41 protein-coding genes, 1 tRNA gene and 2 pseudogenes (1 of these 44 cut by a window edge) are annotated in these 43,132 nt (G+C 69.7%); 10 read left to right on the top strand and 34 right to left on the bottom strand.

What is annotated here, in order from left to right; translation table 11 throughout:
- The 3 genes from SNR22_RS11760 to SNR22_RS11770 all read right to left on the bottom strand — a co-directional run.
- Positions 1 to 2,286: the 5' portion of a bifunctional diguanylate cyclase/phosphodiesterase gene (locus SNR22_RS11760; RefSeq protein WP_320066546.1), read on the bottom strand. The gene continues 267 nt to the left of window position 1, outside the view; 2,286 of the gene's 2,553 nt are visible here — the first part of the coding sequence; it begins with the start codon at positions 2,284 to 2,286; the stop codon falls past the left edge of the window.
- Positions 2,287 to 2,392: 106 nt separating this feature from the next.
- Positions 2,393 to 2,533 (bottom strand): hypothetical protein, encoded by a 141-nt coding sequence (locus SNR22_RS11765; RefSeq protein WP_320066547.1) that lies wholly within the window; start codon positions 2,531 to 2,533, stop codon positions 2,393 to 2,395.
- Positions 2,534 to 2,969: 436 nt separating this feature from the next.
- Positions 2,970 to 3,461, bottom strand: a complete 492-nt coding sequence (locus tag SNR22_RS11770; protein ID WP_320066548.1) for a GNAT family N-acetyltransferase — start codon at positions 3,459 to 3,461, stop codon at positions 2,970 to 2,972.
- 103 nt (positions 3,462 to 3,564) lie between these two features.
- Between SNR22_RS11770 and SNR22_RS11775 the strand changes: the two genes are divergently transcribed.
- Positions 3,565 to 4,395, top strand: coding sequence for a M55 family metallopeptidase (locus tag SNR22_RS11775; RefSeq protein ID WP_320066549.1), 831 nt, complete (start codon positions 3,565 to 3,567; stop codon positions 4,393 to 4,395).
- A 443-nt stretch (positions 4,396 to 4,838) separates the two neighbouring features.
- Here the strand turns inward: SNR22_RS11775 and SNR22_RS11780 are convergent, their stop codons facing one another.
- The 4 genes and pseudogenes from SNR22_RS11780 to SNR22_RS11795 form a co-directional block, all read right to left on the bottom strand.
- The gene (locus SNR22_RS11780) at positions 4,839 to 5,198 is read right to left on the bottom strand and encodes a hypothetical protein (protein WP_320066550.1); all 360 of its coding nucleotides are present in this window, start codon (positions 5,196 to 5,198) and stop codon (positions 4,839 to 4,841) included.
- Positions 5,199 to 5,688: 490 nt separating this feature from the next.
- Positions 5,689 to 6,408 (bottom strand): DUF6518 family protein, encoded by a 720-nt coding sequence (locus SNR22_RS11790; protein ID WP_320066551.1) that lies wholly within the window; start codon positions 6,406 to 6,408, stop codon positions 5,689 to 5,691.
- Positions 6,409 to 6,465: 57 nt separating this feature from the next.
- A pseudogene (locus SNR22_RS29370) lies at positions 6,466 to 6,687 on the bottom strand (GNAT family N-acetyltransferase); the annotation flags it as partial.
- Between the two features lie 222 nt (positions 6,688 to 6,909).
- Positions 6,910 to 7,161, bottom strand: a complete 252-nt coding sequence (locus tag SNR22_RS11795; protein ID WP_320066552.1) for a hypothetical protein — start codon at positions 7,159 to 7,161, stop codon at positions 6,910 to 6,912.
- A gap of 1,111 nt (positions 7,162 to 8,272) precedes the next feature.
- Here SNR22_RS11795 and SNR22_RS11800 point away from each other — a divergent pair.
- A complete protein-coding gene (locus SNR22_RS11800) occupies positions 8,273 to 9,589 on the top strand; it encodes an integrase (protein WP_320066553.1) in 1,317 nt (438 codons plus the stop codon).
- Between the two features lie 24 nt (positions 9,590 to 9,613).
- On the opposite strand, the gene SNR22_RS11805 is transcribed toward SNR22_RS11800, so the two are convergent.
- The 10 genes and pseudogenes from SNR22_RS11805 to SNR22_RS11850 form a co-directional block, all read right to left on the bottom strand.
- A complete protein-coding gene (locus SNR22_RS11805; protein WP_320066554.1) occupies positions 9,614 to 9,886 on the bottom strand; it encodes a hypothetical protein in 273 nt (90 codons plus the stop codon).
- Between the two features lie 558 nt (positions 9,887 to 10,444).
- Complete coding sequence (locus tag SNR22_RS11810; protein WP_320066555.1) at positions 10,445 to 13,060, bottom strand: MinD/ParA family protein; 2,616 nt, start codon at positions 13,058 to 13,060, stop codon at positions 10,445 to 10,447.
- Positions 13,061 to 13,585: 525 nt separating this feature from the next.
- Positions 13,586 to 15,022, bottom strand: a complete 1,437-nt coding sequence (locus SNR22_RS11815; protein ID WP_320066556.1) for a site-specific integrase — start codon at positions 15,020 to 15,022, stop codon at positions 13,586 to 13,588.
- Positions 15,019 to 15,204, bottom strand: coding sequence for a helix-turn-helix transcriptional regulator (locus SNR22_RS11820; RefSeq protein ID WP_030329852.1), 186 nt, complete (start codon positions 15,202 to 15,204; stop codon positions 15,019 to 15,021). The genes SNR22_RS11815 and SNR22_RS11820 overlap by 4 nt, the downstream gene beginning before the upstream one ends.
- On the bottom strand, positions 15,201 to 16,124 hold the full coding sequence (locus tag SNR22_RS11825; RefSeq protein ID WP_413775619.1) for a replication initiator: 924 nt from the start codon (positions 16,122 to 16,124) through the stop codon (positions 15,201 to 15,203). The genes SNR22_RS11820 and SNR22_RS11825 overlap by 4 nt, the downstream gene beginning before the upstream one ends.
- A gap of 74 nt (positions 16,125 to 16,198) precedes the next feature.
- Positions 16,199 to 16,351, bottom strand: a pseudogene (locus SNR22_RS11830) (hypothetical protein); the annotation flags it as partial.
- Positions 16,348 to 16,539: a hypothetical protein gene (locus SNR22_RS11835; RefSeq protein WP_320066557.1), complete on the bottom strand. Its 192-nt coding sequence runs from the start codon at positions 16,537 to 16,539 to the stop codon at positions 16,348 to 16,350. The pseudogene SNR22_RS11830 and the gene SNR22_RS11835, both read right to left, overlap by 4 nt.
- Positions 16,540 to 16,543: 4 nt before the next feature.
- Positions 16,544 to 16,804, bottom strand: a complete 261-nt coding sequence (locus SNR22_RS11840; RefSeq protein ID WP_320066558.1) for a hypothetical protein — start codon at positions 16,802 to 16,804, stop codon at positions 16,544 to 16,546.
- Positions 16,801 to 18,417, bottom strand: coding sequence for an FtsK/SpoIIIE domain-containing protein (locus tag SNR22_RS11845; RefSeq protein WP_320066559.1), 1,617 nt, complete (start codon positions 18,415 to 18,417; stop codon positions 16,801 to 16,803). The genes SNR22_RS11840 and SNR22_RS11845 overlap by 4 nt, the downstream gene beginning before the upstream one ends.
- A gap of 274 nt (positions 18,418 to 18,691) precedes the next feature.
- On the bottom strand, positions 18,692 to 19,087 hold the full coding sequence (locus SNR22_RS11850) for a transcriptional regulator (RefSeq protein WP_320066560.1): 396 nt from the start codon (positions 19,085 to 19,087) through the stop codon (positions 18,692 to 18,694).
- A gap of 234 nt (positions 19,088 to 19,321) precedes the next feature.
- On the opposite strand from SNR22_RS11850, the gene SNR22_RS11855 reads away from it, so the two are divergent.
- Both SNR22_RS11855 and SNR22_RS11860 read left to right on the top strand, forming a co-directional pair.
- Positions 19,322 to 19,909, top strand: a complete 588-nt coding sequence (locus SNR22_RS11855) for a hypothetical protein (protein ID WP_320066561.1) — start codon at positions 19,322 to 19,324, stop codon at positions 19,907 to 19,909.
- A 99-nt stretch (positions 19,910 to 20,008) separates the two neighbouring features.
- The gene (locus SNR22_RS11860; RefSeq protein ID WP_413775620.1) at positions 20,009 to 20,416 is read left to right on the top strand and encodes a hypothetical protein; all 408 of its coding nucleotides are present in this window, start codon (positions 20,009 to 20,011) and stop codon (positions 20,414 to 20,416) included.
- Here the strand turns inward: SNR22_RS11860 and SNR22_RS11865 are convergent.
- The 4 genes from SNR22_RS11865 to SNR22_RS11880 all read right to left on the bottom strand — a co-directional run bounded on the left by SNR22_RS11865 (position 20,406) and on the right by SNR22_RS11880 (position 22,342).
- Positions 20,406 to 20,699 carry a hypothetical protein gene (locus SNR22_RS11865; protein WP_320066563.1) on the bottom strand — a complete coding sequence of 98 codons (294 nt, stop codon included), beginning with the start codon at positions 20,697 to 20,699 and terminating at the stop codon, positions 20,406 to 20,408. The two genes, SNR22_RS11860 and SNR22_RS11865, sit on opposite strands and share 11 nt — an antisense overlap.
- A gap of 182 nt (positions 20,700 to 20,881) precedes the next feature.
- Positions 20,882 to 21,703 (bottom strand): GntR family transcriptional regulator, encoded by an 822-nt coding sequence (locus tag SNR22_RS11870; RefSeq protein WP_320066564.1) that lies wholly within the window; start codon positions 21,701 to 21,703, stop codon positions 20,882 to 20,884.
- Between the two features lie 263 nt (positions 21,704 to 21,966).
- Positions 21,967 to 22,098: a hypothetical protein gene (locus SNR22_RS11875; RefSeq protein WP_320066565.1), complete on the bottom strand. Its 132-nt coding sequence runs from the start codon at positions 22,096 to 22,098 to the stop codon at positions 21,967 to 21,969.
- A gap of 160 nt (positions 22,099 to 22,258) precedes the next feature.
- Positions 22,259 to 22,342, bottom strand: a tRNA-Tyr gene (locus SNR22_RS11880).
- A 145-nt stretch (positions 22,343 to 22,487) separates the two neighbouring features.
- Between SNR22_RS11880 and SNR22_RS11885 the strand changes: the two genes are divergently transcribed.
- On the top strand, positions 22,488 to 22,982 hold the full coding sequence (locus SNR22_RS11885; RefSeq protein WP_320066566.1) for a YajQ family cyclic di-GMP-binding protein: 495 nt from the start codon (positions 22,488 to 22,490) through the stop codon (positions 22,980 to 22,982).
- 368 nt (positions 22,983 to 23,350) lie between these two features.
- Positions 23,351 to 24,775 (top strand): LPXTG cell wall anchor domain-containing protein, encoded by a 1,425-nt coding sequence (locus SNR22_RS11890; RefSeq protein ID WP_320066567.1) that lies wholly within the window; start codon positions 23,351 to 23,353, stop codon positions 24,773 to 24,775.
- Positions 24,776 to 24,861: 86 nt separating this feature from the next.
- On the opposite strand, the gene SNR22_RS11895 is transcribed toward SNR22_RS11890, so the two are convergent.
- The 8 genes from SNR22_RS11895 to SNR22_RS11930 form a co-directional block, all read right to left on the bottom strand.
- A complete protein-coding gene (locus SNR22_RS11895; protein ID WP_320066568.1) occupies positions 24,862 to 26,121 on the bottom strand; it encodes an MFS transporter in 1,260 nt (419 codons plus the stop codon).
- A 194-nt stretch (positions 26,122 to 26,315) separates the two neighbouring features.
- Positions 26,316 to 27,194: a zinc metalloprotease HtpX gene (htpX, locus tag SNR22_RS11900; RefSeq protein ID WP_320066569.1), complete on the bottom strand. Its 879-nt coding sequence runs from the start codon at positions 27,192 to 27,194 to the stop codon at positions 26,316 to 26,318.
- Between the two features lie 202 nt (positions 27,195 to 27,396).
- Positions 27,397 to 28,875 carry an NADH-quinone oxidoreductase subunit N gene (locus SNR22_RS11905; protein WP_320066570.1) on the bottom strand — a complete coding sequence of 493 codons (1,479 nt, stop codon included), beginning with the start codon at positions 28,873 to 28,875 and terminating at the stop codon, positions 27,397 to 27,399.
- A gap of 114 nt (positions 28,876 to 28,989) precedes the next feature.
- Positions 28,990 to 30,495 carry an NADH-quinone oxidoreductase subunit M gene (locus tag SNR22_RS11910; protein ID WP_320066571.1) on the bottom strand — a complete coding sequence of 502 codons (1,506 nt, stop codon included), beginning with the start codon at positions 30,493 to 30,495 and terminating at the stop codon, positions 28,990 to 28,992.
- A gap of 40 nt (positions 30,496 to 30,535) precedes the next feature.
- Positions 30,536 to 32,536 carry an NADH-quinone oxidoreductase subunit L gene (locus tag SNR22_RS11915; RefSeq protein ID WP_320066572.1) on the bottom strand — a complete coding sequence of 667 codons (2,001 nt, stop codon included), beginning with the start codon at positions 32,534 to 32,536 and terminating at the stop codon, positions 30,536 to 30,538.
- Positions 32,533 to 32,892: an NADH-quinone oxidoreductase subunit NuoK gene (gene nuoK, locus SNR22_RS11920; protein ID WP_320066573.1), complete on the bottom strand. Its 360-nt coding sequence runs from the start codon at positions 32,890 to 32,892 to the stop codon at positions 32,533 to 32,535. Before nuoK ends, SNR22_RS11915 begins: the two co-directional genes overlap by 4 nt.
- On the bottom strand, positions 32,889 to 33,428 hold the full coding sequence (locus tag SNR22_RS11925) for an NADH-quinone oxidoreductase subunit J (RefSeq protein ID WP_320066574.1): 540 nt from the start codon (positions 33,426 to 33,428) through the stop codon (positions 32,889 to 32,891). Before SNR22_RS11925 ends, nuoK begins: the two co-directional genes overlap by 4 nt.
- Complete coding sequence (locus tag SNR22_RS11930) at positions 33,425 to 34,024, bottom strand: NADH-quinone oxidoreductase subunit I (RefSeq protein ID WP_320066575.1); 600 nt, start codon at positions 34,022 to 34,024, stop codon at positions 33,425 to 33,427. The genes SNR22_RS11925 and SNR22_RS11930 overlap by 4 nt, the downstream gene beginning before the upstream one ends.
- A gap of 105 nt (positions 34,025 to 34,129) precedes the next feature.
- Here SNR22_RS11930 and SNR22_RS11935 point away from each other — a divergent pair, with 105 nt between their 5' ends.
- A complete protein-coding gene (locus tag SNR22_RS11935) occupies positions 34,130 to 34,705 on the top strand; it encodes a Uma2 family endonuclease (RefSeq protein WP_320066576.1) in 576 nt (191 codons plus the stop codon).
- Here SNR22_RS11935 and SNR22_RS11940 read toward each other — a convergent pair.
- Positions 34,677 to 35,108: an ester cyclase gene (locus SNR22_RS11940; RefSeq protein ID WP_320066577.1), complete on the bottom strand. Its 432-nt coding sequence runs from the start codon at positions 35,106 to 35,108 to the stop codon at positions 34,677 to 34,679. The two genes, SNR22_RS11935 and SNR22_RS11940, sit on opposite strands and share 29 nt — an antisense overlap.
- Before the next feature lie 169 nt (positions 35,109 to 35,277).
- Here SNR22_RS11940 and SNR22_RS11945 point away from each other — a divergent pair, with 169 nt between their 5' ends.
- Positions 35,278 to 36,315 (top strand): glutathione S-transferase family protein, encoded by a 1,038-nt coding sequence (locus SNR22_RS11945; RefSeq protein ID WP_320066578.1) that lies wholly within the window; start codon positions 35,278 to 35,280, stop codon positions 36,313 to 36,315.
- A 165-nt stretch (positions 36,316 to 36,480) separates the two neighbouring features.
- Here SNR22_RS11945 and SNR22_RS11950 read toward each other — a convergent pair whose 3' ends face one another.
- Positions 36,481 to 37,443, bottom strand: a complete 963-nt coding sequence (locus tag SNR22_RS11950) for a complex I subunit 1 family protein (protein WP_320066579.1) — start codon at positions 37,441 to 37,443, stop codon at positions 36,481 to 36,483.
- Positions 37,443 to 38,177, bottom strand: a complete 735-nt coding sequence (locus tag SNR22_RS11955) for an NADH-quinone oxidoreductase subunit C (RefSeq protein ID WP_320066580.1) — start codon at positions 38,175 to 38,177, stop codon at positions 37,443 to 37,445. Before SNR22_RS11955 ends, SNR22_RS11950 begins: the two co-directional genes overlap by 1 nt.
- A gap of 193 nt (positions 38,178 to 38,370) precedes the next feature.
- On the opposite strand from SNR22_RS11955, the gene SNR22_RS11960 reads away from it, so the two are divergent.
- Entirely contained in the window at positions 38,371 to 39,414 is a 1,044-nt protein-coding gene (locus tag SNR22_RS11960) for a glucose 1-dehydrogenase (protein ID WP_320066581.1), read from the top strand.
- Between the two features lie 25 nt (positions 39,415 to 39,439).
- Here the strand turns inward: SNR22_RS11960 and SNR22_RS11965 are convergent, their stop codons facing one another.
- Both SNR22_RS11965 and SNR22_RS11970 read right to left on the bottom strand, forming a co-directional pair.
- On the bottom strand, positions 39,440 to 40,756 hold the full coding sequence (locus SNR22_RS11965; RefSeq protein WP_320066582.1) for a DUF2252 domain-containing protein: 1,317 nt from the start codon (positions 40,754 to 40,756) through the stop codon (positions 39,440 to 39,442).
- A gap of 385 nt (positions 40,757 to 41,141) precedes the next feature.
- Positions 41,142 to 41,729, bottom strand: coding sequence for an NADH-quinone oxidoreductase subunit B family protein (locus SNR22_RS11970; RefSeq protein WP_320066583.1), 588 nt, complete (start codon positions 41,727 to 41,729; stop codon positions 41,142 to 41,144).
- Positions 41,730 to 41,982: 253 nt separating this feature from the next.
- Between SNR22_RS11970 and SNR22_RS11975 the strand changes: the two genes are divergently transcribed.
- The gene (locus tag SNR22_RS11975) at positions 41,983 to 42,915 is read left to right on the top strand and encodes a hypothetical protein (RefSeq protein ID WP_320066584.1); all 933 of its coding nucleotides are present in this window, start codon (positions 41,983 to 41,985) and stop codon (positions 42,913 to 42,915) included.
- Positions 42,916 to 43,132 lie beyond the last annotated feature (217 nt).

Below are 43,132 nucleotides of genomic sequence, written 5' to 3' on the forward strand. Positions count from 1 at the left end.
CGGGTCGGTCGCCATGCCCTGCACGAACGACCGGTCGACCTTGACCTCCTGCACCGGCAGCCGGCGCAGGTACGCCAGTGACGAGGAGCCGGTGCCGAAGTCGTCCACCGACAGCCGCACGCCCAGGTCCCGCAGCCGCCGCAGGGTCGGGATGGGGCGGTCGGTGCCGTCCAGCACCCCGGCCTCGCGGATCTCGAAGGTGAGCCGCTGCGGGGGTACGTCGTACTCGGCAAGCAGCTCGCGCACCTGGTCGGGGAAGTGCCGGTCGGTGAGCGTACGGGCAGAGAGGTTGACCGCGACGGCGAGCGGCTGCGCGGCGTGCCCCCAGTCCCGGCTACGCCGCAGCCCCTCCCGCAGCACGATCTCGGTGAGCCGGCCGAGTTGGCCGGTGTGCTCGGCCACCGCGACGAAGTCCTCCGGGGCGACCTCGCCGTGCGCGGGGTGTTCCCAGCGGGCCAGGCACTCCACCCCGACCAACCGGCGGTCCCGCAGCGTCACCTTGGGTTGGTAGTAGACCTCCAGATCGCCGTCGTCGAGGGCCTTGCGCAGGTCGCTGGCGAGGCCGAGCCGGCGCAGCGACCGGGACTCCAGGGCCGGATTGAACAACTGGATGCTGCCGGGCATGGACTTCGCCGCCGTCGCGGCCAGGTCGACCCGTTGCAGCAGGGTCGCCGCGTCGCTGCCGTGGTCCGGGTGCACGGCCACCCCGACAGCGGTGTCCACGTCGAGGGTGAACGCCTCGAAGACCATCTCGGCGCGGATCTCCTCGCGCAGCCGCGCGGCCAACTGCAGCGCCGCCTCGGCGTTCTCCAGCCGCAGCGTCACCAGGAACTCGTCACCGCCGGCCCGGCCGACCAACGCCGAGGACGGCGCGGAGGCCCGCAGCCGGTCGGCAACCTCGGCGAGGACCTGGTCCCCGGCGGCATGGCCGAGCGACTCGTTTACCTGGCGCAGCCCGTCGACGTCGAAGAGCAGCACGGCGACCACCTCGCCGGGGGCCCGGATCTTCACGGCCTCGTCGAGCGCGCCGCTGATCCGCCGCCGGTTGGGCAGCGTGGTCAGCGTGTCGTGGTACGCGTCGTGCCGCAGCCGGTCGACCAGCCGGGAATTCTCCAGGGCCACCGCCGCGTGCGCGGCCACCGTCTCGATCACCGGCACGTCCGCTGTGGTGAAGTGGCCGACGTCGCTGAGCCGGTTGACCACCTCCAGGGTGCCGATCACCGCCTCACCCGACCGCAGCGGCACGATGATCGCGTCCTTGGCCGGAGCGGCGCGGAGCATCGCCAACTGGTCCCGGTCGCCGCCGAGCCGGGCACCGAGCGCGACGGTCTGTCGCTGCCGCACCACACGCTCCCGGACCGCCGCCGGAATCTTGGAGAAGTCGAGCAGGCCCCGACCGTCGACCCGGGAGGTCAGCAGCACCTCGGGGTGCCGGCCCTGGGCGGGAAGCCACAGGGTGGCGTACTCGGCCTGCATGAGGGCGCGGACCCGGCCGAGCAGCGCGTCCGGCAGGGTGCCGTCCTGGCCGCTGCGGGTCATGGCCTGGGTCAGCTCGTAAATGTCGGCGAGGGTGCGGTGCTGGCGGAGAAAATGGGCGTACGACCGGTAGACCACCGCCGCCGTCAGCGCAAGCGCCCCGAGCACCAGCAGCGACCAGTAGGTGGTGTTCAGCGCGAGCAGGATGATCAGGCCGATGGCGACGTTCACCCCCGCCGCCAACAGCGGGACGGTGGAGGTCCGGAAGACCTCCAGACCGGCCTGCCAACCCTGAAGCAGGGTTATCACGCCGACCACGGCGGCGAGGGTGACCAGGGTGATGGTGCTGACCCCCGCGAAGAGGATGCCCCAGGTTCCCGGCCCCACGCCTCCGACCGGGGGGAGCGCCAGCAGCACCAGGCCGGCCAGCGAGGTCGCCGCGGCGGACCGGGCGACGTTGAAGGTGAACTTGGCCGGGCCGAGCCGCCGCCGCAGCTGGGCGATCAGGGCGGCCAGCGTGGCCACCAGCACCAGAGTCAGGGGCGGCAGGTAGAAAAGCGCCAGGACCAGCGGAATCTCGGTGATCGTGGCGGAGAGCGTCTGCCGCCGGACGACGAAGCTCAGGACCGGCAGGTGGGCGGCGACCAGGGCGGTGAGTAGCAGCAGGCCCAGGCCCCACTCGCCGTACGGCTGCTGCGAGACCAGCGCGATCAGCAGGCAGCAGATGACCGCCAGGAACGCCAGCGGCCCGGTGATCAGCCAGGCCAGGTCAGTTCCGTATCGTCGCGCGACTGCCGAACGGCTCGTCATCCTGCTCCCTTGTTCTCACCGAGAGTGAAATCCGCGCCGCCGCCCGGTCGCTACCGCCGCCGCCCGGGGGCCGGGCGACGGCGGTGTCACACGAACCGAGAAGAACCTAGTTCCACTCGAACTCGAGACTCGCCACCTCGCCGGAGGCCGGGGCACCGGCGAGGGAGGCGACCGAGCCGAGACCGACGGCGAGCGCGAAGAGCATGAGGGTCATGCCGAGCAGCCGACCCAGCTTTTGAGTGGGCATGTGTGGGGCTCCTGTCACGAAATGGGCAGCACGGGGGGGGTGAAGATTCCATGATGGTGCCACACCCGTTGAGGGCAACAAAGCCCTTGGTGGTATGGCTCCGCCTGGACGGTAACAAGTCCAACCGATCGGCAGGATGCCCTGCCTGGCGGGGTGATACCCCCGCGTTCCCCTGCTCCACGCCCGGCTTCATTTGGCGAACACTCGGACCTAGTGCGCCAATCACGGAAACTCATTGAGTGGCTCTAATGCCACATGGCACTCCGCTCCCGGACAGCACACCACAGTAGAGCGAATATCGAAAGGGACGATCGTCTCGAAAGATGTCCGGCCGTACCCGTCGTGGCCCAAGCCATGCCGGCCCCACCCGGCGGCGCCGGCACGGGGCCAGCCCGGACCGGGCGCGACACACCCCCCGACGCGGCAACAAGACGGATCACGGGTGCCCGGCGCGCCCGGCCAGGGGGCGGTCGAGCGCGTACCTGACCTGGCACGCGCCGAACTCGTCGAACCGGTCGACCCGGGTCATGCCCAGCGCTTCGAGCAGACGCACCGACCGACCGTTCGCCTCCTGGGTTACCGCGATCAGCCGGGCGTCGTCCGGGAACGACTCGAAGGCCACGCCGACGATCGCCCCGCACGCCTCCCGGGCGTACCCCCGCCCCCAATGCCCAGGGAGAAAGGCATACGACAGTTCGAGCTCGCCCGTCCGGTACCGGCCGAGGTGACACCAACCGACGACCTCGCCGGAGTGCAGCTCCGCCATGAACCCGCCGACCCCACCGGCGGACCGCCGCGCGGCGACCGCCTCCTCCGACAGCGGACCGCCGAGGTGACGTCGCACCACCGGGTCACGCCACATCCGTTCGAGGATCGTCAGGTCACCGGTCCCGGCCTCCCGCAGCACGAGCCGCTCCGTGGCAACCATCGACTCATCCTTCCTCCCGCGTCCTTGCTCGTCCGCACTTCCCGGTCCACCCACGTCCGCCGCGGGGCCGGTGCGCGACGGCGGATCACGGTACGGTGCGGGGATGCCGAAGGTGTTGATCTCAGTCGACATGGAGGGCGTCTCCGGCATCGTCCACTCCGTGGAGACCAACCCCGACCGGTACGACTACGAGCGCGGACGGGCCCTGATGACCGGCGACGTCAACGCCGTCGTCGCCGGGGTGCTGGAGGCGGAACCGTCGGCCGACATCGTGGTGGTGGACGCCCACGGCCCCTTCCGCAACGTGCTGCTGGAGGAGCTCGACCAGCGGGTACGGCTGATCCGCGGCCGGCCACGGCCAGGCGGGATGCTGGCGGGCCTCGGCAACGACGTGGACGCCGTGTTGTTCGTCGGCTACCACGCCCGGGCCGGCACCGGCCCCGCCGTACTCGCCCACACCATCAGCGGCGACGCCCTCGGCGTACGGCTCAACGGCCGCGAAGTCGGCGAGATCGGCCTCAACGCCGCCCTGGCCGGGCAGCACGGCGCCCCGGTCGTGCTGCTCAGCGGCGACGACGCCGCCTGCGCCGAACTGCGTGAGCTGGTGCCCGAGGCGTCGACCGTCGCGGTCAAGCGGGCGCTGGGCCAACTCGCCGCCGAGGTGACGCACCCGGCGATCGCGCGGGACCGGCTCCACCAAGGGGCGGCCCACGCGATCGCGAGGCGGGCGCAGGTGCCACCCCTGTTGATCGGCGGCCCGGTGGCGCTGGAGGTGGACCTGTACAACCCCGTCGCCGTCGACATGGCGACCCTGATACCGGGCGTCGAGCGCGCCGCCGGCGCCAGGACGGTCACCTTCACCGCCCGGGACGTCGCCGAGGCGTACAACGTGGTCATGCTCCTTCTACACCTCGCCCAGGTCAAGAACGGCTGACCAGGGACGGCCCGGAGACCGCCGGCCGACCGGCTCACCGAAGTCGCTATCGCCAGTGTTAACTGTCTCGCTTGGTTCGATCAGCACGACGTCGGCTCCCTCGACAGACACGGGTTGGTGCGGCACTCCGCGCGGCACTACGTACATCTACCCGGGGCCGAGCGTGACATCGCCGGCGTCCATCCGAATGGTCAGTGATCCGCGCAGGACGAGGAAGAATTCGTCAGTGTCTGCCAACTGCGAGCTGTGGAAATCAAGGGCGGCATGCGAACGGGCCGCGCGGGCCAGCTGGCGACCTTCGGCCCATCCGCTCGCGAGCTGGATAAGCCAGCGACGGCGGGAACTCCCATGTAGCTAATGGCACTTCGGTCAGAGCCTCGCTACCCGGTGGCAGGCCGGTAGCGGCGCGGCAGCGATCGCCCCGCCCTCGGCGACGGCCAGTGCTACTCCTCCGCCGGCAAGTCGTGAAACCACCGCCGGGACGATGCGGGCACCAGCAACAGGCCAACGATGACTGACGCAACAACGATCTCCAGCAGACCTAACGCATCAGCCTTGGCGATCATGACGACGCCGTACACAGCGCTGACGGTCGAGAAAACGGTTGTCCAAAACCGGGCTCGCCCGCTACCACGCCACAGGCCGTAAGCCAACGCCAGGAGAAGAAGTACCTGTATCAACCCGGTGACCATAAATGGACCACTCGTAAACATCGCCGTCGCCGGGAACACGGTCGCCACGAGCAAAGTCACCGAGGCTACGGCGACCGGCATAGGAACGCGTCGCTGACTCTGCTCGATCATCGGCTCATGGTAGGCGTCGTTCGCCCGGTCCACTAGCTAGAACGGACGCCGCCGGAGTCTGGCTCCGAGAATGACGTGCAGTGGAGAGCCGGCAAGCCCGAACCGTGTGCAGGGTCGTGCCGCGGGCCAGACCGTATTCCTGCTGAAGCCGGGCCACACTCGGGATCGGCCGGTTGGGCAGCAGGTCCCCGCGTTCCCGCCATGTTCCCGTGGAGGCTCGTAGACGGCTAGACCACACTGGACTCGGCTAGATCAACGAGAACGGCCTCGCAGTCAGCATCTCTGCTGGTCACGGGGCCGTGCTCGCACCTGGTGGCGGGTGAAGGATTCGAACCTTCGAAGCTTTCGCGACGGAGTTACAGGGCGTCCGCGATCTTGGGTGGGACAACCCGGCTGAGCTGCTGCTTCTCCCGGCCAATCGGCCGTCGGGCGGCGAGCTGCCCACCATCTGCCCACGTACGGAACTCTGCCCCGACCGCCGATCGCGCCGCTACAGCGTCATCCGGACCGACTCGACGAGATGCCAACTCGCGGCGCTCGCCGCCGTCGACACCGTGGCGGTCATCAGGAAGAGCCACAGCGAGAGCGGCAGCCGGCGAAGCCGTAACGCAAAGCACGCAACTACTGCTGCAAGGAGGAGTTGCACTGCCGCCGCCCCAAGCCTGGCCCAGACGAAGGAGTCCACAGGCCCGACCCAGATGATGACGACGTAAAAGATGGCATAGGCAGCCTCCCCGGCGAGCAGCCCGAACGCGACGCCAAGGGCAATGCTGGCGTCACGGACTGCGCCTACCCGGACGACGTGCGCGAGGCAGCCCAGGATCAGTCCGCCGAACAACGCACCGGCCAGCCAGAAGACCGACGCACGCGTAACGGAATAGAGCCCGTCGGGTGGCAGCGCCGGCCCCGAATCGCTGAGCCACTGCCGACTCAGCGAGGCAACGAGGCCGTAGTAGGTCAGGGTCGCCAGGGCGAGTGTGCCGACCCCAGCGACGAAAGCTGATCTCAAGGTCGGGGCGTAGTAGCTCACGGCGAGGGCCACCACACCCCAGGCGAATCCCGAGCTGAAGGCTGGCACGAGGAACCTGCCCACGGCTTCCGGCACGAGGTCGGCAGTGAACGCCGCCATCCCCAGGGCGACTCCCGCAAAAACCGGGGGAAGCACTTCACGCCGCGCCCACCGTCCACCGAGGGCTTTCAACTCCGTCACCTGGCCACCGCCGAACAATCGAGGTTCACTGAACGCGTCAACCCGAACCATGCCGAGGGCTTCCAGGAGGCGAACCGATCGAAGGTTCGCCTCCTGGGTGACGGCGATCAGACGGACGTCGTCCGAGATCCGGTCGAAGGCCAGACCGATGGCGGCCGCGCACGCTTCCCGGGCGTACCCGCGTCCCCACCACTCGGGCAGGAAGACGTACGACAGCTCAAGGTCCCCCGTCCGGTACCGGCCGAGGTGGCACCAGCCAACGGCCTCTCCGGAACTCAGGCGCCACCATCAGCCCGCCCGTGTAGTCACTCACCCGCCGTTCGGCCACCACCTCGTCAGACACCGGGCCGCCGAAGTAACGCTGCATCACCGGGTCCCGCCACATCCGCTCAAGCACCGGCAGGTCGGACAATCGGACCCCCCGCAGTACGAGACATTCCGTTCTAACCAGCGCCTCACCCGACTCGGCGCTCATCGGCTCATCCTCCACCAGTCCCCCGCTCATCCGAGGGCGTCGCCGATCTTGTCGTTCATGATGTCGTCTCCCCCGTGGATGCAGTTGGCGTCGACGCGGAGGAGGACGGCGACGCCGTGGCCCAGGCGCCGGGCGACCTCGGTCGGCGGGACACCGGCATTCAGCCAGAGCGAGGCCGCCGCGTGCCGCAGGTCGTAGGGACAGCGGATGAGCGGCGAGGCGACCTGAGATTCGGTCAGCGCCTTCTCGCGGGCGAGCTTCCACCACCGGTCGTACACCGACTCGGAGAGCGGCTCGCCGCCGGGGGATGGCAGCTGTCATCCCCCAGCACATCCGTTCAGTCGCCTGCCGGCGCTACGAACATCTTGACCGATCCGCACGTCTCGGATGCGTTCTTGAACTGCTCGCCGTCGATGACGTACAGGAGCTTCCCCCACCTCATTTCGGGAGAGGGAGAGGGAGAGGTGCTGCTTATCGAAGATGGGATCGCCTCGATACGTTGTACACAGGCATACAGCTGGGCTGGGGCCTTGACGCTAAAGATCCGACTCCACGACCTCCGGCATGCATCGATCGGAGCCTCGCCAACCAGGCGATGCAGTTTAGTGTCCAACTCGGGGTCCACAGCCGGAATTGAACTTATTCCGCCCTGTTCCTCACATTTTTTCAGGTCTCCTGGAGAAGGTGAGCGGCCAGGCCATTTCTTGCTTGGAGTTACTTCCAAGGCAACCAAGGGACGCGGACCAAGACCGTCTACGGCTACTCGGTCCTCGTCGGTCGGGACGAGGACGTCAAACCAGGACAATGCCGGTCGTTTCGGTGCCGTACCATCCACGAAAGGTGCTGGAGAATGTGTTAGGGAGCGGGCAGCCAGGCAAGCAGCCACGTCTTCCTGCCGCTTGACGTACTCAATTACTTCCAAGGCCTGCCTGGCCCGAGGTGAACCCCATGTCAGGTCGTACAGGTCCTGCAACTGAGCCTGCACTGCATCCTCGGAGCGTTCGACACCGAAATCGGAACCGCCCTGGACATTGCCGCATGCAGTTAGGGCAGCGACCGAAAGAACGCCAATCGCTGCCTTCCCGATACTCAATCGGAGCACGAACGAGGGTCTCCTTCCAAGTTGGAGGTGAGAGCAGCCGCGGCTTCTCGCCTCACCCAGCTGATGCACGAAATACCGGTTCCACTCGACCAATCGATGGCACGGTGCTCGTGTCGGTGCCTGAATAGTCGCTGCACGTTCCCCTCGTGTTAGAGCTTCTGACGCTCGGCACGAAGCAGCCGCGCCACGTGCTGTACGAGTTCCCTGGGCACGTCGAGCCTGGCAGAATAGGCGATCACGTGGAGCCCTCTCGAAGACTGGATTCCGTCGCAAGGACCTGTCTATCGATGACTCCGCGTTGGAAGGTGGCCGGTCGCGCGTTCCGCGACACGTTCGCCACCCGCGCCCTGGCCGAGAGCCTCCGGTCGAAGCTGGTTGTAGCCCAGCGGGAAGGCGTCGCGTTCGATGAGGCCAGCGGCCTGCCCGAGCCGATGGCACGAGCGCTCAATACCAGGTCGTGGTACGAGCACTCCGTGGCGTACGTCGACATGAAGTGGCCGCGCGCGTCGGGCAAGCACCGAAAGGGGATCGCCGAGACGCTGGCCACCGTCACACCCGCTCTGCTGGCGACGGATCGGGGCATACCCAGCGACAAGGCGCTACGCGCTGCGCTCTACGGGTGGGTGTTCAACAAGACTCGCCGCGACGCCGGCGAGCCGCCCGCCGACCTCGCCGCCGCCATACGTTGGCTGAAGGCCAACACCGTCGACCTGGCGGCGCTCGCCGACGCCGCGTTGGTGCGGAAGGCACTCGACATGCTTGCCCTGCGAATGGACGGCGCTCCGGCGTCACCCAGCACGATCGCCCGCAAGCGCGCTGTCTTCTCCGGTGCCCTCAAATACGCCGTCGAGTTGCGGCTACTCGACACGCACCCAATGTCCCTGGTGAGCTGGACCGCGCCGAAGACTGCCGATGAGGTGGACCGCCGGGCGGTGGTCAACGCCGATCAGGCGCGTGCGCTACTCGCCGAAGTGGGACGCGCCGTGCCCGAGTTGGAGGCGTTCTTCGGGTGCATGTACTACGCCGCGTTGCGGCCCGAGGAAGTGCTCCACCTGCGCGAAGACGAGTACGAACGGCCTGCCCGGCACGGCGGGTGGGGCGTGCTGCACCTGACCGGCTCGACGGTGGCGGTAGGCCGGGATTGGGGCGACGGGAACGACACCACCGAAGAACGCGGGCTGAAACACCGGGCGAAGACCGCGACGCGAGACGTGCCGGTGCCACCGCCGCTCGTGCGGCTACTCGATCACCACATCAAGGAGTACCCGCCGGCATCAAACGGGAAGCTGTTCGTCACCCGGCGCGGCCCCGGTGGCCGATACGTGCCCACCGCCGGCCAAACCGATTCCGAACAACACCTACGGGAAGGCATGGCGGGACGCGCGGGCAAAGGTGCTCACGCCCGCTCAACAGCGCTCACCGCTGGCCCGGCGTCCGTACGACCTACGGCACGCGGCCGTGTCGCTCTGGCTCAATGCCGGGGTGCCAGCTACCCAGATCGCCGAGTGGGCCGGGCACAGCGTGCACGTGCTCATACGGGTCTACGCGAAGTGCGTCTACGGGCAGGAAGAGGCTGCTCGGAAGCGCATCGAAGCAGCGCTTAGTGGCGACTACACGTAGTACGCGTATCAGGTACCAACGGCGACCTTGAGTTCGCGCTGCATGGCAACCGTGATACCTCCCAAGCGCTTTATCGCCCCACTGTCATCGATCCCGCTTCTCTCGGAGAGGCCCTCCCACAGATCGGCGACGAGGCGCAGCGTCTCGGCCGCGAGATGCGGGTCTGTCAGAACAGCAATTTCTCCATGCAAGGCACCGAGGCGCTCCAGAGCTTCCTCCGCCGCTTGGAGCTTGCTCTTCCCTTCCTCACTGTTCCGATCAGAGAGGTGACGAACATTCATAACCTTGGCGTACGCACCATGACATTCTCCCAGAAACCTCCCATAGAGTCCCTGCTTGACAGATAGCAACTCTCGCCTGTGCTGAGACTCCAACTCAAGCTTAAGGACACGCAACTGCACCTCTTGTGCTTGGACTTGGCCACGGGCCGCTGCCCTTCCGCTCACGACTCCCGCTAGCGCCCCCACTGCCGCTCCAACTACCGCCCCGACCGGTGCCAGCCATTCCCACGCCACGGGGTCATGGTCGAGCATGGAAGCAAACGACGGACAGTCGGCGACACGTATGCGACACAACCAGCGAGATCGAGCGGGTTGGAGCGGGACCGAGCGAGACTCACGAAAGAGGCCCTTGACCGGCTTTCACGCTGATCAAGGGCCTCTTTGTGCACCTGGTGGCGGGTGAAGGATTCGAACCTTCGAAGCTTTCGCGACGGATTTACAGGGCGTCCATCTTGCGGGCCGCGGCTGCACCAGTACCTGCGCATACGTGGCGTCCTCGTCGGCAGACCACCAACCCTGCCCACAGTTTGCCCACAGCTGCAGGCGGTCTGGCTTGGCTCACGCTTGGCCTCGACGGCTCATCCCCAAGGCATGCCGGTAGAGGTCGGGCACCCGAAACCGGCGGACTTCCTCCTGCGTGCCTTCATGCACCGCTATCAGACCAACCTCTAGCGCCAGTTCGAGCTGCTCAAGCGCCTTTGGATTTACGGCCTGAATGTCACTAGGTACAAGCGGGGTGCGACCGACCGCCTCCAAGGCATCGACCATTTCCTTCAGTTCGGGAAACTCCTCATGGAGCGCCCCTACGGCCTCAGCACTGACTCGCTCCAGGCTGGGAACGAGCGCACGTGGCCGTATCACGCTCTGGTCATAGGAGCCGCGCTCCCCCGTCTCCCACTCCACCGCCGTCGCGAACAGTTGGGAGAGAGTCCGAGGGCTGTGGTCCCCCTGGCCATCGGCAAGCCTATTCCATACCCAGTTGCGGGTAAACGTAGTCTTGGCACCCTTCATGCGCTCGCCAATCAAAACGTTCCATGCCTGGAATACCTGATCGGTCCGCCATGCGTCCACATCAGATCCGATGCCAATGTCAGCCAGGATTGCCTGAAATGCCCCACTCCGGACCGCCTGCTTCAGTACAGTCTTGAAGTAGTCCGCCTGGTCCCTCCACAGCAGCTGCACGTAGCGCCCGAACAGATGACTTTTATTCTCGAACTGCAATTGCTGCCAAATATCCAGACGCAGCAAAACCTTGAACGAGAGGTTTTCCAGACGCGTCTCAGCCTCGGTCAAAAATGTGAATAGACCGGCCACTGCTTCCGTTCTCCGATTGCGACTAGCCGCATCGTTCCCGAAACCAGTATCCAACCCGTCGAATAAGAGGAACCTCGGCGCCGACAGGCTTTTGTCTAGCTCTCGGAGCCATCGGGCCGCAAGCAAACCCGCCTGCGGGTCCTTCATCATCTCAATGACGATATCGACGACAAATAGTTCGTCGGTCTGTTCCGGCGAACTAAGCTCATGCAAATCAAGATTGAATCGCGGCGGTGGCGAAGTTTCAGGCCTCCTAGGCAGCGCCAAAAAGGTGGCTAGAGCGGTATAACAGGCCCAGAACCGCGACCAGCCCGCCCCTCGTGCACCTAATGCCTCGTCAACCGCAGCAAACCCTTCGAAACCGAGCACCCATGGGAACCTATTGCGGAATGTATGGGGACACATCGCTACAACAGGCGGGTCACCGCCGGGACGGTCTAGCAGCCATCGAAACACGGCTGTTTTGCCCGTCCCCTTGCGCCCAATCACGAGCGGATAGTGCGGATCTGACGCCTGTATAGCTACGCGGGTCTTAACAAAGTCATCGAGGAGGTTCTCGTGGACCTCTGCCTGCCCACGAGAAAAATTCAGCTCGCGAAGCGCGCCGCGCTTACCGCCCAGACGGATGACGCCTTGAGGCGCAGTTTGCGGCAGCAATTGTTCAAGCCAATCGGCGACCGGACCGTAGGCTTCGTCGATCGCCGAAGAAACCTCCATGAAATCTTTAAATGCCATGTCGGTCGAGTAGCTGACGCTGTGAGTTAGTTCGTCGGCCTGCAGGACACCAACATCCGAGGAACGCCGGTCAATAGCTTTAGCGAGCCAGCTGTCAATCCATGTAAGCGCACGCTCACGCACTCGGGCGGCAGAAGGGCCAGGCGGGACTGGTGACACGAGAAACCTAGGCTCCGGTGAAATTGTCCGCTCACCGTCCGAACGCCTCGTCTTGGCAGCCAAAAGCGACTGCACCAACAACTCTGTGCCCAGATGCGCCTGGGGGTGCGGGAAGAAACAGACGACAGCCAGGTCGGAGATATCGAAGAGCAGTGGCGCACTAATGGGCGATATCCCAGTGCGAGAGTCCACAAGGATAAGCTCCGGCTGAATGGAAGACGTGGATGCCAAGTCAAATAGCGCGTGCAACGGATTATTTTCCTCGACGTACCAGTTTTCTGGCTCCAACAGTCGCAGGCGTTGCGCATAGTCAACCCCAAGCCGACCGGAGGGGAGACAATAAAGTTCCTCAGCATCACTCACGCGCTGCACGTGATCCCTAATATCCACCTCATCCCCTCGCTCAATGGCCAGCAGCAGTGGGAGAACTCCCTGTTCGGGGCTGGGTTCACTGAGGCGCATCAGATGATGCAGTCCGGGCGCTTCGAAGTCCATGTCGATACAAAGCACGCGTCGGCCCCGGGACGCCAGTATTCGTGCGGCGGCAGCCAACGCGGTTGTCCGCCCCACGCCGCCGCGGAGGCTATAGAAGGTAACGACTACTGGAGGGGCGATGTCTTCGTCTAGATCGCTAGCAAAAAGAAGGGGCAGGGTCGATGATTGAGCTAGCGCGTCGGACCAAACCGGCAATGCGCCGTCAACCACCCGCGGCGGAGGGCCGTACCACTCCTCTTCCGCCGAGGTGAGCAGTTCCGCATCCTCTATCCGCCCTTCTAAGCCTACGAGGAGAAGGTTACGTCTCTCCACATCCGATAGACCAGTTAGGGCATCACTGACCAACCGAACCCGCCAGCCATTATCCATACCGCGTGCAACGTGAACACGCAGGTCAGTCACATCGCTGCGGAGCGCGTTCTCTTCCAGGGCGCGCTTCACGGCATCCGCATCAGACTGTTCCGGGTTCATGACTTCCTTCCGCTGTGCCGATACGGGCGAGCGTACCTAACCCGACGTGCCACGATGCCGGCCAGTTCGATCGCTCCCTTGAGCAAGTCTCGCGGCGCATGTGGCGAGTCCACTACGCAGGTATATCTGATGCCCGTGTTCCAGTAGTCAAGGAACGCGCGCTTGTGCCCTCCGATGTCCTCTCGGCGAAGACCAGCCGCGTCCCACAGCCCATGTAGATCATGTCCAGCTTGCCCGGATCGCGGGAATGGCCTGCCCAGCCGGTTAAGGAGATCCTTCAACTTGCACTCGATGACGTAGCCGGCCAGGTAGAGAGCCCCGCACAGGTGCCCCCCATCTGCTAGATGCTTCGCCTCGGTCGCGCGCATCCGCGCAGCATCCTCATACACGCCGATGACCCCTCTCCCCCGCCAAGCGCCCCCTAACGTAGGCGCTCAAACCGCTGCGCCCAAGTGCCTCGTCGGCCCGTCATCTCGTGGCGCATGCTCGGTTCCACGTGGCCGGTCACGACCTGCCCGCTCCAGCTCATCCGAGGGCGTCGCCGATCTTGTCGTTCATGGTGTCGTCTCCGCCGTCGATGCAGTTGGCGTAGACGCGGAGCAGGACGGCGACGCCGTGGCCCAGGCGGCGGGCGACCTCGGTCGGCGGGACGCCGGCGTTCAGCCAGAGTGACGCCGCCGCGTGACGCAGGTCGTAGGGCCGGCGCACGAGCAGCGAGGCGACTTGCGAATCCGTCAGCGCCTTCTCGCGGGCGAGCTTCCACCACCGGTCGTAGACCGACTCGGAAAGCGGCCCGCCGTGCAGGCCCCGGAAGAACCGACCGTCCGGGCCGACACCGTGATTCTCGACGTGCGCGCACAGCAGCTCGACGAGCCGGGGCGGGATCGGGACCGTCCGGGTTTCCTGCCGGCCCCGGTGCTTGAGGCCGCGCCGCTCGTGGGAGCCGCCATCGTCCGTCCAGTGCGAGCCGGCGCGCGGCGAGGTGCCGGCGAGCACCAGGCGGCCCCAGCGATGTTCGATCTTCTCGTGGCCGCAGGAGGCCGAGGGCTTGACCGTCGCCAGGTCGTCGAAGTCGGCCCCACAGGCGAGGCAGCGCCCGGGTAGGTCGCAGTCTTCGCGCCGCAGGTCGGCCGCTTCCGAAGGCCGCATGCCCGCGTAGTAGAGGCAGCCGAAGAACGCCGTCACCTTGTCGGCCCGTTTGCCGAGAGATTTCACCGCCTCCAGCAGCGTGGCGACCTGGGCCGGGTTCGCCACCACCCGCCGGTCGATGGACTGCGCGACTTCGGGGGCGGTCCACTGGACCCGGTCGACCGGGTTGGAGGCGATCAGCTCCAGCTCGACGGCGTACCCGAGCGCGTTGTAGAAGGTGGCCCGCTTGCGCTGGACGGTCGAGGCCGCCGCGGGCTTGCCGTCGAGGCGTACGCAGAGGCTGTCGAGGAGCCGGCGGATCATTGCGGGCGAGTCGAGCTCGACGACCGGGAGGGACGCGGTTTCCAGCCAGGCGAGCACCGCCGCGTGGTCGGCCGGGATCTCGTCGGACCAGCGGCGCGGGTTGAGGCCGTAGAGGTACAGCGCTTCGCGGAGCAGGGCGGCATCCGGTCGGCCGCGCTTCGTCGGCCGGGTCAGGGTCACCGTGATCGAGGTCAGCGCCTCGACGATCGACCGCCGGGTCTTGGCCGCCGCCCGGGGCCACTTCATCTCGACGTACGCGCGGCTGTGCGCGTACCAGGTGGTGGGGTTCTTGGTTCTGGCCTCGGAGACCGGGCGGCCGGTGGCCGGGTCGAAGGGCTCCCCCGCGTTGGCCGCTTGGACCAGCTCGGCGCGGAACGAGTGCGCCAGGGCCTTGGTACGGAACATGTCCTCGAAGCGCTGGTTGCTCACCGCCCAGCGGACCCGCCAGGGCCGTGCCTTCCGGTCAGCGCGCTTGCCGATCTCCCAGATCTGGACCTCGTAGCTCTTCACGCGGCGTCCTGCTCCAGGTCGCCGAGCCACCGGCCGAGCGCCGATCGGCGGACCCGCAGTTGCCCGTTCGGGAGCTTGATGACCCGTGGGCCCTTGCCGGTCTGTCGCCAGTAGAACCAGGTCGAGCGCGGTACGCGCAGCTCGGCGAGCACTTCCGGCACGGTCAACAGCTCCTCGTTCAACGTGATCCCTCGCCGTGGTGCTGTGCGCTGTGCTGAGTTGCCGAAAGATCTGGTGGCCCTTGGGCGGCCCGGTCCTTGGCGGCGAGGAGTTCGGATCGCCAGCGGGCGCGTTCGCTGATCGACCGCATGAGCCGGTGGGTCAGGGGTCCCACGTCGGGGTCGTCGGGTCGGGCGAGTTCCCAGGCGTGCCGGACCCGCTCAGCGGTGTTGGTCTGGTCGTCAACAGGCTGGGTGCCGTCGGTGGTCGTGCCGAGCAGTGCCCGGACCCAGGCGCGGGCGTCGTGCTTGTGGTCGGCGAGGGTCTTGCCGGACCAGTCGCGGGAGACGAGGATGCGCCGGCCGCCGATGCCGAGGGTGTCGCGCTGGTGGACCTTGCCCTTGCAGCGGCCCGGCTTGAGCTTCGCGTTGGCCTTCTTCGGCTGGACGCCGTAGAGCAGCCAGTTGGCGCACCGGTCGGTGCACGGGGTGACCCGCAGTTGGCGCCAGAGCCGGTCGAGGTGCTTGCGTTGCCGGTCGGTGGTCGCTTTGTGGCAGTCGCCGGTGTGCTTGGTGATGTACTTCGTGACGTACCGGATGGTCCGCTCGGCGTCTTCGGTGCCGGGCATGACGCCGCGCGCGTCGACCTGGGCACCGAAGCGGGCCACGTGCACCGGCTCGGCGTCCGGATCGTCGTCGATGGCGTCGAGGGCTTCGGTCCAGGTGGTCAGCGGGTGGCGGGTGTCCGGGTCGACCCACGCAGAGGCGTCTTCGTCCCACACCGGGGATCGGTCGGCGGTGTACCGCTGGACGTCGACCGCCGGCCACCACACCTGGTGATACGTTGCCGCCGCCACGGTGCGCAGCGTGTCGCGGGGGATGGTGCCCCGGATGGCGAAGACCTGGGCGGCGAGGGAGAGCAGCGCGAAGGCGACCAGGAGCACGCCGACCAGGCCGACGGGCGACCATCACGGCGGCGAGCGCGGATCTCTAGCCCGAGGTAGATCGCCATCAGCTCGACGGCCACGGCGTTGGCCCAGCCAATCCAGTCGGGTTGCCCGTGCGCCACGGTCAGGTCGTGGACATGGGTGAAGGCGGCGGCACCGGCCATGATTCCGATGGCGAGCAGGATCAGCACCCGGACGCCGGACTCGGCTCGGTGGCGGATCATTCGAAGTCGCCTTCCGGGATGCGGATGGTCACGGTGATGCGGATGCGCTGCCCGTCGAGGTCGTCGCGGCGGCGGACCATGTGCGCCAGGCCGTGCAGGGCGACGGCGAGCCGGTCCGGGGAGCCGTCCAGGTCGATGTTCAGCGGCTTGAGTCGGTGGGTGCCGAGGAAGAAGCGCTTGAGGGACATCGGGTTACCTCCGGTCCGGGGTGACGCGGGTACGGATGTGGTCGGGCGGGTCGCCGAGGGACGCGACGGCTTCGGAGAGGCAGCGCCACAGCGCCCACGCCTCGTCCGGGGTGAGGTACATGCGGCGTCGGCCGCCGCCGACGGCGAGATAGACCGGGTACGGGTCGGGTCGGTCGGGGTCGACGCGGACGGAGACCGCCGTCGGGCCGGTCGGGTTCGGTGCGCGGAGCCGGTAGAAGCGCCGGCTGTCGGTCGGGGCGGTCACCGCGGCTCGCCCCCGTCGGCGTCGAGGATGTTGCGCAGTGCGTCGGGCAGCAGTGGCCCGCGATGTGGCCGGGGCAGGGCCGGCCGGACCGGTTCGGGGGTCGACTCGCGGCCGACCTGGGCGAGGATGTCCGCCGCGTCGGCCGGGGCCGGGTACTGCCGGGCAAGCTCGCGGATGTGGTCGTCGGTGACGTACGAGAAGCGGACCCGCAAGGGTTCGGGGGTGCCGTCGAGGATCACGTAACCCACGCCCTTGGCCCAACGGGGCATCTGGTCGGCCAGGGCGCCACGGTTGCGGGCCCCGTCGCCGAGGACCATGTCGACCTGCGACGCCTCGGTCAGCCCGAGCGCGATGCGGGTCGGGAACAGGTCCCGGAACGGCAGGACTTCCTTGCGCGGGTCCTGCAACGCAGCCACCACCAGGACGCCGACGCCGGCACCCTGCGACAGCAGCAACCCGAGCGAGCCGGCGATGCGCTTACGCAGGTCGACGTCTTGCAGGTACGCGGTGAGCGCGGCCATCTCGTCGATGACGACCACGACCAAGGGGTCAGCTTCGGTCGGGGTGTGCACCCGGACGGTTCCGGCAAGGCGGGTCTGCCGTTCCCGCATCACCGTCACGGCCTCGTCGAGGAGGTCGGCCATGGCTTCGAAGGACTTGCAGGCGAACCGGGCGAACAGCGGCCGGCCCATGGCGAACTCCATCCCGCCCTTGGGGTCGATCACCCAGAGCCGGACCAGGCCGGAGGTGATACCGCCGACCAGTGAACGCACCAACGACCAGAGCACCGAGCCCTTACCGGACCGGGTCGCCCCGCCGATGAGAACGTGCGTGGCGAGCAGGTGCAGCGACCATGTGCCCAGGTCTTCCCGCCGAGCCAACGGCAGCGCGGTCAGGTCAGGGACGGCCGGGGCGTCGAACGGGGCCACGACCGGCCGCAGGGCGTCGGTGCGGACGAGCACCAGGTAGACCACGGTCGGCCAGTCCCGGAACCGCACCCGGTCCACCAACCCCAGCAGCAGAGCCCAATAGCCGGTACGGGTCGGCGGGTCATCGGGCCGCTCGGAGTAGACCCGGGCGTGCCGCCGGCCGAAGGCGTACGCGAGGTTCGCCGTGACCTTCTGGAAGTCGGCCGGGGTCTGCCCCCGGACCATGCGGATGGTCAGCACGTCGAGGGCCTGATCCGAGCGCACCCGCAGCAGCTCGGGCAGGACGGGCCGATGGTCGTACGTCTCGGCGAGGCCGCACAGGGTCATGGCCTCGTGCCACGCCCGCCGGTAGACGAAGACCTGACGGAACCGGCCGAGCAGCGGCCCGGCGCACCACCGCCACCAGGACGTTTCATCGCGCCACCGCCAGATGGCCGACACCGCCGACGCCAGGACCAGCGGCACGACCAGGCCCGCCCAGCCGTGGTCGGCGTAGAGGACGACGGCGAGCACCGCCAGGCCCACGGTGACCGGGTGACGCAGGCACCACCGACAGCCCCGGGCCAGCCAGCGCAGCACCAGGCCGCACACGACCGCCCACATCGGCAGGACGAACCGCTTCGGCCGGATCACCATCAGATCCCCGGCGGTCGTCATCAGCACCTCACCACGTGGCCGGCGCATCATCGCGCACCCCGCAGCGACACGAACCGGCCCGACGAGTCACGGACCGGGGGAAACGGAAGGACGAGCTGCCCGACGCAGCCGGCACACCGACCGTCGGCACCGGTAGCCGGGTCGAACCGGGACTGACACACGCCGCACCGAGGCTGAGCCGGGGCAGCCGAACGCCTACGCTTGGACACGTCACTACCTCTCTCGACAGAGCAGGGGGAAGAGACAGAGGGCGGGGCTGCCGTCCACCAAGACCTGACAGCCCCGCCCCCACCTGATGCGGCTACGCCGCCGCCTTGTTGGCCACGCCCGCCGGGGCACGCATCCCGGTCGCCCGCAGCGAGTACGCCATCCGGCCGGTGTTCGACACGTACGGCGTGACCGTCATGCCCTCGAACTCGACGCCCTCGAACGGGGCGCCCGTCGGCGGGACCGGCTGGTGGTTCGCCGAAATCTTCACCGTCGTTTCCCGCGAGCGCTTGCCAAGGTCCGGGTCGAGGTCCATCACCCGGACCTGCCACACCCGCTGGCCGGTCAGCTTGTCCTTCGCCGGGGAACGCCGGCCGGTCTTCTCGTCGTAGTCCTCCACCTCGCCCAGGGACTCGGGCACCAACGCGCACCCCGCCGGGAACACGTCCTCACAACGCACGGCGAACCTCGTACCGCCACGCAGAGCCATCGCTCAACCTCCAGGCCGTTGGCATGTCTGCCAAGTGAGACTCCAAGGTAGACGCCACTTGGCAGACAAGTTAACGAGTTCGGAGCGACGGCGCGACCCAGACCGGCAGCCCCTACCCGAAACATCCCTATTGCGTAGCTGGATAAGCGTTGCAACTGCGGCGATTCGGTCGTCGGGCTTCAATCCCTGAGTCAAGCAAAGATCATCTTTGCTGTTGGTATCTACGATTGCAGCATGGATGCGCGGGCGCATGGCAGAAATGTTGGATCCGAATGGGATGGCCCACTTGCAGAGTTTTCGGCTCTACGGGAAGAAATCCAGGCGAGGGTTCAAGCCCAAAATCAGGTACTGTCGTTGCAGCTAACCGTCACGGCGGCGATATTTGGATTTTCGATGTCTCGGCAAAATATGACCACCCTACTGCTTCTCGTGCCATTCACCTCATACCTTCTTTGCGGCCGCCTAGCTTCCCATCACTTTGGTACGGTGAAGGCAGCCCAGTACATTTCAGAGGAACTAAGCAAGCAGGTTCCGGGTGGACTGCGATGGGAGCAGTGGTTGCGGAGAAGCCGGAAAGGGCCCAGCTTGTTGGGGTCAACGTTGCCTCTCCTGCTCACCTTCGTTGGGGCGAGCGTGTTGGCGTTAGCTTGGGTGGGCTGGTACATCTATGCTCACGGCGATGCGGATACCATTCCTCGCGCAGGGCTTATCGCTCTGTGGATTCTTGGATTCATTCCTGCCGCCCTGTCGGCTTGGCTTGTGCTGCAGATGGATGGGCGAACATCTGCCGGATTGCGAAAGAAGGCGGCCAAGTCGAGGTGACAGCATGATTTACTAAGTGTCGAGAGAATGCTGAAAGCACGGCGGCGAGGGTATACGTGGGTCATGGTAGACAAACTGCAAGCGGTGCCAATAGACGAGGTGCATCCCCGTTCAAAGGACCTGGATGATACGACCGTTGAGGCGCTGGGCGAGTTGAGTAAGGCCCTGGAGACGGTCCACCGTGTCCGGGGGCACCTGTACTCGGCTCACCAGCTCGTCGGCGGAGCGGACCTGACCCTTGACCGGGTGGTGAAGCTGCTATGGGAGGCCGGGCATGACGAGGTGGCCGACCGGGTCGAGCACGAGCTGTTGGGACGCAACGTGCTACCTGGCCGGTGGACGTTCCAGATCGTGGAGGAGTTCGACGACGGCTACTACGCGGCGTTCCAGGAGATCGAGCGGGACGCGCGGGAGAAGCTGGCCGGCGGCCGGCGGCACATCTACGAGGCGGAGATGAAGGAGCGGCGGCGTACCCACGGGATGCCGGGGCACGAGGCTACGCCGTAGCGCCGCCGCCGAAGCCGTTCGGAATCATCGAGGCCAGGGCGTTGGCTCTGGCCTCGATGATCCTCATCCGCGCCTGATACTCGGCCGGTTCCCGGTGTGCGGCCTGGCTGGTGACCGGGCCGGGCCACTTGCGGTAGAGCAGGCCGTATTCGCGGGTGAAGTAGCCCTGGCTGACCACGTTGACGGCGAGCAGCAAGCCGGTGTCCTCGGAAGCGGGCAGGGCCATCCAGCCGCCCAGGGCGAAGACGAGATCCCGTCGCAGGCACAGCGTCGCCGGATGCACGGACGACCGGTAGCCGTTCGCCTGCCAGAACGACAGGACCGCACCGCGGTCGATGAGCCCGCCGGCGGGATCCTTATCCCATCCGGCGGTAGACCCGTCGGGCAGCAGATCGAGTACCCGCGAGGTGGCCCAGCCGATCTGCGGGTGCGCGTCGACCGGGGTGATGACCTAGACGAGCTGCGTCAGGTTTTCCACCGCTGGAGTTTGTGGGAGTAGACAAGCTCGGTGCGGTCACCCGGCATCACCACGTCGGCAACCTCGACGACCCGGCCCGTGGTGTCGACCGAGGTATTCCGCACGGTGAGCACGGAGACGCCCGGGTCGATGTCCAGCAACTCAGCCTCATCCGGCGACGGCGGACGCGCCCGGATCTCGTCGTCGATCCGGTCCAACTCGACGCCGAGCGTGTGGAGCTGGTGTTGCGTGCCGCCCGGCCACGGTTCCTTACCCTCGTCGAGCAGGTCGGGGTTCGCGGCGACCAGGTCGTACGGCAGGTACGAGTACGACACGGTCAGCGGCGCGTTCTCGTGCCGGGAGGAAGTCCAGTAGACCCGGCGCAGCAGCGGCGCACCCGGCTCGACGTGCAGGGCCGCCGCCATCTCCGCGTCCGCCTCGACCCGGGAGTACTCGGCGTGGAACTTAAGGTCATCGACGGTCAGGCCGGTGTCGTGTTCGGTGGCGCCGGTCTTCAACCGCTCGCCCTCGTCGAGCAGGACCCGATCCTTCTCCCACTGGTACCGCTCGGTGTTGCGACGGCGTACCCGCTGGCGGGGTGCCCGCACGTAGGTGCCGCGCCCCTGCTCGGCCCGGACCAAGCCCCATTCCCGAAGCTGCCGGATGGCGTTGCGGACGCTGGTGCGGGACAGGCCGGAGGACTCGGCCAACTCGGTCTCGCTCGGCATCAGGGTGCCAGGCGCCATCTCTCCGCTCATGATCTTGACCCGCAACTCTTCGGCGAGTTGCAGGTAGCGAGGGCGCCAGTCCCGGCCATGCACACCGGTCACCGTACCCCCTAGACGTTCCAACGTCTGCCAGGTGGTCCCCCCGGCCGGCCGCTCAGGAACCGGCGGGACCGCTACCGCCGCTCGCGGTGACTGCGCCCGACGTGCGCCCGGAGTACGAGGGACAGCTACGCCCCGACGGTTGCTGGCGTTCACCGCGTCTCCCCCGCCCGTCCGGGCCGACTGGCCGGCGCCCGCATCAACTGACGCGCGTACGTCAGCTCTTCGATGAGCCGGTCCACCTGCGCCGCCGACAAGAGGACGGCTTACGTTGCGCCGTAGCGGGTCGCGTCGAGCTTGACGGCCAGGTCCCGGCGCGCGAACCGGTCGACGAGCAGTTGCACGCTGACCCAGCCGGTCCGCTCCCGCCCGATCGTGTCGAGGAGTCCCCGGTGCATCGCCACCAACCCCAGCCCAAACAAGGCTCAGCGGCAAGATCGACCTGCCCACCATCTGCCCACAACCAGTCGTCAACGGCTGGACTCAGCCGGACTTCGATAGATCAACGAAAACGGCCCCCGATCAGCATCTCTGCTGGTCAGGGGCTGTTTCTGCACCTGGTGGCGGGTGAAGGATTCGAACCTTCGAAGCTTTCGCGACGGATTTACAGTCCGCTCCCATTGGCCGCTCGGGCAACCCGCCAGGGCATCGCCACCTCGCCATGCGCGGCAGCGGAGCCAAGGATAGCGGTTGCTCCCCGGTTCGGCGCAACCGGGTACCGTCAGGAAGTCGTGCCGCTGGTCGGGCGACGTACGTGCACTGACCGCCGGACAGCAGGAGCATGAGCATGGCAACGAACCCGTCGTTCGACATCGTGAGCAAGGTCGACCGGCAGGAGGTCGACAACGCCCTCCGCCAGACGGAGAAGGAGCTCGGGACGCGGTTCGACTTCCGGGGCACCGGCGCGGAGATCTCCTGGTCGGGTGAAGAGGCGATCGGTCTCCAGGCGGAGACCGAGGAGCGGGTTCTGGCCGCCCTGGACGTCTTCAAGGAGAAGCTGGTCAAGCGGAACATCTCGCTGAAGTCCCTGGACGCCGGTGACCCACGCCCCTCCGGCAAGATCTTCAAGATCGACGCCAAGGTGATCCAGGGCATCGAGTCGGACAAGGCCAAGGCGATCAGCAAGAAGATCCGCGACGAGGGCCCGAAGGGCGTCCAGGCCCAGATCCAGGGCGACCAGCTCCGGGTCACCGGCAAGAAGAAGGACGAACTCCAGGCCGTCATCAACCTACTCAAGGGCGAGGACTTCGGCGTCGCCCTGCAGTTCACCAACTACAGGTAACCCCCTCCCGTCGTGGCCGGTCGTCAGATCGGCCACGTACGGCGACCTGGGGCAGACGCCGTCACTGATGGTCGTTGGTCGTCATCGTCGTCCGGCGTCTGACGGCCTGGAGACGGCCTGATCATCTTCTTGCCTCCACCAGCTACGGCCAAGGTGAGTCTCCCAGGAGTTCCCGGGGCCGCCGGCAGTGACTGGTCTACAGCCTGCCCAAGACAGGCACCCTCGGGCCCAGGTAGGGCAGTCGAGGGCGTTTGGTGGCCGAAGCGCACCTTTTCCGTCTAGCGGGGGATTTCCTCCTCCCCGGCGTGACGCGCATCTTTTACTACTCGTTGCCCTCTTTGTCAACAGTCCACGACACGGGGGAACACATGAGCAAGACCTCTTCGCCGCGCATACGGGGCGGCATCCGCGTACGACTGGCCGCCTTCACGCTGTTGGCCGGCGGCCTGCTGCTCGCGGCCGGCTCGCCGGCCGTTGCGGCACCGCCGATCAACATCATTCCGGGCAACGTGCCAACGACAGCAGCCCAGTTCACCCAGCACTGTGATCCCAAGCTCGGCGGTGGGCCTTTCCCGGCCGAGGACGCGTGGGTTTTCAACCTGCCGGGCAACCCGCACACCAGCGGCGTCTTCCAGTCGATCACGGCAACGTTCAGCACGCCGAGCGGCACCGTCACGAGGAAGATCCCCACCGCTCCCAACAGCGGCATCGTCAATGACATGGGCACCAGCAAGGCGTGGATCCGGCTCCCGGCTGGCTGGACGCTCACCGGCGCCAACTCGATGGTGGCCTCCGGAAACGCACGCTCCTTTGAGCTCGCCAACACCTGCGGGGCGAAGCGACCGGCGGACCTGAAGCTGGGGCTGACCAAGACCGGAACCCCGGCCACCGGCGTACAGGTCGGTGACAAGGTCACCTACACCTACACGGTGACGAACCAGAACACGGGCATGACCTACCCGATCACCGTCACCGACATCACCGTCACCGACGACACGGTCAGCGGCATCATCTGCAAGGCCACATCGCTCACGCCGGGGGCGAGCACCACCTGCACCGGCACGTACACCGTCACGAAGACCGACGTGACCAACGGCAAGATCGTCAACACTGCGCAGGCGACCGGGTCGTTCCACAGGCAGAAGGTGCTGTCCAACTACGCGACATTCACCGTGACCACCGAGCCGGTCCCGCCGAAGCAGGTCAGCCTGTCGATCGACAAGAAGGCTCGGGTCGAGTCGGACTGCCGCAACAAGTGTGAGAACGACGGCTTCGCGGCCAAGGGCGACAAGATCTTCTACACCTACCGGGTGACCAACACCGGCACGGTCGCCATCACCGACGTCGCCGTCCACGACCCGACCGCCGGTCGGGTGGTCTGCAACAGCACCACGCTGGCGCCGGGCACGAGCACCGACTGCCACGCCGTCAAGCCGCATGTTGTGACCTCGGCCGACGTCAAGGCCGGAAAGGTGGTCAACACGGCACGCGCAACCGGCAAGTTCTACCGCAAGTTCGTGGTCTCCGACCCCGCGACCGTCACCGTCTGCATCCGGGATGGCAAGTTCGACCACCCGCACGACGGCAAGGACCACGAGCACGGCAAGGACGGCAAGGACGACGAGCACGGCAAGGACGACCAGGGCGACAAGAGGGGCAAGGACGACCAGGAGCTGCCAGTCACCGGTGACAGCTCCGCCGGTGTCCTCTCCCTGGGTGGCGGCCTGCTGGCCGCCGGCGCGCTCCTGCTCGGGGCCAGCCGGATCCGCCGCAAGGTGGGCATCCAGGCCTGATCAGCACGACAGGCACTCCGGGCACCGCATACGGTGCCCGGAGTGCGTCCTGGGGAAACGAATTCCGACCCGCCGCCCGGCAGGGGTCAGGCGGCGAGGGTCTGCTCGACGCGTACGGCCGTGGTTTCGGCCCGGGCGATCGGGCCGGCGGGGAGCGCGGCGACCGTGGCCCCGACGGCGACCGCCGAGCCGGCGAAGACGAACGCCCACGGCACGCCGCCGGCGTGGTCGACGATCAGGCCGGCCACCGCGCCGCCCGCGGCGCTGGCGGCTACCGACATGGTGACCACCCAGGTGTACGCCTCGTTCAGCATGCCGGCCGGGGCGATCCGCCCGACCAGGGTGTTCTCCAGGGTCAGCGCGGGCGCGATGGTGGCCCCGCCGACGACCAGGGCGACGCCCAGCGCCACCGGGCCGGGCATCACGGCGAAGACGACGAAGCTGCCGGCGACGGCGGCGAGCAGCCAGGCGAACTGGCGGGTCATGTTCGCCGCCGGCTTGCGTACGCCGAACCAGAACCCGCCGGCCGCGCTGCCGATCCCCCAGACCGCGAGCAGCACCCCGGCCAGGCTCTCCGGGTCACCGGTCGGCTGGTCGCCGGCGAAGGCCGGCACGGTCACCCCGGCGGCGCCGAACGCGATGCCGAGGCTGGCAACGCAGAGCAGCAGCGCCGGGAAGCCGCCGACCCGCAGCGGGCCGAGCCCCCTGGCCTGGTTCTCGCGCGGGTGCGGGCGCCAGCCGCGCATCACCCGGCCGAGCGCCACGGCGGTGGTGCCGACCAGGGTGACCACCGCCGCGCCGGCCAGCGCGGCGGTGGCGTCGGCGAGCAGGACGAACGCGGCCACCAGCAGGGGGCCGAGCACGAAGACGACCTCGAAGAGCGTGGTCTCCGCAGCCAGGGCGGTGTTACGCAGGTGGTACCGGCCGGAGGCGGGACCGGTGAGGTCGTTCCAGGCGCCCCGGATCGCGGCAGTCAGCGGCGGGTAGGTGGCACCGGCGACCCCGGAGGCTACGTAGATCAGGGCCAGGTTGCCGGTGTCGGCGCGGGCGGCCAGCAGCAGGCCGGAGAGCGCGAGGGGATGCGCGACGGCGGTGGCCAGTAGCACCGGGGTCGGGCCGATCCGGTCGGCGACCCGGCCGGCGATCGGGCTGAGCGCGGCTCCGCAGAGGGCGTAGATGCCGCCGGCGACGGCGGCCAGGGAGTATCGCCCGGTGACCTGTGCCACGACGAGCAGCAGCGCCAGCGGCGTCATGCCGATCCCGAGCCGGCCGACGACGCCCAGCGCGAGCAGCATCGGTGCGCCGGGGATCCGCCAGACGCCCAGGTACTGGCGCAGTGCGGTCACGTGTGACCTCCAGGAATGTAATGAGCGGATGCCGTTGCGACCCTAACGCCAGCGGTGCCGGGAGTGAACCGGCTATGGCCGTCGTCTCGTCCCGTACACGACGAACCGCCCGCGCCCGGGGCGGACCGGGCGCGGGCGGGTTCGGGTGTAGGTGGGGTGCGAAGGTGCCGGGTGGGTACGGACTGCCGGGCGGATCAGCGCTGGAACTGCACGGGGCCGGCGTTGGCGGCCAACTGCTCCAGCCGGGCGACCCGCTCCTCCATCTTTGGGTGGGTGGAGAAGAGCGCCGCCATGCCGCCGCCCCGCTTGAACGGGTTGTCGATCATGAGGTGGGCGGTGCTGGTGAGCTGGCCCTGGGCTGGCAGGGGCCGCGCCTGAGTGCCTGCGTGGATCTTCTTCAGGGCGCTGGCCAGGGCCAGCGGGTCCCCGGTGAGCTTGGCGCCCGAGGCGTCGGCCTGGAACTCCCGGCTGCGGCTGATCGCCAGCTGGATCACGGTGGCCGCGAGCGGGCCGAGGATCAGGGTGAGCAGCAGCACGGCCGGGTTCGGACGGTCCTCGCCGTCGGAGGAGCCGAGCGGGATGAACCAGGCGATGTTCGCCAGCATGGTGATGATGCCGGCCAGGCCGGCCGCCACGCTGGAGATGAGAATGTCCCGGTTGTAGACGTGTGACAGCTCGTGCCCGATCACCCCGCGCAGCTCGCGGTAGTCGAGGATCTCGGTGATGCCCTGGGTGACGCAGACCGCCGCGTGCGCCGGGTTACGGCCCGTGGCGAACGCGTTGGGCTGTGCGGTGGGGCTGACGTACAGGCGGGGCATCGGCTGCCGCGCCTCGGTGGCCAGTTCGCGGACCATCCGGTACAGCTCGGGGAACTGTGCCTCGCTGACCGGTTGCGCCTTCATCGAGCGCAGCGCGAGCTTGTCCGAGTAGAAGTAGGTCACACCGTTCATCACCAACGAGATGACGACGGCGATGACGAGCCCGCCGCTTCCGCCGAACCAGTAGCCGACCGCGAGGATCAGCGAGGTCAGCAGGCCGAGCAGCGCTGCGGTCTTCAGACGGTTGTGATGCACGATCGCTCCTTCGGTGCGTGCGCGGACCACGCGGGACCGGTGTGCGGACCATGCGGGATCCGCTGACCGGGACAACAAGCCGGTACCCGTCAACCATCCATCTAATGACTGTGAGTTACCTGTAAAAGGCTGTGTGGCGGCTGGGCACCAGGTCAGGGCGCGGTCGGCCGGGGCCGGTTTCCCGGCCGAGATACACCCAGGGTCAACGGGCGGCGAGATCCAGCACAAGCTGCGGTGCGAAACCGACGACCAACGCGACGGCCGTGGCGACGGCGAGGGTGGCGGCGACTGCTCGGGCCGGCCGGGCGGGCGGGGTCTCGGCGTCGGTGTCGACGGGCGGGGTGTAGAGCAGGGCGGCGAGCCGGAGGTAGTAGGCGAGGCCGATCACCGCGTTCACCGCCACGACCAGGGCGAGCCAGCCCGCGCCCCCACCCAGCAGGGACCGGACCACTGTCACCTTCGCGAAGAGGCCGGCCAGCCCCGGCGGCAGGCCGGCCAGCCCGATCAGGGCCAGGGCGAACGCCGCCGCCACCCAGGGCCGCCGGCGGGCCGCGCCACGCAGGTCGTCGAGGACGCCGCCGTCGGCGTCGGCAGGCCGCAACGCCACCACCGCCGCGAACGCCGCCAGCTCCAGCACCACGAAGAAGACGGCGTACGCGACGGCGGCGGCGTACGCGGCGGCCCGGGCGTCGTCGGTGCGGCCGGCGGTCAGCGCCAGCGCACCCAACGGGGCGAGGATGTAACCGGCCTGGGCCACCGAGGACCAGGCGAGCAGCCGGACCGTGCGGCGCTGGCGCAGCGCCACCAGGTTGCCCACGGTCATGGTGAGCACGGCGAGCCCGGCGAGCACCGGGCCGGTCACCTCCGTCGGCAGGGCCCGTTGGACCACCGCGAGCAGGGCCACCACCCCGCCCAGCTTCGAGGCCGTCGACAGGTACGCGGCGACCGGCAGCGGCGCGCCGTCGTAGGTGGCCGGCGCCCAGGCGTGGAACGGCACGGCGGCCACCTTGAACGCCAGCCCGAGCAGCACCAGCGCCACGGCCGCCGCGGTCAGCGGCACGTCCAGCAGCTCGGGGCGCTCGGTGAACAGCGCGCCGATCCGGTGGAGGTGCAGGCCGCCGGTGACCGCGTACAGCAGCGCCGCGCCGAGCAGAGTGAGGGTGGTGGCGACCACGCTCACCACGAAGAACGTAACCGCCGCCTCGGCGCTGGCCAGGCTTCCCCGGCGCAGCCCGACGAGCACGTACAGCGGCAGGGTCAGCGTCTCCAACGCCACGATCAGGGTGATCAGGTCGCCGGCCGCGCCGAGCACCACGCCGCCGGTCATCGAACAGGCGAGGAGGAAGCAGTACTCCCCCACCGGGGACCGGCCGGCCCGCAGCAACGGCCCGGAGAGCGCCAGCACCCCGAGGGTGAGCAGCGCGAACAGCCCGCCGACCAGGGCAGCCCGGCCGCCGAAGACGTACGAGCAGTCGGCGCCGACGCAGAAGGTGCGGCGCTCGCCGCCCGCGCCGACGACGGCGGCACCGAGGGCGGTGGCGACCGACCCGGCGGCGGCCACGGCCACCGTCGCGGCGGCCCGTGCCACCAGCAGGTCGGTCAGCAGCACCAGGACGGCGGTGGCGGCCGCCAGGTACGCCGGGAGCAGCGCCACGTTGTCCACGCTCTGTACCACGCTCACGAGCGCCAACCTTTGTTCACGACTGCGGGGCTCCGCTCCGCTGCACTCCTCGCGCTCACGAGCGCCAGCCTTTGTTCACGACTGCGGGGCTCCGCTCCGCTGCACTCCTCGCGCTCACTTGACGGCCTCCAGGAGCGCGGCCACCGGGTCGGCGGCGACGCCGGAGACCAGGGTGGGGGCGAGGCCGACGGCGAGGGCGAGCAGCACCAGCGGCGCCCAGGTGGTCAGCTCGGCGGCGGCCAGCCCCGGGGACACGGTGCCGACGGCCGGGCTGGGCCGGCCGTGGGTGACCCGGCGCAGCAGCCGCAGCAGGTACGCGGCGGTCAGCGCGCCGCCGACCGCAGCCAGCACGCCGAGGACGGTCCAGAACACCCCGCCCCGCGCGATCGCGGCGACCACGGCGAACGCCTCGCCCCAGAACCCGGCCAGCCCGGGCAGGCCGAGCGAGGCGACGGCGGCGAAGCCGAGCAGCCCGGCCAGCCGGGGGGCGGTCTCCCGCAGCCCGGAGAGCTCGGCCAGCGAGCCGGTGCCCGTCCGGTCCTTGATCGCCCCGGCCAGGAAGAAGAGCAGGCCGGTGATCACCCCGTGCGCGATGTTGCCGATCAGCGCGGCCTGGATGCCGGTGGCGGTGAGCGTGGCCACCCCGAGCAGCACGAACCCCATGTGCCCGACGCTGGAGTACGCGATGAGCCGCTTCAGCTCGCTCTGGGCGAGGCAGACCAGCGAGCCGACTCCGATCGCCGCGACGGCGAGCACCCCGAGCACCGGCGCGGCCCAGCTGGCCCCCTCGGGGGCCACCCCGACGGCGACCCGGATCAGCCCGTACGTGCCCATCTTGAGCAGCACCCCGGCGAGCACGACGCTGCCGACGGTGGGGGCCTGGGTGTGTGCGTCGGGCAGCCAGGAATGCAACGGCCAGAGCGGGCTCTTCACCGCGAACGCCAGCCCGAGCAGGGTGAACGCGACGAGTTGGGTGCCCCGGGACAGCCCCGCCCCGCCGGTCAGCGCGACGAGGTCGGCGGTGCCGGCGGCGGCCACCACGACGTAGACACCGACGAGCAGCAGCACCGAGCCGAGCAGGGTGTAGAGGGCGAACTTGCGGGCCGCCCGCCGCCGGTCCGCGCCGCCCCAGCCGGCGATGATCGCGTACATGGGGAGCAGGACGACCTCGAAGAAGCAGAAGAACAGGACCAGGTCGAGGGCGAGGAAGGTGCCGAGGATGCCGACCTCGATCACCAGCAGCAACGCCACGAGGGCCCGGCCGCTGCCGCCGCCGGTGGGCACCTTCCACACCGTGTACGCGCAGCAGAGCAGGGTGAGCAGCGCGGTCAGCACCAGCAGGGGGTACGAGATGCCGTCCACGCCCAGGTGGAAGCGCAGGTCGAGGCCGGGCACCCAGGGCAGGTCGAGCTGGTGCCAGGGGTGCACGGCCGGGGCCGGCCCGTAGCTCGTCCAGCCCCGGTCGCCGGCGACCAGCGCCACCGTGGCCGCCAGGGTCAACCCGGCCGCCGCCGTGCCGAGAAGGCGGGCCGCCCGGTCCCGGGGGACGACGGCGACCAAGGCCGCACCGAGCGCCGGAACGGCCAGCGCCGCGACGAGCAGGAACTGTCCGAACGTCACCGCTCCCCCTTCACTCGCGACGGCACCGCTTCGACCTGCCTCACGCGGCCCCTCCGATCAGCACGGCAGCCAACCCGATCAGCAGCGCCCCGGCCAGCACCCCGACGACCGCGCGGGGCAGCGCCGCGCGGTGCAGCGCCGCCAGGGCACCGCCGAGGCCGAGCACGGCCCGACCGCTTCCTGCGACCGCGCCGTCCACCACCACCTCGTCGGCGGTACGCGCCGCCCGGCCCAGCGCCACCGTGGGGCGTACGACGAGGGCACGCTGGACGTCGTCGAGCCGGAACCCGGCGGCGAACACCGGCCGCAGCGGACCCAGCGCCGTCGCCGGGTCGGCGGACGGGTCCCGCCGCCAGCGGATCCAGGCCAGCCCCGCCCCAGCGGCCAGCAGCGCCAGCGGCAGTAGCAACTCCGGGCCGACGTGGATCAGGAGGTGCTCCCCTACCGGCTCGCCGACGGTGGGCGTGAGCAGCAACCGGCGGGCGAAGGCCCAGTCGAAGCCGGCCAGACCGAGCAGGGCGGCCGGCACGGCGAGCAGCAGCACCGGCCAGCGCATCACCGCGGGCGGGTCGTGCGGGTGGGCCAGCGGCATCCGCGGCTCGCCGAAGAAGGTGCGCAGCAGCAGGCGGGTGGCGTACCAGGCGGTGACCGCTACGCCGACCAGCCCGGCCAGCCAGACCAGCCAACCCACCCAGGACGGTGCCGGGCCGGTGCCGTGCCGGGCGGCGTCGCCCGCGACGGTGAGCACGCCGTCCTTGCTCCAGAAACCCGACAGCGGCGGCACCCCGGCCAGCGCCCCGAGCCCGATCACCGTGCACCAGAAGGTGACCGGCATGCTCCGGCGCAGCCCGCCCATCTGGGACATCAGCGTGGTGCCGACCGCGTGGATCACCGCGCCGGCCGCCAGGAAGAGCAGCGCCTTGAAGGCGGCGTGGGTGAGCAGGTGGAACAGCGCGGCAGGCGTCGAGCCGACCGCGAGCGCGCCGGTCATGTAGCCGATCTGGGAGACCGTCGACCAGGCCAGCACCCGCTTGAGGTCGTCCTGGGCGGTGGCGGCGAACGCGCCGAGCAGCAGGGTCACCGAGGCCATCACCCCGAGCACGGCCAGCGCCACCGGGGCCGCCTGGAACAGCGGGTAGAGCCGGGTCACCGCGTACACGCCGGCGGCCACCATCGTCGCGGCGTGGATCAGTGCGGAGATCGGGGTCGGGCCGGCCATCGCGTCGGGCAGCCAGGTGTGCAGCGGGAACTGGGCGCTCTTGCCGGCCACCCCGGCGAGCAGCAGCAGGCAGGCGGCGGTCAGCGTGCCGGCGGCGTGGTCGTGGGCAAGCACGTCGGCGATCCGGAAGCTGCCCGCCGAGACGCCGAGCAGGGCGATGCCGAGCAGGAAGCCGACGTCGCCGACCCGGGTCACCAGGAACGCCTTCATCGCGGCGGCCGGTGCCTCGGGCAGCCGGCGGTCGTGGGCGATGAGCAGATACGAGCAGATGCCCATCACCTCCCAGCCGACCAGCAGCATGATCAGGTCGCCGGCCACCACCACCAGCAGCATCGCGGCGGTGAAGAGGCTGATCTGCGCCGCGTACGGCGGGTAGCGGTGGTCGACCTCGACGTCGTCGTGCGGGCCCCGCCTCAGGTAGCCCACCGAGTAGACCTGCACCGCGAGGGCCACCGCCGTGACGGCGACCGCGACCAGGGCGGCGGCCCCGTCGAGTCGGACGCCGAGGGTCACCCGCAGCCCGCCCAGGTCGACCCAGGTGGTCGAGGTCTCCACCGGCTGACCGACCTGGGCCAGCAGGACGACCGCGATCAGCAGCGCCCCGGCTGCCCCGGTCACGCCGAGGCCGATCGCCGCCCGCCGGGCCCAGGCCTCGCCGGTGGCGGTCCTGGCGCGGTTGCCGTCGGTGGTGACCGCGCCGGTGGCGGTCCCGGCGCGGCTGCCGTCGGTGGCCGCGCCGCGCGGCGAGGGCGGCAGCAGCAGCCCGACCAGACCCGCCACCAGGGGTACGGCCGGCAGCAGCGCGCCGAGCAGCCCGGTCACCGGATCACCTCGCCGGCCGTCGCGGTCTGCTCCGTGCCGGCGGCGCTCGGACGCTCGGTCAGCGGCACCTCGTCGACGGCGACGCTGGCCCGCAGCCGGTAGAGCTGGAGCACGATCGCCAGCCCGACGCCGATCTCGGCGGCGGCGAGGACGATCACGAAGAGGGCGAAGACCTGCCCGGCGTGCGGCAACTGCGCCCGGACCGTGGTGTCGGCGGTGACCAGGATCAGGTTGACCGCGTTGAGCATCAACTCGACCGCCATCAGCACCAGCACCGCGTTGCGGCGGCGCAGCACGCCGTACCCGCCGAGGCCGAAGAGCAGGGCGGCGGTGACGTACGGGATGACCGGCCTCACCGGCGGCCCCCCGCCGTCGGCCCCGGCCGGTCGGCCGACGGGCGGCCGATGTCGGGGCGGGAGAGCACGATGGCGCCGACCAGGGCGGCCAGCAGCAGCACCGAGAGCACCTCGAACGGCAGCACCCACGCGCCGAAGACCTGCTCACCGAGGCGCTCGGCGGTGCCCGGCTCGGGCAGGTCGACCCGCGTCCAGCGGAACGCGTCGACCAGCAGGGCGGTCAGCCCCAGGCCGGTGCCACCGCCGATCAGGGCGGCCGGCCAGCCGGGCCGGTCCAGGTCGTCGGAGGCGCCGATCGGGGCGCGGGTCAGCATCACCGCGAAGAGCAGCAGCACCACCACGGCGCCCACGTAGATCAGCACCTGCACCCAGGCCACCAGCTCGGCGGTGAGCACCAGGTAGACGCCGGCCAGCGCGCCCAGGCAGACCACCAGGTAGAGGCCGGCCCGGACCAGGTGCCGGGTGGTCACCACCAGCGCGCCCGCACCGACCGCCACCGCGCCGAGGCCCAGCAGCAACGCGTCCGCAGCGGTCACGAGGCGGCACCCGGGTCGGGGGCGGCACCGGGCTCGGGGCGTACCGGGGAAGGGGCCGGACGGGCGGCGGGGCCGGCGGGGGCCGCGGCCTTGCGCGCGGCGGTCGCCTCCTCCTTCGCCGGCTCGCCGTGGCGGTCGTGCGCGGGCGGCGGCGGGACGGTGCCCATCCACTCGCCGAGGTGGTCCTTGTCGTGCAGCAGGTTCTTGATGTCGTACTCGGCGTACTCGAACTCGGGCGACCAGTAGAGCGCGTCGAAGGGGCAGACCTCGATGCAGATGCCGCAGTACATGCAGAGGGAGAAGTCGATGTCGAACTTGTCGAGCACGTTGCGCTGGCGGGGGCGGGCGGCGCCGGGCACCGCCACCTCCTCCTTGTGGGAGTCGATGTAGATGCACCAGTCCGGACACTCGCGGGCGCAGAGCATGCAGACCGTGCAGTTCTCCGCCAGCAGCGCGATGACGCCCCGAGATCGGGGTGGCAACTCGGGGGCCACGTCCGGGTACTGCTGGGTGGTCGAGCGGCGGGTCATCGTCTTCAGGGTGACCGCCAGGCCCTTCACCAGCCCCTCGCCGGGCACCCCGCTGCGCTCGCTCATGCCGACCATCCTGCCCTGTGTCCCCGGCGTGCGCGAGCACCACCCGGCGCTTTGCGGCGGTACGGTGACCGTGGGGAGAACGACGCACTGGAAAGGACCGGTCCGATGACCGCCGCGTTGCAGAGCGACCACCCGCCCGAGGGCGGGTGGACGACCGACGACCTCGACGGGATGCCCGAGGACGGTCGCCGCCGCGAACTGATCGACGGAGTGCTGCTTGTGTCCCCCTCCCCCACCCGCGTGCACCAGACCATCGCCGGCCGACTGATGGTCGCGCTCGAAGAGGACTGCCCCGACGACTACGACGTGACCCAGGCCGTCGAGGTACGGATCAACCGCAGCCGCTCGTTCATCCCCGATGTGCTGGTCACCACCTCGGCCGCGGCGATGCGCCAGCCGTCCCGGTACGAGCCGCACGAGGTGGTGCTGGTCGTCGAGATCGTCTCCCCGAGCACCCGCTCCATCGACCGGGTGCTCAAGCCCGCGTTGTACGCCCAGGCCGACATCCCGTTCTTCTGGCGGATCGAGGTGGAGGACGACGGGTTGGTCGTCCACACCCACAAGCTCGACCCGGTCAACCAGGTGTACGCCGAGACCGGGCGCTGGACGAAGTTCGTGGACACCGGCGAACCCTTCCCGGTGAACCTGCCGGTCAGTCGGTTGACGCCTCGGCATCTCTGACCGGTGGCAGCACCTCGACGCCGAGCTGCTGGAGCAGTTGGAACAGCTCGGTGCAGTGCCACACGTCGGCGATCCGCCCCTCCGGGTCGAAGCGCAGGAACGTCGCCCCCGAGAAGCTGACCACCTGCCCGGTGGCCGGCACCGGCCCGAACGCGCCCGTCTGGGTGCCGGCGGCCCGCCAGTGCACGGCCACCCGCTCGTCGGACGCCACCACGTCCACCGTCTTGTAGCGCAGGTCCGGGAAGGCCGACCGGCGCTGGCGGTGCCAGGCCAGCGCCGCCTCCGGCCCGGTCCCGCCCAGCCCCGGGCACCCGGGGGCGACCAACTCGTACGCGGACTCCTCGCGCCGGGCGTTCCACACGTCGGCGATGAACCGCCGGGCCGTCGTCTCCACGTCGTTCACCCGGCGAAGCCTAGCCACCGCGTCCGTTCGTTACCGGCGTCGGCGGGGTGCCCCACCGGCGCCGGCCCTTGCCCGCTCGCCGGTGGCAGACCCTCCGCGAGCCGGCCGGCCGGCACCGGATCCGCCAAGATGGGGGGACGGAGACCGAAGGCGGAACCGAGGGGGCGACGTGGACGACGGAGCAGGCGCGACGACCGGTGGAAAGTACGTCGAGCCCGGCGGGGAGTTCACCCGCGACCAGCGGTACATCGCCACCCGGATCACCGAGGACGGGCGGGACGGCTGGCCGGTCGAGCCCGGCCGGTACCGGCTCGCGGTCAGCCGCGCCTGTCCCTGGGCCAGTCGACTGATCATTGTCCGCCGGCTGCTCGGTCTGGAGGACGCCATCTCGATGGCCGTCGCCGGGCCCACCCACGACGCCAGGAGCTGGACGTTCGACCTGGACCCGGGCGGGCGGGACCCGGTGCTCGACATCGAGCGGCTGGCCGAGGCGTTCTTCGCCCGGTTCCCCGGATACGAGCGGGGCATCACCGTGCCGGCGATCGTGGACGTGCCGACCGGGCAGGTGGTCACCAACGACTACGTCCAGATGGGCCTGGACCTGTCGACCGAGTGGACGGCGTACCACCGCGAGGGCGCACCGGAGCTCTACCCGCAGCGGCTGCGCGACGAGATCGACGAGGTCAACGCGGTGGTCTTCGCCGACGTCAACAACGGCGTCTACCGGTGTGGCTTCGCCGGCAGCCAGGAGGCGTACGAGAAGTCGTACCACCGGCTGTTCGACCGGCTGGACTGGCTGACCGAGCGGCTGGCGGGGCAGCGGTACCTGGTCGGCGACTCGATCACCGAGGCGGACGTGCGGCTGTTCACCACGCTGGTCCGTTTCGACCCGGTCTACCACGGCCACTTCAAGTGCAACCGGCAGAAGCTCACCGAGATGCCGGTGCTGTGGGCGTACGCCCGGGACCTGTTCGCCACGCCCGGGTTCGGCGACACCGTCGACTTCGACCACATCAAGCGGCACTACTACGAGGTGCACCGGGACATCAACCCGACCGGCGTGGTGCCCCTCGGCCCCGAGCTGTCGAACTGGCTCACCCCACACGGCCGGGAGGCCCTCGGCGGCCGTCCCTTCGGCGACGGCACCCCGCCCCCACCCCCTCCGGTGCCCGAACGCGTCAACCCGTCCCACACCCCCCTGCACTAACCCCACCACCTCTCCTGCCCGCGATCTTGCACTTCGGGCCCCCATAACGCACCTTTCGCACCTTTGGCCGGGGCCGCAACTGCAAGATCGCGGGGGTTGGGTGGGGTGGGGGTGGGGTGGGGTGGGGTGGGGGTGGGGTGGGGGTGGGGGTTGGGTGGGGTGGGGTTAGAGGGCTACGCGGAGGGTGACGGTCAGTACGAGTTGGGCCAGGGAGGCGGGGACCAGCACCAGCCAGCAGAGGCGCTGGAGCTGGTCCTCGCGCAGCCGGGGGTACGACACCCGGAGCCAGATGATCACGAACGAGACGGCGAAGACCTTGAGCAGGGTCCAGAGCCAGCCGAGCTGGGCGTCGGCGAACGGGCCCTGCCAGCCGCCGAGGAAGAGCACGGTGGTCAGGGCAGCGATCACCACGATGCCGGCGTACTCGGCGAGCAGGAAGAACGCGAAGCGCAGGCCGGTGTACTCCGTCATGTACCCGAAGACCAGCTCGGAGTCGGCGATCGGCATGTCGAACGGGGGCCGCCGGATCTCGGCCAGCCCGGCGACGAAGAAGATGATCATCGCGGGCGCCTGCCAGAGCAGCCACCAGGGTCGCCACGCCTCGACGATGCCGGAGAGGCTGAGCGTGCCGGCCGCCATGGCCACCGACGCGGCGGCCAGCACCAGCGGCAGCTCGTAGCCGAGCAGTTGGGCCGCCCCGCGCAGCCCGCCGAGCAGGCTGTACTTGTTGGCCGACGCCCACGCCGACATCAGCACCGCCACCACGCCCACCCCGACCACGGCCAGGACGAAGAACAGGCCGATGTCCAGCGGCTGCCCGACCAGGTCGCCGGGGCCGAGCGGGATCACCAGCAGGGCCAACAGGTACGGCACCAGGGCCACCACCGGGGCCAGCCGGAACACCGCCCGGTCCGCCTCGCGCGGGGTGATGTCCTCCTTCTGCACGAACTTGACCCCGTCGGCGACGAGCTGGGCCCAGCCGTGGAAGCCACCCGCGTACATCGGGCCGAGCCGGCCCTGCATGTGCGCCATCACCTTGTGCTCGGTCTGCCCGACGACCAGCGGCAGAATGAGGAAGGCAGCCAGCACGCCGACCACCCGCAGGACGAGCTCCAACCAGTCGGGCATCAGGCCGTACCCCCGTCCCCGGCGGTGTCGTCGCCGGCCGGGCGCTCCGGCGGCGCGGGGCGCGCACCGGGGGCAGGTCGGGCCGGACGTTCCCGCGCCGGGCGGGCCGGCGTGCCACCGCGCGGGCCCTCGCCGACCCCGGCCGCGCCGGCGGGCGTCGGCGTCGGCCCCCACTCCCCCGGAGCCGGTACGCCCGGCGGGCGGACCGCGCGCCGACCACCGCCGGCCTGCGACTCGCCCGGTTCCTTCGCGCCCGGCCACGGCTTCGCCACCCGGGAGGCGAGCACGAACTCCTTGCGCAGCGGATGCCCCTCGAACTCCGGCGGCAGCAGCAACGGCTTCAGCTCGCCGTGCCCGGGGAAGTCGACGCCGAACATCTCGAACGTCTCCCGCTCGTGCCAGGCCGCACCGGGATAGAGGTCGACGACCGAGGGCACGCTCGGCGCGTCCCAGGGGACCCGGGTGCGCAGCAGCAGGCCGTGCCGGTGCCCGGTCGACCAGAGGTGGGCCACCACCTCGCAGCCGTCGGCGAGCTGGTCGACGGCGGAGAGCCAGTCGAAGAAGTCGCAGGTCAGGTCCGGGTCGTCCCGGGCTGCGGCCAGCGCGTCCCGCCAGCTCGCCGGGGGTACGTCGACGGTGGCCCGGGCGTACGCCTGACCGCCGGAGACCGACGCCGCGGCCTCGACGGGCGCGAGCAGCGCCACCAGCCGCTGGCCGACCTCTTCCGGAGTCATGCCGCTGATCCTATGGCCGGTGCGGGCCCGACGCGGTAGCCCGCCCCACCCGAGCCCCGCAGGCACCGGCGGCCCGCCCCACCCGGGGCCGCACGGACCGGCTGCCCGGCCTCGCCAGTCACCCACCACCGAGCCGGAGGCGGATGGCCGCTTTTCCGGGCGGCGGCAGGCCCGGCGGGGAAGGATGAGAGTCGTGCGCGCCGTGACTGTCACCCCCGGGGTCCCGAACTCGCTGCGCCTTGCCGACGATCATCCCGAGCCGCTTGCCGAGGAGGGCGCGATCCTGGTCGAGGCACTCGCCGTGGGGATCTGCGGCACCGACCACGAGATCGTCGCCGGGGACTACGGCGAGGCCCCACCCGGCGCGTCGGCCCTGGTGCTCGGGCACGAGTCGCTGGGCCGGGTGCTGGAGGACCCGAGCGGCACGCTGCAACCCGGTGACCTGGTCGCCGGCATCGTCCGGCACCCGGACCCGGTGCCCTGCCCCAACTGCGCGGTCGGCGAGTGGGACATGTGCCGCAACGGCGAGTACACCGAACACGGAATCAAGGCGCTGCCCGGCTTCGCCCGGGACCGCTGGCGGGTGCAGCCGAGGTTCGCGGTCGGCCTGGACCCGGCCCTCGCCCCGGTCGGCATGCTCCTGGAACCGGCCAGCGTGGTGGCGAAGGCGTGGGACCACATCGAACGGATCGGCACCCGCGCCGAGTGGCAGCCGCAGACGGTGCTGGTCACCGGAGCCGGGCCGATCGGCCTGCTGGCGGCGCTGCTGGCCACCCAACGCGGGCTCTCCGTGCACGTACTCGACCGGGCCACCACCGGCCCGAAGCCGGGCCTGGTCCGGGCGCTCGGCGCGACGTACCACACGGAGCCGGTGGGACAGGTCGACCTCGACCCGGACGTGGTGGTGGAGTGCACGGGCGCGCCCGTGGTCGTGCTGGACGCGATGTGCAAGGCCGGGCCGGCCGGGGTCGTCTGCCTGACCGGAGTGTCCCCTGGCCGAACCATCGACTTCGACGCCGGGGCACTCAACCGGGAGTTGGTGCTGGAGAACAACGTGGTGTTCGGCTCGGTGAACGCCAACCGTCGGCACTGGGACCTGGCCGCCGAGGCCCTCGCCCAGGCCGACCTGGCCTGGCTGGCCTCGCTGATCACCCGGCGGGTGCCGGTGGGGGCATATGCCGAGGCGTACACCCCCACCGCCGACGACATCAAGGTGGTGCTCGACTTCACCACCTGACCTGGTCGGCCGGCCCGCCCGGGGCTCAGATGCCGGGGAGGCGTCCGTTGCGGAACAGGTCGACGAAGAGCTGATGGTCCTCGCGGGCCCGCAGCCCGTACGCGTGGGCGAACTCCACCAGAGCGGTGACGAACCCGTCGGGGTCGGCGTCCACCGCGGCGACGATCGCCTCCTCGGTGGAGTAGTCGACCAGGTCGTGGCTGGACTCGTCGTCGGCCACCGAGTGCATCCGGGCCACCGCCCGGCCCAGGTCGGCCAGCACCCCGGCCAGTTCCTCCGGCTCGTTGACGTCCGCCCAGTCCAGGTCCGCCGCGTACGGGGAGACCTCGGCGACGAGCTGGCCGGCCCCGTCCAACTCGGTGAAGCCCAGCCACGGGTCGGCGTGCGCCTGGAGCGCCCGCTGCGACTCGGCCGTACGGTGCCCCTGGTGCGTGAAGTAGCCGCGTACCCGCTCGTCGACGATGTGCCGCGCCACCGCCGGCACCTGGGCCTGCTTCATGTAGATGACGACGTCGTTCTCCAGCGCCTGGGTGCTCCCCTCCAGCAGTAGGTTGTACGACGGCAGCCCGGCCGAGCCGATGCCCACCCCCTTGCGCAGCACGACGTCCTTGATGTGCGCGGCGACCGGGCGCAGCCGCGCCGAGGACTCGGGCAGGGTGCCCAGGTAGTCCTGGAACGCGGCGCAGACCCTGGCCCGGGTGTCGTCGTCGATCTCGAAGACCCCGTCGCCGACGGAGAACCGCCGCTCGTAGTTGTCGATGGTGGTCTGCACCGCCAGCAGGTCGACCCGGGTGTTGAGCCGGGCCTGCTGAAGCACCCGGCGCAGCACCCCGTCGGCGTTGTCCAGGGTGATCGAGCCGATCGCGTCGTCCCCGCCTGCGGCGATCGCCCGCAGCTCGGTCAGGTACGACTCGGCGAAGCCGGTGACCAGGCCACTGATCACGGTGTCGGAGAGCGCCTTGGCGTACCCGAGCAGGGCGACGCTGGCCGCGAGCCGCCGCAGGTCCCAGGAGAACGGCCCGACGTACGCCTCGTCGAAGTCGTTGACGTTGAACACCAACTGCCCGGAGGCGTTCATGTACGTGCCGAAGTTCTCCGCGTGCAGGTCCCCGTGGATCCACACCCGGCTGGTGTGCTCGTCCAGGAACGCGTCGTCGGCGAAGTCGCCGCACTGGTCGGCGTAGAAGAGCGAGGCGCTGCCCCGGTAGAAGGCGAACGGTGAGGCGGCCATCTTGCGGAACTTGCGACGGAACGCCGTCGGGTCGAGCGCCATCGACGCGCCGAACTCCTCGGTGAGCACGTCGACGATGAAGGCGGAACGCTGGTCCGCAGACTGGGTCATGGCCGCAGGCTAGCCCCCGGTCGCCACGGGGCAACCTCAGTTCTGCGTGCCCAGCCGTGAAGCGTGCGGCGAACCCACCGGAAAGGTCCGGCCGTACGGTCATGGCGCTCTTGCGAGGTTGCCGCCGACCTGGGCGTTTCGCGCCAGCACGCCGCGATCCTGGCCGACCGGCCCGACTTACCGCCCCGATCGACACCGCCCGCACCGCACCCCGATGCGCCGATCTTGCACTTACGGCCCCCGGTAAGGGCGTTTCACCCTCTTTGCCCGGGCCACAACTGCAAGATCGCGCGGGTGGGGGTGGGGGTGGGGGTGGGGGTGGGGGTGGGGGTGGGGGTGGGGGTGGGGGTGGGGGTGGGGGTGGGGGTGGGGGTGGGGGTGGGGGTCAGGGGGCGGTGGGTGGGCGGACCGGTGGGGCGGTCAGCGACTGGACTGGGCGGGGAGACTGGCCGCCGGAGGGTGGGGTGGGCGCGTCGGCCGGGGAGGCGAGCGGGTCGGGGCGGGGGACGCCGCCGATGCCGGACTGCTCGGCGGCGATCTTCTCCTGGAGGCGCAGGATGGCGTGTAGCAGGGCCTCCGGGCGGGGCGGGCAGCCGGGCACGTAGACGTCGACGGGGATGAGCTGGTCGACGCCCTTGGTCACCGAGTACGAGTCCCAGTACGGGCCGCCGCAGTTGGAGCAGGCGCCGAACGAAATGACGTACTTCGGCTCGGGCATCTGGTCGTAGAGCCGCTTGATCGCCGGGGCCATCTTGTCGGTGACCGTGCCGGAGACCACCATCAGGTCGGCCTGGCGCGGGCCGTGGGCGAACGGGATCACCCCGAGCCGCATGAAGTCGTGCCGGCCCATGCTGGTGGCGATGAACTCGATCGCGCAGCAGGCCAGGCCGAAGTTGAACACCCAGAGCGAGTAGCGGCGGCCCCAGTTCAGCACGAACCGAATCGGCTCTCCCAGCACTCCCGGCAGCTGCACGACCGCCCCCTCTCCCCGCGCCAGTCAACCACAACCGCCGCGCCGGCAGACCGGTCGCTCCGCCGCCCGGCCGCGAACAAGCCAGGCCGCGAACAAGCCAGGCCGCTGGCCGGAGACCCCTGGCGGGTGGCCAGGGGCTGTCAGGTAGGCGACGGCCCTGCGCTGCAACCGTCCTGCGGGGTCAACCGTGTCCTACCAGTAACACCGCCGACGGGACCGCCGCCTGCGGAACACGGGGATTCGGAGGAACATCATGATCGGAGCCGCCTCTCGCCGGCTGATCGCCGGCGTCCTAGGCGCGGGGCTCGCCCTACTCGGCGCAGCACCCGCCGCGCAGGCCGCGACGCCGAACGACACGTCCGTTTCGGTCGGCCGACTGGTCCTGGAACCGACCGACCGGGGGTACGCCGGCAGCCTGCCGGTGACCGTGACCTACCGGGGTGCCCAGGCTGCCCACCTCGACCTGGCCGTCACCGAGCCGGTCCTCGGCGCCTTCGTCGACCTGACGCCGAGCGACGCATGCGTCCATGGTGCCGAGCGGCCTGTGCGCACGATCTACTGTGTGGTACCGGGCGGGGCCCTCCAGCCCGGCGAGCGGCGACAGTTCGCCGTCAAATTCCGGGTGCTCACCACGCCGCGTTCCGATGCAATGAACGCCACGGGAGGCCGGGTGTCGGTCGAGACGGGCGACGCCAACCCGGGCAACGACGTGCGGTCGTTCACGACCCTGTTCCGCTCCACCACCGGCTCGCTGCGCAATCCCCGGCCGTACGTCTGGGACACCGAGACCGACGCGTCGTTGACCGTGGGCTCCGCCACCCTGGCCAGAGAGTCGGACGGAAGCTGGTTCGGCCGGCTGCCGGTGACCGTCCGGTCCGCCGGGGATGCCCCGCACGACACGTACTTCCTGGAAGCGGTGCTGCCCGCCGGGGTGAGCATCGCCGGCGTCGAGCCGGACGGCATGTGCGGCGGCAACGTCTGCGAGGTGTCGGGCGGGCGGTTCATGGAGGGCGAGCAGCGTCAGGCGTGGCTGCTGCTGCGGGCGCCGGCGGAGATCGCGCCGGGTGACCTCGGCACCGGCTCGGTCCGGCTGTATGCCCTCTTCGGTTGGGGCGACGGCCCCGCCGACGTCGACCCGGCCGACAACACCGTCTCCTTCGGGGTCACCGCCAGCGAGCTCACCTGAGCTCGATGACCTCGACAGACGCGGGGGGGGGGGGGGGCCCCCCCCCCCCCCCCCCCCCCCCCCCCCCCGCGCCCCCCCCCCCCGCCCCCCCCCCCCCCCGCCCCCCCCCCCCCCCCCCCCCCGCCGCGGCGATCACTCCGCCGACAATGCTCACGACGAGGTAGATGATGCCCACCCCGGTACGCCGCGCCCCGATGAGTTGATCGGCCTCGACGAT

Source organism: Micromonospora sp. RTGN7, assembly GCF_033804645.1.
Lineage (GTDB): Bacteria > Actinomycetota > Actinomycetes > Mycobacteriales > Micromonosporaceae > Micromonospora.

What these genes read in the sequence shown, in the direction of transcription:
- SNR22_RS11845 (WP_320066559.1), bottom strand. Translation starts at nt 18,417, where the DNA reads ATGCGCCGGCCACGTGGTGAGGTGCTGATGACGACCGCCGGGGATCTG.
- SNR22_RS11850 (WP_320066560.1), bottom strand. Translation starts at nt 19,087, where the DNA reads ATGGCTCTGCGTGGCGGTACGAGGTTCGCCGTGCGTTGTGAGGACGTG.
- SNR22_RS11770 (WP_320066548.1), bottom strand. Translation starts at nt 3,461, where the DNA reads ATGGTTGCCACGGAGCGGCTCGTGCTGCGGGAGGCCGGGACCGGTGAC.
- SNR22_RS11805 (WP_320066554.1), bottom strand. Translation starts at nt 9,886, where the DNA reads ATGAATGTTCGTCACCTCTCTGATCGGAACAGTGAGGAAGGGAAGAGC.
- SNR22_RS11810 (WP_320066555.1), bottom strand. Translation starts at nt 13,060, where the DNA reads ATGAACCCGGAACAGTCTGATGCGGATGCCGTGAAGCGCGCCCTGGAA.
- SNR22_RS11965 (WP_320066582.1), bottom strand. Translation starts at nt 40,756, where the DNA reads ATGACCCAGTCTGCGGACCAGCGTTCCGCCTTCATCGTCGACGTGCTC.
- SNR22_RS11885 (WP_320066566.1), top strand. Translation starts at nt 22,488, where the DNA reads ATGGCAACGAACCCGTCGTTCGACATCGTGAGCAAGGTCGACCGGCAG.
- SNR22_RS11855 (WP_320066561.1), top strand. Translation starts at nt 19,322, where the DNA reads ATGGATGCGCGGGCGCATGGCAGAAATGTTGGATCCGAATGGGATGGC.
- SNR22_RS11950 (WP_320066579.1), bottom strand. Translation starts at nt 37,443, where the DNA reads ATGCCCGACTGGTTGGAGCTCGTCCTGCGGGTGGTCGGCGTGCTGGCT.
- SNR22_RS11775 (WP_320066549.1), top strand. Translation starts at nt 3,565, where the DNA reads ATGCCGAAGGTGTTGATCTCAGTCGACATGGAGGGCGTCTCCGGCATC.
- SNR22_RS11780 (WP_320066550.1), bottom strand. Translation starts at nt 5,198, where the DNA reads ATGATCGAGCAGAGTCAGCGACGCGTTCCTATGCCGGTCGCCGTAGCC.
- SNR22_RS11930 (WP_320066575.1), bottom strand. Translation starts at nt 34,024, where the DNA reads ATGAGCGAGCGCAGCGGGGTGCCCGGCGAGGGGCTGGTGAAGGGCCTG.
- SNR22_RS11765 (WP_320066547.1), bottom strand. Translation starts at nt 2,533, where the DNA reads ATGCCCACTCAAAAGCTGGGTCGGCTGCTCGGCATGACCCTCATGCTC.
- SNR22_RS11835 (WP_320066557.1), bottom strand. Translation starts at nt 16,539, where the DNA reads ATGTCCCTCAAGCGCTTCTTCCTCGGCACCCACCGACTCAAGCCGCTG.
- SNR22_RS11975 (WP_320066584.1), top strand. Translation starts at nt 41,983, where the DNA reads ATGATCGGAGCCGCCTCTCGCCGGCTGATCGCCGGCGTCCTAGGCGCG.
- SNR22_RS11890 (WP_320066567.1), top strand. Translation starts at nt 23,351, where the DNA reads ATGAGCAAGACCTCTTCGCCGCGCATACGGGGCGGCATCCGCGTACGA.
- SNR22_RS11955 (WP_320066580.1), bottom strand. Translation starts at nt 38,177, where the DNA reads ATGACTCCGGAAGAGGTCGGCCAGCGGCTGGTGGCGCTGCTCGCGCCC.
- SNR22_RS11875 (WP_320066565.1), bottom strand. Translation starts at nt 22,098, where the DNA reads ATGCACCGGGGACTCCTCGACACGATCGGGCGGGAGCGGACCGGCTGG.
- SNR22_RS11800 (WP_320066553.1), top strand. Translation starts at nt 8,273, where the DNA reads ATGACTCCGCGTTGGAAGGTGGCCGGTCGCGCGTTCCGCGACACGTTC.
- SNR22_RS11935 (WP_320066576.1), top strand. Translation starts at nt 34,130, where the DNA reads ATGACCGCCGCGTTGCAGAGCGACCACCCGCCCGAGGGCGGGTGGACG.